General features: G+C 38.0%; 53 protein-coding genes, 1 pseudogene and 1 riboswitch (2 of these 55 only partly in view). Of the genes and pseudogenes, 32 read left to right on the forward strand and 22 right to left on the reverse strand.

What is annotated here, in order from left to right; genetic code table 11:
• Positions 1–370 carry the final stretch of a SpoVR family protein gene (locus R4Z09_RS05300; RefSeq protein WP_338451302.1) on the forward strand. It extends 1,040 nt beyond the left edge of the window, so 370 of the gene's 1,410 nt are visible here — the last part of the coding sequence; the start codon falls outside the window, past its left edge; it ends in the stop codon at positions 368–370.
• Positions 371–421: 51 nt separating this feature from the next.
• On the opposite strand, the gene R4Z09_RS05305 is transcribed toward R4Z09_RS05300, so the two are convergent.
• Positions 422–1,756, reverse strand: a complete 1,335-nt coding sequence (locus tag R4Z09_RS05305; protein ID WP_338451303.1) for a hemolysin family protein — start codon at positions 1,754–1,756, stop codon at positions 422–424.
• Between the two features lie 361 nt (positions 1,757–2,117).
• On the opposite strand from R4Z09_RS05305, the gene R4Z09_RS05310 reads away from it, so the two are divergent.
• Positions 2,118–3,128: an AI-2E family transporter gene (locus tag R4Z09_RS05310; RefSeq protein WP_338451304.1), complete on the forward strand. Its 1,011-nt coding sequence runs from the start codon at positions 2,118–2,120 to the stop codon at positions 3,126–3,128.
• 116 nt (positions 3,129–3,244) lie between these two features.
• Here the strand turns inward: R4Z09_RS05310 and R4Z09_RS05315 are convergent, their stop codons facing one another.
• Positions 3,245–4,138 (reverse strand): YitT family protein, encoded by an 894-nt coding sequence (locus tag R4Z09_RS05315; protein ID WP_338451305.1) that lies wholly within the window; start codon positions 4,136–4,138, stop codon positions 3,245–3,247.
• A gap of 282 nt (positions 4,139–4,420) precedes the next feature.
• Positions 4,421–4,522: riboswitch (purine riboswitch) on the forward strand.
• Positions 4,523–4,620: 98 nt separating this feature from the next.
• Between R4Z09_RS05315 and R4Z09_RS05320 the strand changes: the two genes are divergently transcribed.
• Positions 4,621–5,370 (forward strand): NCS2 family permease, encoded by a 750-nt coding sequence (locus tag R4Z09_RS05320; protein ID WP_338451306.1) that lies wholly within the window; start codon positions 4,621–4,623, stop codon positions 5,368–5,370.
• 62 nt (positions 5,371–5,432) lie between these two features.
• On the opposite strand, the gene cydC is transcribed toward R4Z09_RS05320, so the two are convergent.
• From cydC to R4Z09_RS05350, 6 genes are all read right to left on the reverse strand, one after another.
• The gene (cydC, locus tag R4Z09_RS05325) at positions 5,433–7,169 is read right to left on the reverse strand and encodes a thiol reductant ABC exporter subunit CydC (RefSeq protein WP_338451307.1); all 1,737 of its coding nucleotides are present in this window, start codon (positions 7,167–7,169) and stop codon (positions 5,433–5,435) included.
• The gene (gene cydD, locus R4Z09_RS05330; protein ID WP_338451308.1) at positions 7,170–8,894 is read right to left on the reverse strand and encodes a thiol reductant ABC exporter subunit CydD; all 1,725 of its coding nucleotides are present in this window, start codon (positions 8,892–8,894) and stop codon (positions 7,170–7,172) included.
• Complete coding sequence (gene cydB, locus R4Z09_RS05335) at positions 8,894–9,907, reverse strand: cytochrome d ubiquinol oxidase subunit II (protein ID WP_338451309.1); 1,014 nt, start codon at positions 9,905–9,907, stop codon at positions 8,894–8,896. Before cydB ends, cydD begins: the two co-directional genes overlap by 1 nt.
• Positions 9,894–11,297 carry a cytochrome ubiquinol oxidase subunit I gene (locus R4Z09_RS05340; protein ID WP_338451310.1) on the reverse strand — a complete coding sequence of 468 codons (1,404 nt, stop codon included), beginning with the start codon at positions 11,295–11,297 and terminating at the stop codon, positions 9,894–9,896. Before R4Z09_RS05340 ends, cydB begins: the two co-directional genes overlap by 14 nt.
• Before the next feature lie 298 nt (positions 11,298–11,595).
• On the reverse strand, positions 11,596–12,975 hold the full coding sequence (locus R4Z09_RS05345; protein WP_338451311.1) for a hemolysin family protein: 1,380 nt from the start codon (positions 12,973–12,975) through the stop codon (positions 11,596–11,598).
• A gap of 64 nt (positions 12,976–13,039) precedes the next feature.
• The gene (locus R4Z09_RS05350; protein ID WP_338453205.1) at positions 13,040–13,462 is read right to left on the reverse strand and encodes a MerR family transcriptional regulator; all 423 of its coding nucleotides are present in this window, start codon (positions 13,460–13,462) and stop codon (positions 13,040–13,042) included.
• Positions 13,463–13,703: 241 nt separating this feature from the next.
• Between R4Z09_RS05350 and R4Z09_RS05355 the strand changes: the two genes are divergently transcribed.
• Positions 13,704–14,777 carry an ATP-binding protein gene (locus R4Z09_RS05355; RefSeq protein ID WP_338451312.1) on the forward strand — a complete coding sequence of 358 codons (1,074 nt, stop codon included), beginning with the start codon at positions 13,704–13,706 and terminating at the stop codon, positions 14,775–14,777.
• A gap of 22 nt (positions 14,778–14,799) precedes the next feature.
• On the opposite strand, the gene R4Z09_RS05360 is transcribed toward R4Z09_RS05355, so the two are convergent.
• Both R4Z09_RS05360 and R4Z09_RS05365 read right to left on the reverse strand, forming a co-directional pair.
• A complete protein-coding gene (locus R4Z09_RS05360) occupies positions 14,800–15,366 on the reverse strand; it encodes a GNAT family protein (RefSeq protein WP_338451313.1) in 567 nt (188 codons plus the stop codon).
• Positions 15,367–15,413: 47 nt separating this feature from the next.
• A complete protein-coding gene (locus R4Z09_RS05365; protein ID WP_338451314.1) occupies positions 15,414–16,289 on the reverse strand; it encodes a cation diffusion facilitator family transporter in 876 nt (291 codons plus the stop codon).
• A 230-nt stretch (positions 16,290–16,519) separates the two neighbouring features.
• Here R4Z09_RS05365 and feoB point away from each other — a divergent pair.
• Positions 16,520–18,205 (forward strand): annotated as a pseudogene (gene feoB, locus R4Z09_RS05370) (ferrous iron transport protein B); the annotation flags it as partial.
• A 17-nt stretch (positions 18,206–18,222) separates the two neighbouring features.
• Positions 18,223–18,381, forward strand: a complete 159-nt coding sequence (locus R4Z09_RS05375) for a FeoB-associated Cys-rich membrane protein (RefSeq protein WP_338451315.1) — start codon at positions 18,223–18,225, stop codon at positions 18,379–18,381.
• A 361-nt stretch (positions 18,382–18,742) separates the two neighbouring features.
• Here the strand turns inward: R4Z09_RS05375 and R4Z09_RS05380 are convergent, their stop codons facing one another.
• Positions 18,743–18,943, reverse strand: a complete 201-nt coding sequence (locus tag R4Z09_RS05380; RefSeq protein WP_338451316.1) for an alpha/beta-type small acid-soluble spore protein — start codon at positions 18,941–18,943, stop codon at positions 18,743–18,745.
• Positions 18,944–19,295: 352 nt separating this feature from the next.
• Here R4Z09_RS05380 and R4Z09_RS05385 point away from each other — a divergent pair, with 352 nt between their 5' ends.
• Complete coding sequence (locus R4Z09_RS05385; protein ID WP_338451317.1) at positions 19,296–19,538, forward strand: hypothetical protein; 243 nt, start codon at positions 19,296–19,298, stop codon at positions 19,536–19,538.
• A gap of 49 nt (positions 19,539–19,587) precedes the next feature.
• Here R4Z09_RS05385 and R4Z09_RS05390 read toward each other — a convergent pair whose 3' ends face one another.
• On the reverse strand, positions 19,588–19,776 hold the full coding sequence (locus R4Z09_RS05390) for a hypothetical protein (RefSeq protein WP_338451318.1): 189 nt from the start codon (positions 19,774–19,776) through the stop codon (positions 19,588–19,590).
• 174 nt (positions 19,777–19,950) lie between these two features.
• Here R4Z09_RS05390 and R4Z09_RS05395 point away from each other — a divergent pair, with 174 nt between their 5' ends.
• From R4Z09_RS05395 to R4Z09_RS05425, 7 genes are all read left to right on the forward strand, one after another.
• Positions 19,951–20,304: a YlbF family regulator gene (locus R4Z09_RS05395; protein WP_338451319.1), complete on the forward strand. Its 354-nt coding sequence runs from the start codon at positions 19,951–19,953 to the stop codon at positions 20,302–20,304.
• 140 nt (positions 20,305–20,444) lie between these two features.
• Complete coding sequence (locus R4Z09_RS05400; RefSeq protein ID WP_338451320.1) at positions 20,445–21,311, forward strand: Cof-type HAD-IIB family hydrolase; 867 nt, start codon at positions 20,445–20,447, stop codon at positions 21,309–21,311.
• A gap of 125 nt (positions 21,312–21,436) precedes the next feature.
• Complete coding sequence (locus tag R4Z09_RS05405; protein WP_338451321.1) at positions 21,437–22,954, forward strand: coproporphyrinogen III oxidase; 1,518 nt, start codon at positions 21,437–21,439, stop codon at positions 22,952–22,954.
• A gap of 144 nt (positions 22,955–23,098) precedes the next feature.
• The gene (locus tag R4Z09_RS05410; RefSeq protein ID WP_338451322.1) at positions 23,099–24,001 is read left to right on the forward strand and encodes an ABC transporter ATP-binding protein; all 903 of its coding nucleotides are present in this window, start codon (positions 23,099–23,101) and stop codon (positions 23,999–24,001) included.
• On the forward strand, positions 23,994–25,247 hold the full coding sequence (locus tag R4Z09_RS05415) for an ABC transporter permease (RefSeq protein ID WP_338451323.1): 1,254 nt from the start codon (positions 23,994–23,996) through the stop codon (positions 25,245–25,247). Before R4Z09_RS05410 ends, R4Z09_RS05415 begins: the two co-directional genes overlap by 8 nt.
• 161 nt (positions 25,248–25,408) lie before the next feature.
• Positions 25,409–26,626: a DNA repair exonuclease gene (locus R4Z09_RS05420; protein WP_338451324.1), complete on the forward strand. Its 1,218-nt coding sequence runs from the start codon at positions 25,409–25,411 to the stop codon at positions 26,624–26,626.
• A 13-nt stretch (positions 26,627–26,639) separates the two neighbouring features.
• On the forward strand, positions 26,640–29,618 hold the full coding sequence (locus tag R4Z09_RS05425; RefSeq protein ID WP_338451325.1) for an ATP-binding protein: 2,979 nt from the start codon (positions 26,640–26,642) through the stop codon (positions 29,616–29,618).
• Between the two features lie 37 nt (positions 29,619–29,655).
• Here the strand turns inward: R4Z09_RS05425 and R4Z09_RS05430 are convergent, their stop codons facing one another.
• A complete protein-coding gene (locus tag R4Z09_RS05430) occupies positions 29,656–30,897 on the reverse strand; it encodes an HD domain-containing protein (RefSeq protein ID WP_338451326.1) in 1,242 nt (413 codons plus the stop codon).
• A 179-nt stretch (positions 30,898–31,076) separates the two neighbouring features.
• On the opposite strand from R4Z09_RS05430, the gene R4Z09_RS05435 reads away from it, so the two are divergent.
• On the forward strand, positions 31,077–31,274 hold the full coding sequence (locus R4Z09_RS05435) for a sporulation YhaL family protein (RefSeq protein WP_338451327.1): 198 nt from the start codon (positions 31,077–31,079) through the stop codon (positions 31,272–31,274).
• A 69-nt stretch (positions 31,275–31,343) separates the two neighbouring features.
• On the opposite strand, the gene R4Z09_RS05440 is transcribed toward R4Z09_RS05435, so the two are convergent.
• Positions 31,344–32,204 (reverse strand): peptidylprolyl isomerase, encoded by an 861-nt coding sequence (locus R4Z09_RS05440; RefSeq protein ID WP_338451328.1) that lies wholly within the window; start codon positions 32,202–32,204, stop codon positions 31,344–31,346.
• A gap of 184 nt (positions 32,205–32,388) precedes the next feature.
• Here R4Z09_RS05440 and R4Z09_RS05445 point away from each other — a divergent pair, with 184 nt between their 5' ends.
• On the forward strand, positions 32,389–32,469 hold the full coding sequence (locus R4Z09_RS05445) for a YjcZ family sporulation protein (protein ID WP_338453206.1): 81 nt from the start codon (positions 32,389–32,391) through the stop codon (positions 32,467–32,469).
• Between the two features lie 71 nt (positions 32,470–32,540).
• Positions 32,541–32,633, forward strand: a complete 93-nt coding sequence (locus R4Z09_RS05450; protein ID WP_338451329.1) for a YjcZ family sporulation protein — start codon at positions 32,541–32,543, stop codon at positions 32,631–32,633.
• A 102-nt stretch (positions 32,634–32,735) separates the two neighbouring features.
• Here the strand turns inward: R4Z09_RS05450 and R4Z09_RS05455 are convergent, their stop codons facing one another.
• Together R4Z09_RS05455 and R4Z09_RS05460 are read right to left on the reverse strand one after the other, a co-directional pair.
• Entirely contained in the window at positions 32,736–32,918 is a 183-nt protein-coding gene (locus R4Z09_RS05455; protein ID WP_338451330.1) for a hypothetical protein, read from the reverse strand.
• Between the two features lie 164 nt (positions 32,919–33,082).
• Complete coding sequence (locus R4Z09_RS05460; protein ID WP_338451331.1) at positions 33,083–33,631, reverse strand: DUF3267 domain-containing protein; 549 nt, start codon at positions 33,629–33,631, stop codon at positions 33,083–33,085.
• Positions 33,632–33,991: 360 nt separating this feature from the next.
• Between R4Z09_RS05460 and R4Z09_RS05465 the strand changes: the two genes are divergently transcribed.
• Positions 33,992–34,330 carry a DUF1878 family protein gene (locus R4Z09_RS05465; RefSeq protein ID WP_338451332.1) on the forward strand — a complete coding sequence of 113 codons (339 nt, stop codon included), beginning with the start codon at positions 33,992–33,994 and terminating at the stop codon, positions 34,328–34,330.
• 5 nt (positions 34,331–34,335) lie between these two features.
• Here the strand turns inward: R4Z09_RS05465 and R4Z09_RS05470 are convergent, their stop codons facing one another.
• The 5 genes from R4Z09_RS05470 to R4Z09_RS05490 all read right to left on the reverse strand — a co-directional run bounded on the left by R4Z09_RS05470 (position 34,336) and on the right by R4Z09_RS05490 (position 38,356).
• The gene (locus tag R4Z09_RS05470; protein WP_422392249.1) at positions 34,336–34,911 is read right to left on the reverse strand and encodes an HTH-type transcriptional regulator Hpr; all 576 of its coding nucleotides are present in this window, start codon (positions 34,909–34,911) and stop codon (positions 34,336–34,338) included.
• 252 nt (positions 34,912–35,163) lie between these two features.
• Positions 35,164–35,520 (reverse strand): YtxH domain-containing protein, encoded by a 357-nt coding sequence (locus R4Z09_RS05475; protein WP_338451333.1) that lies wholly within the window; start codon positions 35,518–35,520, stop codon positions 35,164–35,166.
• Positions 35,521–36,029: 509 nt separating this feature from the next.
• Positions 36,030–36,557, reverse strand: a complete 528-nt coding sequence (locus R4Z09_RS05480; protein ID WP_338451334.1) for a tryptophan transporter — start codon at positions 36,555–36,557, stop codon at positions 36,030–36,032.
• 131 nt (positions 36,558–36,688) lie between these two features.
• A complete protein-coding gene (serC, locus tag R4Z09_RS05485) occupies positions 36,689–37,771 on the reverse strand; it encodes a 3-phosphoserine/phosphohydroxythreonine transaminase (protein WP_338451335.1) in 1,083 nt (360 codons plus the stop codon).
• Positions 37,772–37,936: 165 nt separating this feature from the next.
• Positions 37,937–38,356, reverse strand: coding sequence for an HIT family protein (locus tag R4Z09_RS05490; RefSeq protein WP_338451336.1), 420 nt, complete (start codon positions 38,354–38,356; stop codon positions 37,937–37,939).
• 1,149 nt (positions 38,357–39,505) lie between these two features.
• Here R4Z09_RS05490 and R4Z09_RS05495 point away from each other — a divergent pair.
• The 4 genes from R4Z09_RS05495 to R4Z09_RS05510 all read left to right on the forward strand — a co-directional run bounded on the left by R4Z09_RS05495 (position 39,506) and on the right by R4Z09_RS05510 (position 43,025).
• Entirely contained in the window at positions 39,506–40,246 is a 741-nt protein-coding gene (locus tag R4Z09_RS05495; RefSeq protein WP_338451337.1) for an ABC transporter ATP-binding protein, read from the forward strand.
• Positions 40,239–41,450, forward strand: a complete 1,212-nt coding sequence (locus R4Z09_RS05500; RefSeq protein ID WP_338451338.1) for an ABC transporter permease — start codon at positions 40,239–40,241, stop codon at positions 41,448–41,450. The genes R4Z09_RS05495 and R4Z09_RS05500 overlap by 8 nt, the downstream gene beginning before the upstream one ends.
• 66 nt (positions 41,451–41,516) lie before the next feature.
• Positions 41,517–42,233 carry an EcsC family protein gene (locus R4Z09_RS05505; RefSeq protein ID WP_338451339.1) on the forward strand — a complete coding sequence of 239 codons (717 nt, stop codon included), beginning with the start codon at positions 41,517–41,519 and terminating at the stop codon, positions 42,231–42,233.
• A gap of 120 nt (positions 42,234–42,353) precedes the next feature.
• Positions 42,354–43,025, forward strand: a complete 672-nt coding sequence (locus R4Z09_RS05510) for a phosphatase PAP2 family protein (RefSeq protein WP_338451340.1) — start codon at positions 42,354–42,356, stop codon at positions 43,023–43,025.
• Between the two features lie 571 nt (positions 43,026–43,596).
• Here R4Z09_RS05510 and R4Z09_RS05515 read toward each other — a convergent pair.
• A complete protein-coding gene (locus R4Z09_RS05515) occupies positions 43,597–44,475 on the reverse strand; it encodes a LysR family transcriptional regulator (protein WP_338451341.1) in 879 nt (292 codons plus the stop codon).
• Positions 44,476–44,750: 275 nt separating this feature from the next.
• Here R4Z09_RS05515 and R4Z09_RS05520 point away from each other — a divergent pair, with 275 nt between their 5' ends.
• The 10 genes from R4Z09_RS05520 to R4Z09_RS05565 form a co-directional block, all read left to right on the forward strand.
• The gene (locus R4Z09_RS05520) at positions 44,751–46,826 is read left to right on the forward strand and encodes a (Fe-S)-binding protein (RefSeq protein WP_338451342.1); all 2,076 of its coding nucleotides are present in this window, start codon (positions 44,751–44,753) and stop codon (positions 46,824–46,826) included.
• Between the two features lie 23 nt (positions 46,827–46,849).
• Positions 46,850–48,616 (forward strand): thiamine pyrophosphate-requiring protein, encoded by a 1,767-nt coding sequence (locus R4Z09_RS05525; RefSeq protein WP_338451343.1) that lies wholly within the window; start codon positions 46,850–46,852, stop codon positions 48,614–48,616.
• 103 nt (positions 48,617–48,719) lie between these two features.
• Positions 48,720–49,739 (forward strand): tripartite tricarboxylate transporter substrate binding protein, encoded by a 1,020-nt coding sequence (locus R4Z09_RS05530; RefSeq protein ID WP_338451344.1) that lies wholly within the window; start codon positions 48,720–48,722, stop codon positions 49,737–49,739.
• A gap of 91 nt (positions 49,740–49,830) precedes the next feature.
• The gene (locus R4Z09_RS05535; protein WP_338451345.1) at positions 49,831–50,283 is read left to right on the forward strand and encodes a tripartite tricarboxylate transporter TctB family protein; all 453 of its coding nucleotides are present in this window, start codon (positions 49,831–49,833) and stop codon (positions 50,281–50,283) included.
• Between the two features lie 12 nt (positions 50,284–50,295).
• Positions 50,296–51,801 (forward strand): tripartite tricarboxylate transporter permease, encoded by a 1,506-nt coding sequence (locus R4Z09_RS05540; protein WP_338451346.1) that lies wholly within the window; start codon positions 50,296–50,298, stop codon positions 51,799–51,801.
• Between the two features lie 44 nt (positions 51,802–51,845).
• Positions 51,846–53,288 (forward strand): aldehyde dehydrogenase family protein, encoded by a 1,443-nt coding sequence (locus tag R4Z09_RS05545; protein ID WP_338451347.1) that lies wholly within the window; start codon positions 51,846–51,848, stop codon positions 53,286–53,288.
• Between the two features lie 87 nt (positions 53,289–53,375).
• Positions 53,376–54,557, forward strand: coding sequence for an MFS transporter (locus R4Z09_RS05550; RefSeq protein WP_338451348.1), 1,182 nt, complete (start codon positions 53,376–53,378; stop codon positions 54,555–54,557).
• Positions 54,558–54,723: 166 nt separating this feature from the next.
• The gene (locus R4Z09_RS05555; RefSeq protein ID WP_338451349.1) at positions 54,724–55,491 is read left to right on the forward strand and encodes an electron transfer flavoprotein subunit beta/FixA family protein; all 768 of its coding nucleotides are present in this window, start codon (positions 54,724–54,726) and stop codon (positions 55,489–55,491) included.
• A gap of 40 nt (positions 55,492–55,531) precedes the next feature.
• Positions 55,532–56,503, forward strand: a complete 972-nt coding sequence (locus R4Z09_RS05560) for an electron transfer flavoprotein subunit alpha/FixB family protein (RefSeq protein WP_338451350.1) — start codon at positions 55,532–55,534, stop codon at positions 56,501–56,503.
• Between the two features lie 25 nt (positions 56,504–56,528).
• A protein-coding gene (locus tag R4Z09_RS05565) for a CoA transferase (protein ID WP_338451351.1) crosses the window boundary here: on the forward strand, positions 56,529–57,671 show its 5' portion. 51 nt of this gene lie beyond the right edge of the window; the window shows 1,143 of its 1,194 coding nt (coding positions 1–1,143); it begins with the start codon at positions 56,529–56,531; its stop codon lies beyond the right edge, outside the window.

Consider the following 57,671-nt stretch of genomic DNA (forward strand, 5'->3'; position numbering starts at 1 on the left):
TTCCTTTCTCCGTAATTATTTAACAAAAGATTTAGTTATGCGTGAAGATATGTACCTTTTCCAAAAACAGGGGAAGGAGTATAAAATCGTCGGGAAAGAATGGGAACAGGTTCGTGATCAACTTGTCAATATGCGGGTCAATGGAGGCTTTCCATACATTACTGTCAATGACGGGGATTATATGAAGAGTGGTGAACTTTATTTAAAACATTGGTACGAGGGGATTGAACTGGATTTACGGTACTTAGAAAAGGTTCTGCCTTATATTCATCAATTATGGGGAAGGGCCGTCCATCTTGAAACCGTAAGCGAGGAAAGGCATTTATTATTCACTTATGATGGTAAAAATATTCAACGAAAGTTTATTTAACACTATCGTATGAATGATCATCTCTTTTACATGAAACAAGAGGCTGACCTCTTACTCAGGGTCAGCCTCTTGTTTCGTTTTTTCTAGTTCTGGTATTTTTTTTACTTCGATAAATTGAATATGATGTCCGTCAATTTCTTTCACGGTAAATGTATATCCCTCCGCTGAAATTTGATCTCCTAATTGGACGTCAAATTGCTGAGAAAGAAACCATCCTCCTAATGTATCGATATCCTCCTCCAAGAGGTCCGTTCCCAGCAGGTCATTTACATCCTCCATTAACACTTTACCGCTGAAGATATAATGATGTTCAGCCAATTTCTGAATATCAGCTACTTCATCCGTATCAAATTCGTCGCGGATTTCGCCGACAATTTCTTCGATAATATCCTCTACTGTGACAAGGCCTGCAGTTCCACCGTACTCATCATGTAAAATAGCCATATGTGAGCGTTCTTTTTGCATTTTAAGCAACAGGTCATGAATAGGGATGGTTTCAATGACACGAATGACCGGTTTGATAAAAGGGATAATCGGGCTGGTTGTTTCGGCAAAGGAATGATTAATGGAAGCCGTTAACAGCTCTTTAATATTGACAATTCCTTCAATATTATCTTTATCGCCTTTTATGACGGGATAACGTGTATACTTTTCCTCTTTTATCATGGCGATCACTTCCTCTTTTGTTGCTTCAAGAGGAATACCTACTATTTCAGTTCTGGGGACCATTATTTCCTTGGCAATGCGATTATCAAATTCAAAAATATTGTTTACATAGGTAAGTTCAGATTTATTAATTTCCCCGCTTTTATAGCTCTCTGATAAAATAATCCGAAGCTCTTCTTCTGTGTGGGCCAGTTCATTTTCAGAAACTGGTTTAAGACCGAAAAGACCAGTAAGCAATCTTGCAGAACCATTCAAAAGCCAGATGATTGGGAACATAATCTTATAAAACCAAATGATTGGTTTGGAAAAGGATAATGTAATTTCTTCCGCTTTTTGAATCGCAACTGTTTTCGGTGCTAATTCACCCACGACAACATGTATAAATGTAATGAAGCTGAAGGCAATGATAAATGACAAAATATGTGCCAAGGATTCATTCAAATCCATTTGGATAAAGAGCGGGTGCAGAATTTTCTCAACAGTTGGCTCACCCAGCCACCCTAAACCAAGCGCAGTAATGGTAATACCGAGTTGGCAGGCAGATAGGTAATCATCCAAATGGGTAATGACATGCTTTGCAGCCTTTGCACCTGCTTTATTTTCCTCAATTAATTGATTAATTCTTGAGCTTCTTACTTTGACGATGGCAAATTCAGTTGCAACAAAGAATGCAGTTAAAGCGATTAAAACGGCGACTAAAATTAAGTTAATCGTGATCAATAGCAAGCCTTACAATGGTAAGGCATACACCTCCTAAAAAATAAGAAATTGATCTAAAGCCATTATTCATGTAATTTTCATTATTATGATGAAGAATATTATGTCTTTAATAAATTGTTTCAAGTAGAATATATAGTAAGAAACTATACTTTCCGTATAACTTCCATCTGTTCATTATATCATAATGACATAATACCATATTGGTTATTCCATGAGTATCAGCTTGAAAAGGAATGTCTTTGTTTCTTGAATTTAGCTATACGGACGTATAAAAATGAGCTAATATTAAAATAACAAGATTGCTTTTACTTATTGTTTACGGGTAAGTAGTATAATAGGCATCATATGAAGGGGATCGAATATGAATGAACTTACAAAATTGTTACAAAATAAAGGATTAAAAAGAATTTTTATTTTCGTACTTATCGTTCTTATTTTAATCAGTATGAAAAGCATGATCAACTTTATTTTGCTTACGTTTATTTTCTCCTTTTTAATGGATCGTTTAGTAAGCTTTGTTACAAAAATAATACCGATTAATCGGAAGGTAACGGTATTAGTATCCTATACACTTATTGTTGGACTTTTATCATATGGAATTGTGAAATATTTACCAATTGTTATTGTTGAAATAACCGCATTAATCAAACAGGTTACCGCTTTTTATAAACAGCCTCAGGAAAATGCCGTTATGAATTATTTAGTCAGTTTGCTTGAGAAAAACCAAATTTCTCAATATTTGGAGCAAGGCCTGTCATTTGCGATTAGTTATTTCACTAATTTTAGCCAATTGGCATTACAAGTATTTCTCGCTCTGCTTCTAAGTTTGTTTTTCTTATTAGAAAAGCCTAGGCTGGTTACATTTACGCGAAAGTTTAAGAACAGCAAGCTGGCTGATTTTTATAATGAAATTGAATTCTTTGGCGGAAAGTTTGCCCGTACGTTTGGTAAGGTCATTGAAGCACAATTTATTATTGCAATTGTAAATTGTGTATTGTCGGTTATCGCGCTGTCTATTATGGATTTCCCGCAATTGTTTGGATTGGCTATTATGATTTTCTTCCTTGGGCTGATTCCAGTCGCAGGGGTTATTATTTCGCTTATTCCGCTTAGTCTGATTGCTTATACGATTGGCGGCTATATTCAGGTCGTGTATATTTTAATCACCGTTGCGATCATCCATGCAATTGAAGCCTATATCTTAAATCCAAAGCTTATGAGTTCAAAAACAGATCTTCCTATTTTTTATACTTTTATCGTGTTAATCTTCTCTGAGCATTTCTTTGGTGTTTGGGGATTAATCATTGGTATTCCTATTTTTGTCTTCTTACTTGATGTATTAGAGGTAACGCATCGTGAAGAAAAATATTGATAGAATAGAAAAAAGCTGAGGAATCTCAGCTTTTTTTTATTCTATGATTTAATTTAGTGTAGTTGAGCTGCGGGGGCTTATGACCCCGAGTCCCTGGGCAAGCCCCCTCCGCATCCTTAGTGTATTGCCCTCTTTTTGAATCTTCCTCCGCGGACTTCCGATATGTTTGCTACGGCGAGGAAAGCAGAAGGATCAATTTCTTCTACGATTGATTTTAACTTTGCTTCTTCTAACCTTGTGATGACACAGAATATGACTTTTTTGTCGTCTCCTGTGTATGCACCTTCACCTGTTAAATACGTAACACCGCGGCCTAAACGGGCTAAAATAGCTTCTCCGAGTACTTTATGATTGTCGCTGATAATCCAAGCAGATTTTGACTCATCAAATCCGATAATCATAATATCAATTACCTTATAGGCGATGAAATAAGCAATTAGTGAGTACATTGCCCGGTCCCAGCCAAATACAAAGCCTGCAATTCCAAAAATGAAAATATTAAAGAACATGACCACTTCACCAACAGAGAAAGGTAGTTTTTTATTGAGAAGAATGGCCATAATTTCTGTACCGTCCAATGACCCTCCGAAGCGAATAACGGTTCCTACACCAGCCCCTAATATAATCCCGCCAAATACGGTCGCTAATAGCAGGTCTTCTGTGAAAACAGGTACATTATGAAGTAAAGAGGTTGTGATTGAAAGAATTGTGATTCCTAAAAGAGTAGATAAAGCGAAGGTTTTTCCAATTTGCTTATATCCAATATAGAAAAATGGAATATTTAAGATAAAAATGAAAATTCCTAATTTCCAACTTGTTAAATGAGATAATATAATGGAGATCCCGACAATTCCGCCGTCAAGGATTCGATTGGGGACGAGAAATTCTTCAAGGCCTACACCCATTAACATAGCCCCGAGAATAATAAAGAAAGTTCTTTTTACAATTTGTGCTGCTGTTAACTTTTTATGGTTAGCGGCAGCAAGTAAATCCTGTGGTATTGATTCCATCCATTTTCCCCCTTTAATTATGTGAAAAGTCCCGATTACTATTTTCATTTATTCATATTTTATCATAAATCTACACATAATAATAAGGAGAAAGCCTTGAGTGGTTTTATTACTAATTTGCATGATGTTTCTATTTGATAATTAAAATTTATTATAATTTCCCGAATACATTAAAGAATTGACTGGTTAGAAAAGTGTCTGCTAGAATGGACGAAATTTTACTGATCAATCAGGCTCAGCGTGACAGGACGTGGCGGTTTTTAGTCGATGTTCCTCTAACGAGCCGCTTCCGCTTTTTATCCTTGTATATATTCAGAAATAAGGTCTGAATGTTTCTACTAAGCTGCCGTAAATAACTAAACTACAAGGAAATTTACTCTGATATCGTTATCTGATTAAATTTCATTTCAGCTGCAGCTGCGCATCGTATGTGTGGCTTTTTTTTATTTGTCTTATTTTTTTTTCATCATGGAGGAGACAGCATGAAAGAGTATTTTCAGTTTGTAAGTCGAAAAACAAATTATCGCCAGGAGACGATAGCCGGGTTCACAACCTTTTTATCAATGGCCTACATATTAGTAGTCAATCCTATCATTTTGAGTCAATCAGGAACGGATAAAGGTGCTGTTTTTACGGCAACTGCATTATCCGCTATTATTGGTTCTTTATTGATTGGTATTATTGCGAATTATCCCATCGGTATTGCTCCTAGTATGGGGTTGAATTCATTTTTAACATTTTCCGTCTGCATTGGTATGATTATTCCATGGCAAACCGCTTTAACCGGTGTTTTTGTGTCTGGAATTTTATTTATCATTTTAAGTTTATTAAAAATACGGGAAAAAATTATTAACATTATTCCTAAAGATTTAAAGCATGCCATTGTAGCAGGGATCGGTTTTTTTATTGCTTTTATCGGATTAAAAAATGGGGGATTGATTGTTGCTAATGAGGCAACCTTTGTTTCTATTGGTGATTTGAAATCAACAATTGTTGGAGCGTTAATGTCAATGGAAGTAAAGCAAATTGAATGGAATCATATCGAAATCGCAATCCCTGCATTTATTACGATTTTAATGATGCCACTTACATATAGTGTGGCAACTGGCATTGCTTTAGGTTTTATTCTTTACCCGATTACGAAAATTGCTCTTGGAAGAGGTCGCGAGATTCATCCAATCATGTACGGCTTATGTGTAGCTTTTATATGCTATTTTGTTTATTTAGTTTGATCTCATAAATGTTAAATAAAAAAGGGGCTGCCGCATCAGCCCCTTTTTATCATTAAATTTATTTACTCTAGATGCCCGCGGTCTAATAAATAAAGCTTGCGATAGCGCTCATTTATCTTTAATAATTCTTCATGTGAGCCATGCATTGTAATAGTTCCTTTATCAATAAAAAATATCTGGTTCATTTTTTCAATCCCAATGAGGTGATGGGTGACCCAAATAACAGTTTTATCTTTGAGTGCTGAAAAAATGGTTGCCAGTAAGTACCTCTCTGTTTGTGGATCCAGCCCGACTGTTGGTTCGTCTAAAATGACGATCGGAGTATTCTTTAAAAGAATTCTTGCTAATGCAATCCTTTGTCTTTCGCCGCCGGAAAAACGTTGCCCGGTCTCTTCCATTTGTGTATCTAAACCATTTGGAAGTGAATGGATGTATTCATCAAGTTTAACCTGTTTAATCACGGTTTCGATTTCTTCATCGGTTGCCATTTGGTTCCCCAGGCGAATGTTATTCTTGACACTGGTTGCAAATAAATATGGCTTTTGATTTAACACACTAATCATTTCAAAAATATTCTCGCCGTAGTATTTTGGCTCGTGCTTGTTAATTGCAATAGTTCCCGCAGACGGAGTAATAGCTCCAAGTAATAATTGAATTAACGTTGACTTTCCTGCCCCGCTTTTTCCCAAAATAGCTATTTTATCCCCATGAGGAATAGAAAGGGTAATCCCCTGCAGTGCATCCTCATGTTCATGTTCATAACGATAATTAAGATTTTTTATATCTACATGGGCTGATTCAGAAATAGGTGCAGTTCCTGTATCATGGCTGGAATCTTCCGGAACATACTTGCTTATTGACTCAAGCCGCTGCATTGATTCAAGATAGGTTGGAATGCGTTCTATTGCGTTTGAAATTGGCACTAATCCTTCAACGATTGGAAGGGTCACCAGTGTAAACGCTGCAATATAGGTAGGTGCAATTTCTCCAGCCTGTGCTTGATTACCAGCCCAAACCCCTACAGAGATCAGAATCAAGCCCGTAATGATTTGCAATTGAAAGGTACGTGTTTGATTCCAATGGCGCAGCTTTTTATCAATCCGATTATTAGCCTGACTGTCAGCAGAAAATTTACTAATAAAAAGCTCCTTCTGCCCACTGATGATCCAATCCCCCAATCCGAAAATGGCATCTGTTAAGGTCTGATAAAGAAGGCTGCGAATTTTCTTTTGCTCAATTTGCCGTTTTTTTAGCAGATAAAGTGAGAAGAGGGGATAAACGATAATAATAATACTTAAACAAAAAGCAATCCATAAGGCAAAAACCCAATCAAATAATGCTAGTGAGAAAATGGTTGCAACAAATAAAAACAATCCAATAAAGGTTGGGAGAATGGTTCGAACATATACATCCTGCAGATGTTCAATATCATCTGCTAAAGTCCCAAGTAAATCCCCTGTTTGAAATCGAGAGCGGATAAATAGTGCTTGCGGCTCTAATAGTCCGTATAGCTTAACGCGCATTTGCGAAAGAATTTTTAATACAGCATCATGTCCGATTAGACGTTCGATGTAATGGGTCACAGCACGCAATATACCAAACGTACGAACTAATACAACAGGTACATAAACGAGCAAAATATTTTCAGGTCTTTGTGCTGTCCGCGAGATTAAATAACCAGAAGTAAAGGTGAGCATGGAAGCACCGATGACAGTTAAGACGCCAAAAAGAATTGCTAACAGGATAGACTTTCTAAATTGTTTTATATAAGGAAAGATATATAATTGAAAGAGCCTCACTCAAGCCATTCCTCCTCTCTGAGCTTGGATTAGTTGAAAATAAGCACCATTGTTTGCGTATAATTCATCATGTGTGCCGGCTTCAGCAATTCGTCCGTCCTCAATGACAAAAATGATGTCCATTTCACGCATCCAGTGTAGACGGTGGGTGGCGAAAAACACTAGTTTATGATCTAATAGCGGTAAAATCATTTCCTTAATTTCATGCTCTGTTTCAATATCTAAGTGGGCAGTCGGCTCATCAAACAACATGATTGGTCTTTCTTGTAGTAAAGAGCGTGTCAATGCAATCCTGTGTTCTTCACCGCCGCTCAAAACTCGTCCGCCTTGACCAATTCTTTCTTCCAATCCATTCGGCAGGCGTTTAATTAATTCAGTCAATCCTGTTATTTTAATTGCTTCCTCAATTTTTTCTTTTGCTGTATCAGGTGCATAGAGGCTGACATTTTCCGCGACAGTTCCGGAAAAGATATATGGATGCTGCGGTATATAAATCAGCTGTTCCTGCCAGCCCTGAATAGAGAAACTCTCCAATCTCGTTTGATCCACTGTCATGGAACCACTTGTTGGTGAAGTAAATCCAGATAATAAATCAATCAATGTTGATTTACCTGCACCAGAAGCACCGATAATACCAACCTTTTGATATCCTTTGACTTGAAAACTTACATCCTTGAGGATTACTTTATTCTCCGCATCTGATTTTTTATTTAAGTGGTGGACTGTAAGAATACTTTGCGCTTTCCATTTAGGAACAGATGTAGTAATAGGCTGCGCATTGGATGATTTGACAGCTAACAGATTATGAATATGTTTTCCGGTATCTTTCCCATCCATGGTAGCATGGTAATCATTCCCCAAATCACGGATCGGCTGAAAGTATTCCGGTGCTAAAATTAACAGTGTTAAGGCAGTTTGTAATCCCATTACACCATCAATCAATCTAAGTCCAAGTTCGACTGCAACAACTGCAACTGAAAGACTTGAAAAGAAGTCCAATGAAAAGGTGGATAAAAATGCAATTCGTAACGCCCGGTTTGTGGCAATTCGATATTTATTGCTGACACTTTCAATTGCTGTTTGATGAGATTTGCTTTTTCCTAAATATTTTAAAGTCAACAGACCTCGTAACGAGTCCACAAAATGGCGGGAGAGTAATTGATAACTGCTCCACTGTGCTTTTGCATGCTTTTGAGCAACAAGCCCTAATAAAATTAAAAAGGCAATCAAAATAGGCATGGTTAAGGTAAGGACAATACCTGAAATTAAGTCCTCATTAAATACATAAATAAGCAGGACGACGGGTATACAAAACATTGAAATAGCACGGGGGATAAAAAGCTCCAAATATGTACGGAAATTAGGGATGCCTTCTAAAGCGAGAGTAATCATATTTCCCGACCCGTTTGTTCCTATTCCACGCGGACCTAATTCAAATAGCTTACGAATAAGTAGGAATTGAATATTAGAGGAAGTTCTTTCAGCAAAATGAAAGGAAAGTCTTCCTTTTAACCATTGAATAAGATGTCGAAAAACAAACGTACCGGCAAAACCTAAAAAATAGGGAAGGACAGCTGTTGCTGCTGTCCCATTAAACATTTTCGTAATTGCAGAGGCTAAAAATACAGCTTGAAAAATCGTCACAATTCCTTGACCGATAGTCAGTATAGCGACTAAAACCATATGGGTTTTGCTGCCTTTATAACTGAAAAGATGTTTATCCATTAATATTCTAGATGCTCCTTATGTGTTACTCGTTTGCGGAATACGTAATAGCTCCAAATTGTGTAGGCAAGAACAATTGGTACCATTGTAAAGGCAATGATCGTCATTAGTTTCAAGGAGTATTCGCCAGACGCTGCATTATACACGGTTAGGTTATTAGCAATATCTGTAGAACTGATCATCACATTAGGGAACAATGCGATAAAGAATGCTGCCATAACAAGAATTAAGATTAAGCCGGTTGTTGCAAAACTGAAGCCTTCTTTCTTGTTTTTTAATAAAGGATAGAGTGCTAAATAAAGGACAATCGCAAGTGCGTATAATGGAATAAGCACTGCTCCTCTATCAGTAAAAGCATTTGTATAAACTCCTGTTAGGGCAACGAATAATACAATGACAACTGCACAGGCAAGAAATAGTTTCTTTGCTTGATCACGCGAACGCTCTCTAATGCTGTCTGTTGTTTTTAGTGAGATGAACATTAAGCCATGCATATAGGTTAATAATACAAAGGCAACTCCGCCAACAACTGTATAAACGTTAACAATGTCAAAGAATCCGGCAGTCATATTCATATCCTGATCGATAGGTACACCCTTTATGAGGCTTGTAAATAAGACACCTAATAAAAATGGTGGCAGGATACTTCCAAGGAAAATGGACCAATCCCACGTTTTTTTCCATTTAGCTGAGTTCATTTTTTCTCTGAATTCAAAAGCAACGCCACGAGCGATTAAGGCTAAGAGTAATACGACAAATGGCAGGTAATAACCGCTGAATAATGTTGCATACCAGTGCGGGAACGCAGCAAACATCGCACCGCCTCCGGTAATCAGCCAAACTTCGTTTGCATCCCAAAAAGGTCCAATCGTATTAATCAGTACGCGTTTTTCAATCTCATTCTTTGCAAGGAATTTTGTGCTCATTCCAACTCCAAAGTCAAATCCTTCTAAGAAGACAAATCCGACAAATAAAACTCCGATAAGTATGAACCATATCTCACTTAGTTGCATGTGCTATGCCCCCTTCACTGAAAGGATCTGAGTCTTTAATATCATCTTTTTGTTTTTCTTGTGGTCCCTGTTTAATGATTCTTATGAATAATACGACCATTGCAATGGCCAGTAATGTATAAACCAATGTAAAGGCTACCAGTGAAAATAATACTGAGCCGGCAGATACAGCTGGTGATACAGCATCAGAAGTTCTCATTAATCCGTTTACAATCCATGGCTGACGGCCAATCTCTGACATAATCCAACCTGCTGTATTTGCAATAAATGGAAAGAATAGAGATGCAACCATTAGTTTCAGCATCCAAGTTTTATTTTCCAGCGTACCACGGCGTCTCATATACAAACCAATTAAACTTAAGAGAACAAGTACACCACCAAGACCTGCCATGATTCTGAAATTCCAGAAAGTTGTTTTGACAGGTGGAATATAATTTCCTGGTCCGTATAATTTCTCATACTCAGCTTGAAGGGTATTCATTCCTTCTACTTTTCCTTTAAAGTCACCATATGCCAGAAAACTCAAAGCATAAGGGATTTCAAGACTCATTATTGTTTCTTTATTCTCTGTATCAATATTAGCTATGACTGTCCATGCCGCTGGATCGCCGCTGTCTTCCCACAATCCTTCTGCTGCAGCCATTTTCATAGGCTGTTCACCCATTAAATATTGGGATTGGGAGTGACCGCTGAAGGCAATACCAAGGCTGGATACTAATCCAATAATAAGTCCAATTGTAATGGAACGTCTAAAAAATTCTAAATCTCGTTTTTTCAAGAAGTTGTATGCACTGATACCAACAACAAAGAATGCGCCGGTTGCTAAAGCTCCAAAGATAACATGGGGAAATGCAACCAATAATTTTGGATTTGTAATAACTGCTATGAAATCTGTTGTTTCGGCACGGCCGTTTTGGATCGCATAGCCGACAGGGTTTTGCATGAATGAGTTAGCCGTTAGAATCCAAAAGGCTGAAATCATCGTTGAAATAGATACGAGCCAGATGGAAGCTAAGTGAACCTTTTTAGGCAGCTTATCCCATCCGAAAATCCATAATCCAATAAATGTTGATTCAATGAAAAATGCAAGTAAAGCTTCAATAGCCAAAGGAGCACCGAATACGTCTCCCATAAAACGGGAATAGCTGGACCAGTTCATTCCAAATTGGAATTCCTGGATAATTCCTGTAACAATCCCGACGGCGAAATTAATGAGGAAAAATTTGCCCCAAAATTGCGCCATTTTTTTGTAGACTTCTTTTTTCTTAACTAGATACATTGTTTGCATGATGGCAATGATAAACGCAAGACCAATTGATAATGGCACGAAAATAAAGTGAAAAACGGTTGTTGCTGCAAACTGTATACGAGCGAGTATAAGCGCCTCCATTACTTTTTCCCTCCTGGCATAATTGTCATTTTCTACCTTTACTATAGCAAAAAGGGATTGTGACTTTGTGAACATTTTGGGGATATATTTTTACAAATTTGGTAATCTGATACAAAAGTGACCATTATAATTGACAATTATACTTTTAACGCGAAAATAGTGGAGGAAAGGCAAAAAAAAACCTTCTCTTGTCAAAAATAAGAGAAGGTTTTTTATATATTAATATATCATTAATAGTTTTTTTAGAATAAGTTAGGAAGCGTTGCAAAAGAAAAAATTGTGAATTTTTCTTAACTTTTTAGGATATTGCTTCCGACTTAGTTAACGGTACAGAGGAATGCAGCTCTCTGTCTTCATATGTTGGACGTTCATTATCCTCATGAATTTGTGTTTTTGTCACTTCTACATATTTGATATGGTGATCTTCCATATCGATAATTTTAAAGGCATATGAATCAAAGTTGATGACATCGCCTTGTTTGGCTTCATAATTTTCGGTTAAAATCCAGCCGCCTATTGTATCAATATCTTCGTCATCAATATCTAGTCCAAGCAAGTCATTTACTTCACTTACAAGTACCTTTGAATCGATGATAAAATGATCATCTTCAAGTTTTCGGATTTCTGGAATTTCATCCGTATCAAATTCATCACGAATCTCTCCGACAATCTCTTCAATAATATCTTCAACGGTAACTAATCCTGATGTTCCGCCATATTCATCCATTAAGATTGCCATATGGATACGTTCTTTTTGCATTTTTACAAGTAAATCATGAATCGGAGCTGTTTCAATTACTTTAATAATTGGTCGAATATACGATTCAAGTGTTTTAGCGTTTAAATCCTTAAATTCTAAAATATCTGTCATTAACTCTTTTAAATTAATCATTCCAATTATATGATCTTTATCGCCATCCATAATCGGATAGCGTGTGAACTTTTCAACATGTATGATGGACAAAAATTCCTCTAACGTTTGATCCTTTGATAAGGATACAATTTCAGTTCTAGGAACCATAATTTCTTTTGCAATCCGATCATCGAATTCAAATATTTTATTTACATACTTAAACTCAGATTGGTTGATTTCGCCATTTTTATAGCTTTCTGACAAGATGATTCGCAGCTCTTCTTCTGAATGTGCCAATTCATGTTCTGAAACGCGCTTTAGTCCGAAAATACCTGTAATCAAACGAGCAGAACCATTTAAGATCCAGATAAAAGGGAACATTACACGGTAGAACAGGATAAGTGGTTTTGCAGTAACTAATGTAACCCATTCAGCTTTTTGAATGGCAACTGTTTTAGGCGCAAGTTCTCCAACCACTACGTGCAAAAAGGTCATAATCGCAAAGGCTAGGGCGATCGAAAGAACTGACGTTAACGACTCCGGAATGTTTAAAAAGGCTAATAGCGGATGCAAGATATGTTCGAATGTTGGTTCACCAAGGGCACCAATACCGAGAGCAGTCATCGTAATCCCCAATTGGCAGGCTGATAAATATTCATCCAAATTGGTTATGATCCTTTTTGCAGCTATGGCGTTTTTATTTCCCTCTTCAATTAACTGATCAATTCTGGAACTTCTCACTTTAACAATAGCAAATTCAGAAGTAACAAAAAATGCTGTCAAAGCAATCAAAATGGCTATAATAACCAAGTTTAATATGTCCAAATAGATTTCCTTATCCTGTTAGAAACAGGAAAGGAGTCACCTCCTGATAACTTTAAAAATGGTATTAACTTGTTATTCTTACCAGGGATGCAATCAGAGCCGTACCTTCTTCATTCAACTTTTTTGACATTGGATCTTTTTTGTACTTACTGATAACAGGTAAAAGTACAGAAAGATCATTTTTTAGTTGTTTGATTTGATTTGTAACAGTCTCCACTTGTTTTTCCACATCCCTGTCTTCTAGCTCAATATGTTTATTTAATTCTAACTTTCTCTTAATCTCATGAAGCGGAAGATGCAATTTCTTATATTCTTCAATCAATTTAAGGTCTTCCAATGCTTCTTCAGGATAAATTCTGTAATTACTGTTAGAACGTTGTGCCTGTAACAATCCTAAGCTAGTATAATAGTCAATTGTTCTTTTTGAAACGTTTGCTAAATTTGCTAATTCTCCAATCCGATAAACTGCCCCATCATACCACCTCAGTTCATTTTATTATTTTTTTAATTATACGGTAACCCAAACTATACAGTCAAACGTTACGGTTAAAAGGGTTTTATTGTAATTATATGAGGGAAGCATTGGTCATATGAATATTTTAAATTTAAATAAAAACAATCTAATATCTAAGACATATTTCCTATTAAAATAGTAGAAAATATCATTGTCTTTTATGGGAATATTCAGTAAAATTTAATAAAGCATGATGTTTAAGGAGGGGTGATGATTGGGAGTACCGGAAGTAGGAAAAATAAGCCATTTCGTCGAGGAGAAAACTGGACAAAATATGGTAAATGATCAGTCACATTTCATTATGAACCTTTCTTTAGACGGCATCATTACATACATAACCAAAAATGTAATAATGGTGCTGGGATACGAGTCGCGGGAGTTAATCGGAACCCATATACGTGATATCATGCATCAAGAAGACAACCAAAGAGTAATGAACGAATGGAGTATAAGAAAAGAAGAAATCAGTAAACTGACCTATCGAATGAAAAAAAAAGACGGAAAATATCTTACGGCAGAATCCACAACCACACACATCAGTCATTCTGCTCCCGAAATCCCTGAGGGGATTATTTGTTTTATAAGAGATGTTGCATCAGATAGAAATGAAGCTGAAAACATGATGGTTGAAACGGAGAAGCTAAAGGTTGCCGGACAATTGGCTGCCGGAATTGCGCATGAAATTAAAAATCCATTAACGAGTATTAAAGGGTTTATTCAGCTAATGAAAGCAGATGAATATCCGAATAAAAAGTATTTAGAAATAATGGAAGATGAAATTCACCGACTTGATATCATTTCGAATGAACTGTTGGTTCTTGCAAAACCACATAAACATAAAGTGAGTGTCCAAGATTTAATACAAATAGTAAAAGAAGTGATCTTTTTACTGGAAGCAGAGGCAGTAAAAAAAAGCATTCAAATTAAAAGTGTCATTGAAGACCAGAAGCTGATGATTCTATGTGATATCCATAAAGTGAAACAAGTACTAATAAATATTTTGAAAAATGCCATTGAAGCCATGGATCAAGGAGTCATAACTATTCACATGTCTAAAAACGAAAATAATGCCCTAGTGTCTGTGATTGATGAGGGCTGTGGTATTCCTGATGAGTACTTAGATCATTTGGGAAAACCGTTTTTTTCAACTAAAGCAACGGGGAATGGGCTTGGTTTGATGATTTGCCAGAAAATTATTTCTGAGCACGGGGGAAATATTTCAGTCCAATCAACTCAAATGCAGGGAACGACCTTTACTATTACGATTCCAATGATAAAAGGGAATTAAAAAAAGCTGCCATGCAGCTTTTTTATCCTTTTAGCGGATATTCCTTTTGTTGCAGCCATTCATTGTAAAGGATTCCGTATACAACCAGGTCATGATAGTGGTCATAAAGAAATTCACCATCCCGTATTAATCCTTCTCTTTTGAACCCGAGTCGTTCGGGAATGGCACGACTTTTCATATTAAACTCACCACAGCGGACTTCTAAACGGTGAAGATGAAGATGGAAGAAAACATAATTGAGAACAGCTTGAACTGATTTTGTCATAATTCCTTTTCCCTCAAAGCCTTCTCCCAGGTAGTAGCCGATGCTTGTTTGTTTATTATACCAATCAATGGAATGAAGACTAATGACCCCTGCTAGTTTCTTTTTGTAACGAATTCCTGCATGGAATCCATTATGATCGGCATATTGCTTTAGCCATGAAGGAATGATGGTATGGAATTGAAGTGATGAGTAAATATTGTCAACCCATGGAAGCCATTGTCTTAAATGCTCTCGATTATTATCTACAAGTTGGAATAATTGTAAACTATCTTGAAGCTGAAGTAACCTTAGTTCAATATCATGATCTACTTTTAATTTGAACATATCCCCAAACTCCTTTAAAAACAGTTTCCCCAGTTTAGCTTCCTGTCTTATTTAATATATTGATATGGTTCAATGTGTATTAATGATCTTGTCACATGGTGCTCGTGTTTAAGCTGTTCTTCAATTTCTTCTGTTATTGCATGGCTTTCAATGACATTTAGATGGGGATCAACAGAAATCGTTGCATCAACAAGTATTTGGTTTCCCTGCATCCTTGCTTTAACGGCAATTACCTGTTTGACACCGGCAGTATGGACAATAGTATCCTCGATTCGGCATAGAAGGTTTGTATCAAATCCATCTGTTAGAGCATGCGACGATTCACGGAATATTTCCCATGCTGTTTTGCAGATGATGATACTGACTACGATTGCTGCTAGAACATCAAGAAAAGCAATTCCAATATGGGTGCCGACTATACCGACAAAGGCTCCTATACTTACTAATGCATCTGATCGGTTATCGTATGCAACTGCCTTAATAGAAGGACTATTAATTTTTTTACTCAAATTAAGATTATATAATGATACTGCATACATAATGATGGCACAAAAAAGGGCAGTCCAAGCGGAGAGCCAATCCGGTTTCACTGTTTGGTCACGAAAGACATTTCGAATCCCATCAACCATCACTTGTAACCCAATGGTCAGCATGATAAAGGCAGCTATAAGAGAGGCAATTGACTCAGCGCGGTAGTGTCCGTAAGAATGGTCATCATCAGGCGGCTTTTGTGAGATTTTCAGACCTATTAAAACGGCAATTGATGAAATAACATCTGTAGTGTTATTTAATCCGTCTGCGGTCAGACCTTCTGATTGACCTATGTTGCCGACATAGAGTTTTACTGCCGCTAGAATAATATATGTAAAAATACTAATCCAAGCACCTTTTTCTGCTAATTTTAATTGGGTGTTTGTTTCCATTCATAATATCCTCCAGCAATTTCCTATCTTACTAAAAGATTAGCAAAAAAGAAGTGAGTGGGTCTACAGAAACATTGTAGCATCGGGGAATGTCTATTGAATTAGTTGAAAAAAGTTTCCTATTGGAAAATATAACAATAAATTAGAATAGTAACATCTATCACTTTCTACTTTTCTATAAAATTTCATATTTTTGTTTTAGAAAGGATAATCATTCTCAATTAGTTACAATCGGGTTAAATATGATGGATGTTGCAAAACAACGTGGAGTTCATGTGGATGTAAATCAACTATCCGCTAAACTGGGAGTTCAGGTCGTCCCAATTATTGCACGGTCTGGAAAGGGATGTAAGGAACTGGCACATACGATCATTACAAAAAATTCTCCCGATTCGCCATTACTACTTGTTGATTATGGCAAGGAAATTGACGATGCAGTTAATAAATTAGAAAAGTTGTTCAAAGGAAGTAAAGCGCTTTCATATAGATGGCTGATGCTTCAGCTGCTTGAGGGTAATCAATATGTCAAATCATTCTTAGCAGAATCGATCAAGCTTGATGCAATAAATGAACTTGTTCACGAGGTTGAGGTAAACTTAAAATTGAATTATGACGTCAGTTCTGTCGAACAATACATTTACCGGCGCCGCAGTGAGTTCATTGATTCGGTTCTGGAGGCAGCAGTTGTATGCTCCAACGAGAATAAAGTTCATTTAACAGATAAGGTGGACCGGATTATTACCAATCGTATTTTGGGAATTCCAATCTTTTTATTATTGATGTATCTCATGTTCATGCTGACATTTGATTGGCTCGGCTTCCCGTTATCTGATCTACTCGATGCTTTAATCTCAGGACCAATAACGGATGGAATTGATTCATTGTTATCCTTATTGGGTGCTTCTGCATTTATTCATGATTTAATTATTGAAGGAATTGTTGCTGGTGTTGGCGGAGTGCTCGTGTTTGTGCCGCAAATTTTTATTTTGTTCTTTTTTATCTCGCTCTTGGAAGACTCTGGATATATGGCAAGGGTAGCCCTTGTAATGGACCGAATTATGGAGTCGGTCGGTTTAAATGGAAAAGCATTTATCCCAATGATTATCGGGTTTGGCTGTAATGTGGCGGGCGTTATGGCGGCAAGAACCATTGAGACACCAAAGGAAAGATTATTAACCATTTTGTTAACACCGTTAATGTCATGCTCAGCACGTTTACCGGTGTATGCCTTGTTTGTTGGTGCTTTCTTTGTAAAAAATAAAGCATTAGTGGTTTTGGGATTATATGTTCTTGGTATTGTATTAGCATTAAGTTTAGCTTTGCTTTTCTCAAAAACAATTTTAAAAGGAGAAAACACCCTATTTGTGATTGAACTGCCTCCATGTCGTATGCCGCAGGGACAAACTCTATGGAGAAGTACTTGGGAAAAAGGCAAAGGCTTTATTCGTAAAGCAGGAACATTTATCTTTGCGGGTTCCGTTTTGATATGGCTCTTATCATATATGGGCCCAGGCGGGCTTAATGTGGCAATGGACCAAAGCTTTTTAGCAAGTATCGGCGGAATTTTTGCTCCGCTGTTACTTCCAATTGGTTTTGGTACATGGCAGGCAGGGGCATCATTATTGACAGGATTTCTTGCAAAGGAAGCAATTATCTCCACAATGAATATCATTTATTTTGTTCCGGATGAAGCTTCATTACAGGGTCTGCTGGCAGCCCAATTTACACCTTTGGCAGCCATTAGTTTTATGGTATTTATTTTGCTTTATATACCTTGTTTAGCAACAGATGCAACCATTTATAAAGAAACTGAATCGAAGAAATGGACTGCATTTTCAATTGGATATGCACTTATATTAGCTTATATCATGTCGTTTTTGATTTATCAGGGTGGGACCTTGATTGGCTTAGGATAAGAAAAGAGGCGGAAAAAATGATTGCAAATATATTAATTGGTGCAGCTATTTTTGGATATGCAGGCTGGGCTCTCGTACGACATCTTAAAAAATCTAAAGAAGGCGAATGCAGCTCTTGCAGCTCTGGATCATCCTGTTCCGGTTGTTCAAGTGAAGTAAAATCAAATTTAAAATAAAGAGGTTGTCCTTTGGACATCCTCTTTATTTTTATGCAGTGTGGTATTGCTCTTATATATGATATTGGTCACGGAAAGTTCAAAATTTTGACAAATAGTATTGTGTAAAAATAATAACTAGTGGCATTTTTTGTGTTATTTTGAAAGTGTAATTATCTTAAGTTGTTGGGAGGGGAAGGGCAACATGGAACAATTCTCAATTACGTTAGCAATTGCAAGTATTATGGTATTAGGTTATTTTATAGGAAATATCATTGCTAAAAAAGCTTAAGACAAGTAATTATCCATTTCGAAAGGGCCCCCTTCCAGGAAGAGGACCCTAATCCATTTTATTAAATTGTTCTAAATATGAACTTTCTTCTTATCGTATACCGCCTAATTGTTGTTCAGCCATTTGAACAAGTCGTTTTGTAATTTCTCCTCCAACAGATCCGTTGGCACGAGAAGTTGTGTCTGCTCCAAGGTTCACGCCAAACTCATTAGCGATCTCGTACTTCATTTGATCTAAAGCTTGTTGTACTCCAGGAACTAATAATTGGTTTGAAGAATTGTTGTTTGCCACGATGTGCACTCTCCTTCAGTAAGTTTTTTTGGTGGACTATTTTGGAATTGAACCAAATTGATATATATCAAGCAGCCAAGCATAGTCCATAAAGGTTAAATTAATTTCATAAATGATATTTGATTGGTTAAGCTATTGAAGTAGCTTTTTTTTGTTGCGGTGTGTTGCTTTGTAATCATTATTATGGTTAAAAGATCAAAAGCTATTCGTTACAAAACAACGGTAATTATTCCCTTTTTTTTAAGTATATTTTCTGATGAATACCAAGGTAAAACACACGCAAATTAATGATATAAGAAATTCTTAAACGAAAAGGATGTATGTAATAAAACATCTTCGGAGGGTGAACAACATGGGAATTTGCCCAGTGTGTAATGGATTTGAAGAGCTTAGAATAGAATGTCCGACATGTGGTGCAGCTGCAACGGACAGAGGACGAATGATGGATTTCTATGATGATTATAGTGCATATATGCCGATTGATCAAATGAAGCTGGAGGATGGTTACCGTGATGATTTAGTAAAAGAACAGTGTCCGCATTATATGAAATGTGACAATTGCGGATATGAAACGGCCTATTTCATTCAGGAGTAATAAATAAAGAAGCGGGGCTGTCCCATGTGACAGCCCCGTATACAAAGTGCTATGCTTGCGCATTGTTCGGCAGGGTTTCCGGTTCTATATCGCGTGCTTCTTCAATATTTGTTTCATTATTAATCATATCCACAGATCCACCAGAAAGACCTTCATTGATCATTCGATCAATATCTAGATATGCCTTATCTTTCCCTTCAAAATGACTATCCTCTTTAAAATCCTTATTGTTTTTCATTAGATTCATTCCCTTCTCGAGTAATCTATAAATAGAGTCCCTGATTTCAATGCATGTCATTCAGAAAACAAAGTGTTTTAATATTCCGCCAAAAGGTCAAAACTGGTTTCATGTTGATGATTTAACACATCTTTTGGTATAGTTAAGTGATTGTTAAAATAAAGGAGTGGAAACATGTCTGTAAATTTACATGATAGTGCCTATGAACTAGAGAAAGCACTTCGAAATAGCGATGAATATAAAACATTAAAAAGGTTATATGATGAAGTGAATGCGGATCCATCATCAAATCAATTGTTTGAAAAGTTTCGTAATATGCAATTACAAATGCAGCAGAAGCAAATGATGGGGCAGGATATTTCGCAGGAAGAGATTGCCCAAGCACAAATCATTGTTACCGATGTACAGAAAAACGAAAAAATTTCAAAGCTCATGGATGCTGAACAGCGCATGAGTATGATCGTACAAGAATTAAATCAAATCATCGTTAAACCGTTGGAAGAACTTTACGGTTCTGTTGAAAAATAAAGTGTTAAAAGGAGAAGATCTGTTTGGTGATCTTCTTTTTCTATGTCCTCTTTCTTAGAAGTCTTTATTGGTTCTATTCCTTTTCTTTTTTCATATTTTTAAGTAAAGGGATATTTCATCAAGAATAGGGGGACATGAACATGATCTATCGAATGCTTGCGCTTAATATTGATGGAACGCTGCTTCAGACCAATGGTAAAATCCATAAATCAACAAAAGAAGCGATTGAGTATGTCCAGCAAAAAGGCATCTATGTAACCCTTGTCACTTCAAGAACTTTCGCTTCAGCCAAAAAAGTAGCGAAAGCATTAAAACTAGATAGCATTTTAATCACGCATACAGGAGCTTATATTGCTAAGGAAATAGGAAAGCCTGCTCATGCGGCCAGAATACAAGAAAATATTACTTATGATTTAGTTCGTTTATTAGAAGGGTTTCCTTGTCAAATCAGACTGGTCCATGAAAATTATTCATTGGCAAATAAATATAAACTAAATCATAATTTGCTTGCTAAAACCGTATTTACTACGGGTGATCCTGTTTTTTATTCGCAGCAGTTCGTTGATTCGATTGGTGATACAATCATTGATGAACCGGCTAATCCTTCAAGCGTTGAAGTATACTTTGAATACAAGGATGATCTAAGGGACGTTCAGGAAGCAATCCAAAGAATGTTTACAGAAGTTGATTGTATGTCATTAAATGAGCTAAGGCTTGATATCGTCCCAACAAGGGTTTCCAAACTAAATGGACTATTGTATCTAGCTGAACGATTGGGTATTTCCAGAAACGAAATTGTTTGTATTGGCGATGATATTGATGATATCGAAATGATTGAAGCTGCAGGACTTGGTGTGGCAATGGGAAATGCTCCCGTTGAAGTCAAACGGGCAGCCGACTGGATTACCCGCTCGCAAAATCAACAAGGGGTCGCCTATATGGTGAAGGAACATTTTCGTAAGCAGCATCCGATTGAGTTTTTGCGGAAAATGAATATTATTAAATAAAAGAGATCAAGAAGCTTGGGAATCCAAGCTTTTTTTGTGTCCTGCAGTAGCATTTTTTTCCGTTCTTGACCTTGCTATAACGATTCTGTACACTTATAACAGTTTATATTGAAAAGGTGATTTTATTGTATTTAACCATTAAGGGTTTAGATGACGAACGGTTTATTCGGCCGCTTGAATTAATTGCGAATTTATTTTTTGAAGAAACAACCATTTCTTTTAAAAAGGAAGAAAATAGGGATTTAATAATTCAATTTTCGCTTGATATAAACGGTAATACGGTATATGTAAAAGGAAAGCTGCTTGATCAAGCAGGCAATGAAGAAAGCGCAGAGTATGAGAAGGAATTATCCGGTTACCAAACGGAAAAGGAACAATTTAAACAAGTAAAAAATGCTGTGTCTCATGCGTTTTTAACGATGCTGCAAAATTGGACCGGGATGATTCAAAAGTGGGGAATCCTGACAGGAGTCAGGCCGACAAAGCTTATGCACCGCAAAATGCAGGAAAAGATCTCTTTCGAGTCTGCTCATAAGCAGCTCAAGGAAGAATATTTAATTACAGATGAAAAACTTAAGCTTATGCAGCAGATTGTTGAACGGCAATTGGCGGTTGTTCCTGATTTATATGAACTGCGAAATGAAGTGAGCATTTATATTGGTATTCCCTTCTGTCCAACAAAGTGTGCTTATTGTACGTTTCCAGCCTATGCGATTAATGGCCGTCAAGGGTCAGTTGATTCATTCCTAGGAGGACTTCATTATGAGATGAGACAAGTAGGAAGGTGGTTAAAGACCCACAATATTAAAGTGACAACTGTTTATTTCGGCGGCGGTACACCGACAAGTATTACTGCTGAGGAAATGGATATGTTATATGAAGAAATGTATACGTCCTTCCCGGATGTCAGTACGATCAGAGAAATCACAGTTGAAGCTGGAAGACCTGATACCATTACAAAAGAGAAGCTTGATGTATTGAAAAAGTGGAAAATTGACAGAATCAGCATTAATCCTCAATCACATATCCAAGAAACACTTAAAGCGATTGGCCGTCATCATACAGTTGAGGAAACGGTCGAGAAATTCCATTTAGCCCGCTCGATGGGAATGAAAAATATTAATATGGATTTAATTATTGGTCTCCCTGGTGAAGGGATTCCTGAATTTACCCACACCTTGAATGAAACAGAGAAATTGCTGCCAGAATCTTTAACCGTCCATACGCTTTCATTTAAAAGAGCATCTGAGATGACCAAAAATAAAGAGAAATATAAGGTAGCTGACCGTCAGGAGATTAGCCTAATGATGGAGCAGGCAGAAGAATGGACGAAGGCTCATGATTACCATCCGTATTATTTGTATAGACAGAAGAATATATTGGGGAACTTAGAAAATGTAGGATACAGCTTAAAAGGGCAGGAAAGTATTTACAATATCATGATCATGGAAGAACAGCAAACAATTATCGGACTTGGCTGCGGAGCTTCGAGTAAATTAGTTGATCCAAAATCGGGGAAAATCACCCGTTTCGCAAACCCAAAAGATCCGAAAACCTATAATGAAAACTATGAATCCTATACGAATGAAAAAATTAATATGCTTTCTGAGCTTTTTAATGTGAAAACAACCTTTGCTAATTAACGCAAAGGTTGTTTTGCTTATGTAAAGAAGATTAGTATTCCCGCTTAAAATTGTTGCAAATTCTTGAAAAATTGCCAGGCTTTTTCCAAAATGAAACTTTTATTCGTTATAATCGTAGAAGGGATAGTAAAGGAGGGATAGCAAATGGCATTACAACTGCATAATGTTACGAAGCGGTTCGGGGATTTTACTGCAGTGGATCAATTGACATTAACGATTCCTGAAAAAGAGATGTTTGGCTTTTTGGGTGCAAACGGCGCAGGGAAAACGACCACATTTCGGATGATTCTCGGCATCTTAAATGCAAGCAGCGGATCGATTACATGGGATGAAAAGGAAATTGACTACTCAACGAGCCCTCTTATCGGTTATTTACCAGAAGAAAGGGGTTTATATCCAAAGCTAAAGGTTCGTGATCAAATGGTTTATTTGGCAAGACTACGGGGGATGGGCAAGAAAGATGCGATGAAGGAATTAGATTATTGGCTTTCTCGTTTTAAAGTTCCTGAATATGCCGATAAAAAGGTTGAGGAACTTTCAAAAGGGAATCAGCAAAAAATCCAGTTTATTGCATCGGTTATTCATAAACCAAAGTTATTAATTTTAGATGAACCATTTAGCGGTTTGGATCCTGTCAATGTTGAACAATTGAAGGAAGCAGTTCTTGAATTAAAAGACAACGGGACGACGATTGTCTTTTCAAGTCATCGAATGGAGCATGTAGAGGAAATGTGTGAGCATCTCTGCATTTTACATAAAGGCAAAACAGTTGTGCAAGGTGCTTTACGGGATATCAAACGAGCATATGGGAAAAAGAACCTCGTTATCCATGCTGATTTTAATCTTGAAGAGTTAAAGACGTTTCCTGGTGTAACGGGAGCAAAGGTAACACCTGAAGGCATTTCATTGCAGATACAAGATGAAGAAGTTACGGCACCTCGGATATTGAAAAGCATTTATGATAAAGGATTCATTACAAAATTTGTTCTAGAAGAGCCTTCGCTAAATGATATTTTTATCGAGAAGGTAGGTGCTTCGTATGAATAGGTTTTGGATCATTCTTTTTCACACTTATTTAAGCAAACTGAAAACAAAATCATTTATTATTACCACCTTGATTACGGCCCTCATCTTAGTCGGTTTAACGAATATGACGAACATTATTGATTTTTTCAATAAAGGAAATGAAAATGAGAAAATTGCCGTTATTGATGAAACAGGTGAACTATTCCCGCTACTCTCAGCGCAGCTTAAGACGGTCAATGATGAATTGGAATTGGAAGCATATTCTGAATCAGAGAAAAAGGCTGAAAGTGAAGTAGAGAAGGAAGTTTATAAAGGGCTGTTAATCTTAAGGTTTAATGAAGATCAGCTGCCAAGTGGCACCTATAAATCTTTAAGTGTGGCAGACTCTGGTGTTCCAGGTGATATAGAGTTCTCACTTCAACAAATTAAGGCACAAATGGCAGCCGCTCAATTACAGTTAACAGCTGATCAGCTCGGCAAATTATCTGAACCAGTATCTTTTGAAAGAGTTGCCCTAAAGGACAACGCCAAAACACAGGAAGAATTAAGTCAGGCGCGCGGTCTTGTCTATGTGATCTTATTTGTTATTTATTTTGCTGTCATTATGTATGCCAATATGATTGCAATGGAAGTTGCGACAGAGAAGTCTTCGCGTGTCATGGAGATACTCATTTCAAGCGTTTCGCCGATTAAGCAAATGTTTGGAAAGATTCTCGGCATTGCGTTGTTAAGTTTGACACAAATGGCTGTTCTTTTAGCAGTTGGCTATTATTTTATCAAGAAGAATCTTCAATCCTTACAGGGGGGATTTTTCGACTTTCTTGGATTTCAAAACATTCCGTTAGCAACCATCATTTATGCATTAGTATTCTTTATCCTTGGCTACTTCCTTTATGCTACACTCGCAGCCTTTCTTGGTTCGCTTGTCAGCAGAATTGAAGACGTCCAGCAGATGATTACGCCAATGACTTTTATTATTGCAGCCGGCTTTATGATTGCCATGTTTGGACTAAATCAACCGGATACGACATTTATTACGATTACTTCCTATATTCCGTTTTTCACACCAATGCTGATGTTTATGCGTGTCGGAATGCTGACGATACCTGTTTGGGAGCCGATCCTGGGAATTGCGATCCTGCTTGTATCGATTATCTTCCTGGCTGTCTTTGGTGCAAGAGTGTATAAAGGCGGCGTATTGATGTATGGTAAATCAAACTCATTCAAGGATATTAAAAAAGCGATTCAATTATCGAAGAATGATTAAATCAATCTGAAAAAAAGAGACCCTCTTTTCATTACAAGTAATATAAAAAGAGAGTCTCTTTTTTGAAATCGGCATAGAACGTGCATTCGCTTTTTAGAGATGGTAAAATGGAAACAAAAGATCTCTCGAAACAAGGAGAATAACGAAGTGGAGAATGGTTTATGAAAGAAATTACTTTTATCCATGCAGCAGATCTGCATTTGGATAGTCCAATGACAGGGCTTTCACATCTGCCAAAGGAAATTTTTGAACGGTTGAAGGAGAGTACGTTTGCTTCATTAAAAAAAATAACAAATGCTGCTATTCAACATCAGGTTGATTTTGTTATCTTGGCAGGGGATTTATTCGATGAACAGGATAGAAGTGTACGTGCTCAAACAAGACTGCGCAAAGAAATGGAAAGGTTGGAGGCCCATCATATTCACGTTTACGTTGTGCATGGAAACCATGATCATTTGAATGGGACATGGGTTCATTTGGATATGCCGGAGAATGTACATGTGTTTGGTGGACAGGCGGAAGTAAAAACATTTACAAAGCCTGATATAATAACTCGTCTGTATGGATTCAGTTATGAAAAAAGGCATGTAACTGAAAATCGGCTTCATGAATATATCAAAAAGGATGGGGCGGATTTCCATATCGGAATTTTGCATGGTCATCATGAAAGCTCTAGTGAGCATCGATCGTACGCACCATTTCGCTTAAAAGAACTACTTGAGAAAAACTTTGACTATTGGGCATTGGGGCATATCCATAAAAGGATGATTCTGCATGAGAATCCGTATATTATCTACCCGGGAAATATACAAGGCCGAAACAAAAAAGAAACAGGTAAAAAAGGCTGTTATCTTGTTTCCCTGAATGGGTCAGAAACCAAGCTTGAATTCATTGATACTGCTTCGATTCAATGGGAAGAGATGCTGTTGAATGGGCAGGAAGTGAACCATTTTCAAGACCTGTATGCTTTATGTCAAAGAGCTATTGAGGAAAAGCGAGTGCCTAGAAAAGGGATGCTATTATCGATTACATTACAAAATCTTCATCTAGAAGAGAAAGAATTAACAAGTGTGCTTAATGGTGATCTCCTGCAGGCGCTGCAAGAGGAAGAAAAGGAAGAAGACTCTTTCGTATGGACGATGAAATTAAATGTTGAGCAGTCGTTTTCGTGGGATAGAGACCAGCTTGAAAGAGAATCAGATTTTTATGTTGAATTATTTCACACGGCAGATCATTTTGAACAGATCACAGAGAGCATATCTCCTTTATTTGAACATCCTTCCGCAGTCAAATTCTTAGCGCCTCTTTCTGAGAAAGAAAAACAAGATCTTCAGCAGCAAGCATTACATACACTGTTAGGCTTATTGCAAAAGAATTAAGGAGGTGAACCATTTGAAAATTATTGAAATCTACATATATGGATATGGTAAATTTGAGAATCAGAAATTTACCACTCTCCAGGACCAGCACGTATTTTTCGGTGAAAATGAAGCCGGAAAATCAACAATTATGTCTTTTATTCATAGTATCTTATTTGGTTTTCCTACAAAACAGCAATCAGATCTTCGCTATGAGCCAAAAAAAGGTGCAAAATATGGAGGGCAGCTGACTGTTCTTTTTCCTGATCAAGGGACCGTTGTTATTGAAAGAGTAAAAGGTAAAGCGGCCGGGGATGTTGTGGTCAGGATGGGAAATGGGATCGTTGGTGGAGAAGAGCTATTAAAGAACTTGCTTTCATCGATTGATAAACAGATATTTCAAGCGATCTTTTCCTTTAACCTTCATGGTCTGCAAAACGTCCATCAGATGAAGGGAGAAGACCTTGGCCGCTTTTTATTTTCAACGGGAACAATTGGCTCAGATCGTCTGCTAAAGGCAGAAAATGAGCTTATGAAAGAATTAGAAAACCGCTTTAAACCAAATGGCAGAAATCCAAAGCTTAATAGTAAGTTGAAGGAGCTGCGCGGGTTAAGAAACGAATTGCGTAAAGCGGAAGAAAATAATGAACAATACACAAGTCTGCTCGAGAAAAGAGATTTGCTTGAAAATCGCATCAAAGCTCTAAAATCAGAATCTATCATGTTAACTGCTCAGCAAACCCGATTAGAAGAGTGGAAAAAGGTATTTCCTCTCATGCAAAAGGAAAAACAACTAAAAAAAGAGCTCTCTCATTTCAATGATATAGTTTTCCCGGAAAAGGGACTTGAAGAGTTTGAACGGTTAAAACAATATGAGCAGGAGCTGGAACGGAAAAGAGTAACGCTTAAGCAACGTATCGAACGTTTAAAGGAAGAGTTAATTTCACTTAAACCGAATTTTGACCTGATCGAAAAAGAAAATGAACTTACGACAGCAGTTGAAAATTTGCTGCTGTTAGAAAAATGGGAGCAGGAAAATGTTAAGCTGCAGGTTAAGCTGAAAAAGTCGGATGAAGACATACTGCTTTTACAAAATAAAATGCATTTGCCTCTTACAGCTGATGAAATTCTCTTGACCAACACAAGTGTATTTATGAAAGAAAAAGCAGCCAATTTGCATGCAAAACAAAAGCGTTTGTTAGAAAAAAAACATGAGCTTGATGATCATTTTCAAGAAGAGAAAAGGCAATTAGAGGAGATGGAAGAAAAGGAAAAATTATTAAAGGGTGAGCTGCTGCCGGATACGGAAAGAAAAAGACTGCAGGAGCAAATCTCTCGTTTTGAATCAAGTGAAAATCTGGCCAGTAATTATGAGGAAATAAAAAATCGGCTGGCTCTTTTAACAGCATCACTTGAGAAATCATCTGCTAAAGTGAAAAGTGACAAGCTGCAGTATATATTCTTTGCCATCTTCTTTTTCATTCTTTGCGGGTGGGGAATATACTCAAATACTTTTATGCTGGTGATTGCAGGTGGAGGAGGGGTTATATTTGCCGTCCTTTCTTATATGAAAATACGATCAAGCTCAGATTCTCTTTTACAAACGGAAATTCAGCAGCTTCAAAAGAAAAAGCTGGAATTAGAGAATGTAATGAGCCAGCCAAAGGAACATATGGAGCTGTTAGAGCAAAAACTTGAAAAGGATACAAGGCAGAGGGAGCAATTCATCGATTTAAAAAGTATGCTCAAAAGACAGCAGGAGCTCTATGATCAAGTGATTGATCGTTTTGAAACATGGGAAAGAGAATCGTTACAGCTTAATAAAGAGCTGCTGCTTGTTGGAAAAGAACTGCGGATTCCAAAAGAGCTTGCAGTCAACTATTTATTTGATGCTTTTCAATTAATTGATGAGTTAAAAAAGAATTACCAAGAGCGTGCGTATCTTATTGAACAATTGGATACAAATAAAGCGGCTATCAGAGAAGTGGTGACGCCAATTAGAAGTCTAATCCAACAGTTCTTATCTGATGACAATATCCCACTTCAAGAAGCAGCCCATCTGTTGAAGCGGTCATTACGGGAAGAGCTGGATAAGCAGGTTAAATATAAGGAAAAAGATGAGCAGCTAGCGATTCTTGAGGACGAATATCAAGTTTATCAGCTTGAATGGGAAAGGATAAGCACTGAAATTTCCGCACTTTTTTCTGCTGCTTCCGCTAAAGATGAACTGCAATTCAGGGAGACTGCCAAAAAGGCAGCAGATAAAACAAAACTCATGGAAGGAATGAGTAGTCTAAGGTTTCAACTAAAGCTCTCTCCTTTTTCTGAAAAAGAGGTTGCACAGCTTTCCGAAAGACCTGTGGAAATGTTCATTCAGGAAGTTTTGGATAAAAGAACAAATCAGGAAAAAGAGTTAACCAAATTACAAGAGGAATTAGCAGCGATAAAATATCAAATCCAAATGCTTGAGGATGGAGGAAGCTATGCCGAGCTTCTCCATCATTTTAAACAATTAAGAGCAGAGTTTGAAGAGGATGCACGAGAATGGGCCCGCTTTGCCGTAGCGAAAGAGCTTCTTTGGAAAACGGTCAATAAGTACAAACAAGAGCGTTTACCAAAAATGCTTAGCCTGGCAGAAAACTTCCTGCAATTTTTAACGGAAGGAAGCTATTATCGGATCATTCCAAAACAGGATGGCAGCGGCTTTTTAATCGAAAGTAAGGACCATCTTCTTTACGATGCAAACGAGCTTAGTCAAGCTACGACTGAACAAATATATGTATCATTACGGCTTGCGCTTGCACTTACTGTGTATGAAAAGTATAAATTTCCTATCATTATAGATGACAGCTTCGTAAATTTTGACAAGGCAAGAACTAGCAGAGTCACAGAACTATTAAATGAACTAAAAGATTACCAAATCCTATTTTTTACCTGTCACGAGCACCTCTTGCACTATTTTCCAGGCGCAAATATCACGCGCCTCAATAAACAAAGTTCAGTCTCGACATAATAAAGAAGGGTGTCCGTTTGGGGACACCCTTCTTCAATTATTTTATTTCTTCTGTATTTTCGTATCTGCTATCGAGGTAGTCTACGATATGAATCATGTAGCCTTCGATTGTTTGCGGGCTTCGAATACAGGAGCCCCATTCAGGAAGGCCGTGGTGACATAAAATGCAATGGGACATGTGATGGATCTCTTCAAGTGAAACTGAAATTCCTTCGGTTTCAATTATTTTAGACAGCATGAGGACGCCGTATGGAATATGTCCTATCATGACTCCCAATTCATCCATGATAATGCCTGTTTGTTTACGATTTTCGATTGCTGTATGATCAGCGGTCGGAAATAAAAATTTAAATTCCTCATATTTTTTTCCAGCATGATCATATTCAAGCAGTTTCCCAATATCGTGATATAAAATACTAGTCATGATTAGGTCATAATTTGGCTTTTTATCAAGATACTCCATCATGCCGTAGAGCATTTTATACAAATGATCAATCGTGTCTTTCCAGACAAGCTGCTGAGCATTCACATTAGCAGTTTGAATTTGGCTCCATAAGTCCCTTTTGTGAGCTTTCTCAACATGATTAATTAATTTTATGACGGCCTGGTAATGATTGTAATGATTGTCTTCAAATTTTAATATGAATCTAGCAAATCGCATTAATCCTACTGTATGCTTAAGCAAACCGCCTAAATAATTATGATGGTAGCCCTTTGCGGCGGGACGGAGACAAAATTGATCCCAAAACCTGTGCATGGCTGCTAAGGAAATATCTTTATATGGAGATTCAAGCTCATTCAAATAAGAAAATAATTCAATCGTTAAGTCTTCGATACTTTGTTTTGTGTAGGCTAGTAATGCAAATGGATTTATATCTTCTTTACATGGTTCAATCTTGTTAATGGAAAGAGATTTATGTCCTTTAAAATCTTCTACTTTTGCTTCTATGTCAAAAAGGGAATATTCGTCCAGCAGCGGTTTGGTTGTCTCTACAGCACCTTGATTATCCCACATTTTTGCATTGATGCTGCCAACATTGTTGCTGAATCGCATTTTTAAATACTGTTTCCCGGTCTTCGTTGTTTCAACGCTATAATCACAAAGGAGCAAACGAGCGCGTACCAGGTTGCCATTCATTTCATCTTGTAACTGAAATGATTCCTCTCCGGCAGGTAAGAGCGGCGGTGGAAAATCATGCAGTATTTGCTCACGTTCTAATTCAGACGCCTCAAAACGAACAGGAATCAAACCATAAAAGTATGTGGACTCTTCAGTCAACTATATCACTCCTATTAATTTAAACCGCATTTACTTAATATAATAATCTATCTACCATTTTAACCTACTTCATGATGCTTTTGCGATTAAATTGTTCTATTCCCTATAGTTTCTAATTAGTCATACCGATAGGCTGCTGCACATATAATAGATTATCAACGATAACGAATGCAAAAGAGGTGAAAAAAATCGATATTCCATTTTGGATCTACTTTGTTGTTGCGGGGATTATCTTAAGTGCCTATATGGTGATTCGGACTGGCAGGGAAGAAAGAATGATCGAGGAGGAAATAATAGAAAAAGAAGGAGAAATCTATATGCAGCGATTAGAGCGTGAAAGGGAAGAAAAAAAGAATACACAAAATTCAGCAGGATGATGTAAAAAAAAGGGGCTGTCCCTTGGGACAGCCCCTTTTTTTTGTTACATCAGGAGATTGGATTGTATTTTATTTTTTTGACTCATCTTTAGCTGTTTCTTCTCCTAAAACTCCTTTTAGGTCTTCATCGTTGATTTTCACGTCGGCTGCTTTCATTTCCTTATTAATAGTCGCCATAATATTTTCCTGCGTCATTTTAGATGCTTTATACTTTTTCTCCATTTCATCCTTCACTTTGTCAAACGGTTCCGCTTCCTTCTTTTCTGTTACTTGAATGATATGGTAGCCAAATTGTGATTTTACAGGTTCGCTTATTTCATTGACATCTAAAGCATAGGCAGCCTTTTCAAATTCAGGAACCATTGCTCCGGGACCAAACCAGCCAAGATCGCCGCCTTTCTCAGCTGATCCATCTGTAGAGTATTCTTTAGCCAAATCCTCAAACTTTTCACCAGCATCGAGCTTTGCCTTCACTTCTTTTGCCGTTTCCTCATCCTTTACAAGAATATGACGGGCCTTAATCTCTGGTTTGTAATTCTCTTCATAGTATTTTTTGATATCTTCTTCTTTTACATCCTTCAATACTGCTTTTTCGATAAGAACCTCTAATTTTACGTTCTCGTCCTTTTTAAATGCTGCTTCATCTTCAAATCCATATTGAAGATAGAATGTATCACCAAGCTGCTCCTTATATTCTTTAACCTTCTCATCTAAATCTTTATCGGTCACTTTATACTTGTCAGATAGTACCTTTGTGTATAGAAGCTGCTGCAGTACCATTTCGCCTTGTTTGTCCTTCATTGCTTCATAAAATTCATCTTTTGTTATATTGCCAGCCTTTGATTCAGCGACTGAATCAGATCCTCCGTTACAAGCACTTAAAGTAAGTATTCCGGCCGCTAGTGTTAAGGGTAATATCCATTTTTTCACGTGTAAACACTCCTAAAATTAGTCTAAGTCGATGATTCAACAATCATTACTATAACATAATTTGGATACAGAACAAATTATTACTGTCCATTTATCCAGTATATTTTTAAAAAATTGGGTATTTGACCATCCCAGATTTAAAAATTGTACATATGATAAAACGAAAGCGAAAGGAGGTAGGATAATGAGGCACTATAGCAATGGATTTGCGTTAATTGTTGTCTTGTTCATTTTATTGATTATTGTAGGGGCTTCCTTTTATTAAGAGTATAGGCAGCAAATATTAATTTGCCACTTAAGATAGCCACATAGGTCATTACGAAAGGAGGTGATACTATGGGTGGTCAATCTTACGGGTACGGCGGAGGATTTGCGTTAATCGTTGTTCTATTCATTCTATTAATCATTGTAGGTGCTGCTTGGCTATAAACTGATCTTAGTCTTGTAAACTTCATGAAAACAGACAGCGGTGAGAATTATCTCACCGCTTTTAAGGGTTGCCAATGTTTTGTTTTCAATCTAAAACGTTTCTTAAACCGTAAATAGAATTTCAACGTAGGAAGAAATTAATAAGATGGTCACGAGAATATTGATCGTATGGAATACAGTAGATTGTTTCTCCTCGGGAATCTCTTTTTGCAGACAAAGAGAATTCGTCATCTTATTAATATTAAATAATATAAAGCATGCAAATAAAATGAAAATGTAGATCATCAATGATTTCCTCCTTTTGAGAGGCAGATTATACTTAAAAAGCTACCTAAATGGAATAGTATGATATTTACATTAGCAAAAAAATCAAAAAAAAGATAGATAAAAATGTCATTTAAAATATTTATTTATGTTGAAAACCCCCTGTACTAGAGGTTTCGTTATCATTATGAATTTGGATGCTTGACTAATATTTCAAAGCCATTCTCATTCTCTTCAATATATGCTTGATTAGGTGCTGTTAAGACATTTTTAATATAAATAAAATCAGACACACATAATCCTATATGAAAAGCTAGTAAAATGGTAAAATAATGAACATAGTGGTTAAATACCCAGCAGGCAGCAATAAGAAATCCATTAATGACAAAAAATGGTGCAATCAAAGTGGCAATATATTGCCATTTTGAGATTGGTTCAATAATCTGTATTTGAAAAACAGGAAACATGAAATATTTAATTTGAATACTATTTTTTATTTTATTTTTTAAATGTACAAGCGAGAAAAAGTGTATAATTTTATGGATTGGATACATAAGCAATAACCCAATTATCAATAATAAAAAATATTTATCGTATAATGAAGATCTTACGAATAAAAAGTTTGCAGGTACATATAACAAAATAAACGTGGATAGCATGGTTAAGATAGACAAAATGAAGACACGTTGAGCGCCGTATTGTTTATTAAGGTTTATCTCCTTCCAGCAATTCATGCGATCAGCCTCCAAGAGGAGAATTTTTAACTTCATTCAGCAGATGTCCTCTACTTCTAAGTTAAAGGTCGAATGCAAGAAGCTCTCCGATTCATTGGGGTTTAATACCCTGCTGAATAAAGTTAAGCCTCCGGCGGATGTCACGGATTTTTAAGGGAAATTTATCGAGCGAGCTCGATAAAATCCGGACGCAAATTCGACGAGCAAATTTGATTTACTAAACTTACAAAGTTACTGTACGATGAATGTAAAAAAAAATCAATAGGAAAAACAATTGCTTCTTTTCGCAGTATTTTATCGACTTTCTTCCCATTTAGGGAGCAGGTGTCATGGAAAACGAAAATAAAGAGGGGAAAGACAATGGATTTGGAAGCATTACTAGAGAGGATCGAACGACTTGAATATCATCAATCCTTGCTGTTGGAAATGAACCAAACAACAAAGTATGCATTATATAAATTAATTATTGATAAAGGAATAACGGAGAAGGAAGTACAAAGGTTATTTAAACTTTGTGATGAATTGAGCAAAGAATTAAAAGAACAGAAAGCGGAAGGTTTTTTGAATTTTCATCCGCTTTTCAATAAGTTTACTATGAAATTGCAATCCGGCGGGCTACATGCTGAGGATGTCATTGCTGCCTGTATTACCCAGGGGTTATATTTCCCGCTAATGACAGAGTTAAAAAAGTATCTATAAATGGTTTAGATAAGCTCTGTCTTTTGAGGGACTTTCTTCTGTAGCTTTCCTTCACCCTCAACAAATTCTTTGTCAATATTGTTAAAGGATTTTTCAAAAATTTCCATAAAGTCGTCACCATAAATATTGCGAACAATTGCCATTACTTCTAACATTTCTGGGAATTTCCCATAAATATCTTTTAGAGGCAGGGAGGAAGTATATGCAGCATTTTCCGCTGGATCATAAGCTTCCAAGATTTCTAAAAAGATATTTTCCCCTTTTTCGGTAAGTTGAATGTACGTATTACGCTTATCGTTTTCTTTTTTAGAAAATTGCAGAAAACCACGTTCTTCTAACTTTTTTGAAAAATTAAAAGCTGTTGAAACGTGCATGACCCCAAATTTAGCAACATCTGAAATAGACGCACCATTTAAATGGTAAGCAATCCATAAAATATGGTGCTCGTTGATATTGAGATCATACGGCTTAATCCATTGCTGCCAATCCTTTTCGATTGACTTCCATAATGCCTTACTCAGTTGACCAATTCTTTGACTAAATAACAGAGCTTCCTTTATTGTATACTCTTTTTCTTCCATCCTCTTAATCACCCTTTTTTTATATCTGTATATTCATTATGCCAATAAAATAAAGATTAATAAAGATATAAATTTACCAAATTTTTAGAATATCCCATAATTCTTGTGTAGAATAGCTGTTTGAAGGCTTTTTAAAACAGGATTAAATAAACCACTATTTTTATAATATATTTCTTTTCGATTTAAAAATAAAAAAATCCTTCTTTTTAGAAAGGATTTTTTTAATTTTTTGAAAATTTATTCAAAATAATCTTATTTTTTACTTAATTCTGTTTCGAGCTCTTGAATACTCCTTTCGATTTCGGCTATTTCCTTTTGTAATTCTCTTTGATGCGGCTTTATTTCTTGCTGCCAATTAGCTACAGTATGCTTAATATCTAATATAAAATCCTTTAATGTTTCCGTTCCCTCTGAAGACGCTTCTCGAATTCCCTGATTTAACTCTTTTAGATTCGATTTCAATTCACCTAGCTGTTTAAGGACTGTATCCTTGGATTCTTTAAGACTGTTTCGCGTTTCCTCACCTGATTTTGGTGCCATAAGCAATGTACTGATACCAGCAGATACACTGCCTATCAAAAAGCCAATTAAGAAAGACTTTCCTTTCATCAAAACCACCCCATCCCGCATAATAACAATTACTTCTATAAAGTAGAAATAGAATCCTGTTGAAATTACTATTTTTATTGAATTGTTTGCAAAAGAATTTAATTTTTTATGTATGTGAATAGAATTATGTTGGTATAACTGATGTCTGCCAACCAGTAAAGTTAAGGTATATCTTATGGGAATGGGCGGAGATGAATTAGCGCTTTAGGATTGTTATATCTTCAAACTAACAAGCATACACTGTATTAAGCCTTGTCTTACTAAAGGAGTGCGATCACAATCATGATGACATTATTCTTCGTCTTAAGCATATTTTCTTTTTTTAAGAGCATTCATTATTTGATTTCTATTAAAAAACCAGGTGTCTACCCGCCGAAATATATTCTGATAAGACGTTCTAAAGCGATGGCGTTAGTGGGGCTGCTCTTTTTCCTTATTGGATGCATGATTGGATTATTTCACTAGCAATAGAAAAAACCCGTCGATGGACGGGTTTAAGTCTGTCATTATTAACTAATGGTATGTTGCTGTGTCACTTTTGTTCTCTTAAGAATGGATGTAGCCACTGGGTACAAAACAATCATCACAATCGTATTTACTGCTGCTGCCGGTAATACTACCGTAGCAAATAATGCTGCAAATGGTCCCGGAAGACCTACAATCAAAGCAGCAGAGCCTAAAAAGACGATGCCTGAAATGACTGTGCCAACCGCGGTTAAGATAGCAACTGAAATGATTGATTTGTTGAACTTGTTGAACGCAAGGAACAAAGCAAAAAACATAAATGATGTAACAAATTTATCGATAATATTAGGGAACAAGCCTCCAGGAAAGGTTGTAGTCAAGCCTGAAATAATACCGGTAGCTAGACCAAGAAGCAAGACGCTTTTCTTATCCGGGAATAAAACAATCCCTAAAAACATCATTGTTAACATCATATCTGGTTTCATGCCAAGAAAAAATCCCGGAACAACAGCATGGAGTACAGTTCCCATTCCTACTAACAGAGCAAGGGCAACAAGGTTTTTTGTTTTCAATTCTAATCTCTCCTCTTCTAAACTAAGCTAATGTTTTTTCTTCTCCTACAGTGCACTCATTGCCTGCAGCGAAAAGTTGCTATTATTATACCATGATTTTTTCTGTTATTGTTAAAAATGCAATCTTCTTATTAATAATTTTTTCTGAAGTCATTCATAAACTGGGCAAGACGTTCAACATTTTCATATGGAACAGCATTATAAATGGACGCCCGGCATCCACCGACAGAGCGGTGTCCGTTTAAACCGACAAAGCCTGCTTCCTTCGCTTGCGTTAAGAAGCTCTTTGTTGCTTCTTCAGAATTTAATGTAAATGTAACATTCATTGTAGATCTGCTGTCAAGCTCTGCATGACCATTGTAAAAACCGTTACTATTATCAATTTCATTATAAAGAAGGGAAGCTTTCTGTTCATTCTTCTTCTCAATCACCTCTAGTCCGCCTTGATCAGTCACCCATTTTAAGACGAGTGATAATAAATAAATTCCGAAGGTTGGAGGTGTGTTATATAATGAATTGTTTTTTGCGTAAGTGTTATAGTTTAACATGGTTGGAAGATTATCACTTGACCGCTCTAACAAATCCTTCTTCATGATCACAACTGTTACACCTGATGGTCCAAGATTTTTCTGTGCTCCCGCATATATCAAATCAAATTGTTCAATATTTAATGGCTTGCATAAAATATCACTTGACATATCAGCGATAAGCGGAACATTTAATCCAGACGGGAATTGTTTCCATTGAGTACCATATATCGTATTATTGCTTGTAATGTGTACATATGCTGCATCACTAGGAATTGAAGATGCGTCAAGGACAGGGATATTTTTATAATTATTTTCCTTACTGGAGACGGCAACTTCTGTTTTACCGACTTTAACTGCTTCTTTTAGGGCTTTTTCAGACCAAGAGCCTGTTAATGCGTAGTAGGCTGTCTGCCCTTCTTTAAGCAAGTTCATTGGAACCATTGAAAATTGTAGGCTTGCTCCGCCTTGTAAAAATAAAATTTCATATTGATCTGGAATGGAAAGTAATGAGCGTAATAAGCTTTGAGCTTCATTATGAACGGCTTCATAATCCTTACTTCTATGACTTAGTTCCATTACAGACATGCCGGTATTTCTAAAATTCAATAGCTCATTTTGAGCTTCTTTCAGTGCCCATTCAGGAAGGGCAGCAGGACCAGCATTAAAATTTAGCGCACGGTTCATTAATAAATTCCTCCTATGTTTTAGTTACTGTATTTTGTTCGTACATTCACGAGAACATACAGTAAGTGAAATATTTTTATTTAATATTATCAGAAATTGTCGAAATGTAAAACTGATTTTAAATATTTAGAAATAGGACAAAAAAATTCTCCCAAAAGGAGAATTTTAAAGATGACTGCTGATGTTTTCGGCCATTTGTTGTAAATCAAAGGAACTGTAATCACTTTGATTATTTTTCCAAACAGCTCCAAATCCATCGCCTTCACCGTAACGAGGGATTAGGTGCAGATGAAAATGGAACACAGATTGGCCTGCTTTTTCACCGTTGTTATTCATGGCATTTAATCCGACTGGATTATAGGCTGATTTCAATGCATTGGCAATTTGAGGGGCAACTTCAAAAATATTCTTAGCAATTTCAGGTGTTAATTCAAACAGATTTTCTTTATGTACTTTTGGAATAATTAATGTATGACCTTTTGTCACTTGGCTGATATCAAGAAAGGCAACAACATGTTCATTTTCAAAAACCTTTGCTGATGGAATTTCGCCATTGACAATTTTACAGAAAATACAATCACTCATTTTTATTCAACCCTTTCATACAACTAGTGGATTTTCCTAATATTGTAACATATTTATTAACAAAAGCGGAACGTCTACTAAAAGCCGCTACGTCCTGTCGCGCAGAGCCCGATTGAGGGCTGAAGCCCCAAAAAAAATCTTATGGCGATCGTAGACGACATCCTTTGCAAGTAGCATAAGAAAAGGGCAGGATTCGCAAGGAATCCCGCCCGATGCAGGGGAATTATCATATACAACGTTTCTATTACAGGTCATTTTCTGCCGTAAACACCTCATTTATTAGTTAAATGTTTGTGTTTATTTAGAAACAGATCCTTTGTTCAAGCTAACCATCCCCTATTTTTTATAGTTTTTGCAAACATATAAAATTTCGGTTACATGGTCTTTGATAAACACCTCATTTTCAAATTGTTTGAAATTATCGGTGCAAAAGATCATCTTGGTTTTCATACAACTTGTGCATTACAACCATCCCCTTATAGGAACGTTTTTAGCATATGGGTGTTATTGAATGACATTGTCTTTGACAGACACCTCATTTCAATTGGTTGATGAATGAACCATCATTATCATATACAACGTTCTATTACAGGACATTTTCTGCCGTAAACACCTCATTTATTAGTTAAATGTTTGTGTTTATTTAGAAAACTGATCTTTGTTCAAGCTAACCATCCCCTATTTTTTATAGTTTTTACAAACATATAAAATTTCGGTTACATGGTCTTTGATAAACACCTCATTTTCAATTGTTTGAAATTATCGGTGCAAAAGATCATCTTGGTTTTCATACAACTTGTGCATTACAACCATCCCCTTATAGGAACGTTTTTAGCGCATATGGGTGTTATTGAATGACATTGTCTTTGACAGACACCTCATTTCAATTGCTTGATGGAATCATCAATTGCTTTCCCCTACATAAATTAGAATGTCCGTAGATGTAATTTATATACATGTCAGCTGGAATTTTTATAAAAACTTTAGAAACCCAGTCATTCTTAAAGTTAATTGTCTAAACTGGACAACATATTAACCGATTTCTTACAATATAAAGGAAGCATGAAGCATGGGGACGGTTCTTTTGCTTCCAAAGAAGCAAAAGAACCGTCCCCATGTTTCGATAAAAGTACAGGAAGGACGTTTTACATGTCTTTGTTAGAAATTAAACATATTACAGGCGGTTATACAAGGAATCCTGTGTTAAAGGATGTTTCCTTTACGGTTAATAAAGGAGAACTTGTTGGTTTAATTGGTCTAAATGGTGCCGGGAAGAGTACAACGATTAAACATATTATTGGTTTGATGGAGCCGCATAAGGGTGAAATAACCATCAATGGAACAAAATTTGAAGAGGACCGTGAAGGATATCGAAGACAGTTTACGTTTGTTCCTGAAACGCCCGTTCTTTATGATGAATTAACACTTGATGAGCATTTGAGATTAACAGCAATGGCCTACGGGCTAGAGGAGTCGGTTTATCGTGAACGGGTTACAGTCTTATTAGAGGAGTTTCGCATGTCTAAACGACTTAAATGGTTTCCTGCCCATTTTTCAAAGGGAATGAAGCAAAAGGTTATGATCATGTGTGCTTTTCTGGTCCAGCCCTCTTTATATATCGTGGATGAACCGTTTGTTGGCCTGGATCCGCTGGGGATTCAATCTTTATTAGATTTAATGAAGCAAATGAAAGAAAATGGTGCGGGTATATTAATGTCTACCCATATATTAGCTACGGCCGAGCGTTACTGTGACCGCTTTGTTATTTTACATGAAGGAAAGGTGCGTGCTTATGGAACACTCGAGCAATTACGCCAAGAGTTTGCTATGCCGGGGGCAACTCTTGATGATCTTTATATTCAATTAACAAAGGAAGAAAGTAATGTTTGACGAAAAACTATTGTGGAAGGAACGGTTTGGCCGGACAAGCAAAGAGTTTTCCCGTTACCTCCGCTATATCTTTAATGGACATCTTGTGATTGTATTCGTCTTTTTGATTGGGACGGCTGCCTACTACTATCAGGAATGGTTAAAAACAATCCCTGATACGTTTCCATCTGCTATGATTATGGCACTTTGTCTTGCTTTTCTTTTAACCTACAGTCCGATTTTTACATTTATGTCTGAGGCAGACCGTATCTTTCTGCTGCCGCTTGAAACAAGGCTGACAGGTTATTTTAGAAAATCGCTGATGATTAGTTTTTTTGGGCAGATTTATTTACTCGTTATTGGTTTGGCAGTTTTCATGCCAATGTATGCAGCGGTAAACGAGGGGAATTTTAAAAGTTTTTTTCCCTTTTTAGCGTTGATGCTAGTTGTAAAAGGGATTAATTTAATAACAAGATGGTATGTTCAATATTACCGAGAAACGAATGTCCATAGAATCGATTCGTTAATCAGGTTTATTGTGAACCTAGTCTTTCTGTATTTATTATTTTCAAACGCCACTTTGTATTTCATATTAGCCTGTTTGCTCATTTTTATTGGTTTGTGTGTATACTATAAGCAGCATACGAAGGAGAAAGGCTTAAAGTGGGAATTTTTGATTGAACAGGATGAAAGAAGGATGACTTCCTTTTATCGCTTGGCGAATTTATTTACAGATGTGCCAAAGCTTAAGAATCGAATTAAAAGAAGAGAATGGCTTGATGGTCTTCTGCTTCGGATTCCATTTCGCCAAAGTGAATCATTTACTTTTCTGCTTATGAGAACATTCTTGAGGTCCGGAGATTATTGGGGATTATTCGTCCGTTTGACACTTATTGCAGGAGCGGCGATTTTCTTCTTAACCTGGGGAATTGGTCAAGTCATTCTTGTTGTATTATTTATCTATTTAACCGGCTTTCAGCTGCTGCCGTTATGGAAGCACCACCAAAATCATTCGCTCCTTGCATTATATCCAATTAACGGACAAGTGAAGGAAAAGGCTTTTCTTGGTTTTCTCCGAAAAGTCTTATGGACCCAATCCGTCCTTTTGTCGCTTGTTTTAGCAGTCAAGGGTGATTTCATGTTTGCCTTAGCGTCATTAGCTGCAGGGATTGTCTTTACTGTTTACTTTGTTTCTTTTTACAGTCAAAGAAAAATAAGATCATAAGACCTGTTCATACTATGAAACCAATCGTCTTTCCATACGTAGTTGTTATTTGAAGGAGTGGTAACAATGAGTGAGTATGAAGTCCGGGCTTATCAGGAAATCCAAGCTTGGAAACAAAGAATATTGAAGCGTCCCAAAATGGTTCAGCGTTTTACAAAGCAGGTTCAAGTAAAAATAAATGAAAAAATACCAGATAAAGCACATGAAGTCATAACAGATGCAATTAAAAATTTTGTGAAAATGACGTTAACTGGTTCACAGTTAATGACGAGAAAAAGCGATGAGACTCATTTGTCGCTTGCAGAACGAGATCGTCTGCTGACAGAAAAGTTATCCACTTATCGAAGGACAGCGGTCATTGAAGGGGCAGGAACGGGAGCAGGAGGCATATTATTAGGGCTTGCTGATTTTCCGCTTTTGTTATCTATTAAGATGAAATTTTTATTTGAGGCCGCAACGATTTATGGGTTTGATACGAAAGAATATGAAGAACGAATTTTTATGCTTCAGGTCTTTAAACTGGCGTTTTCCAGTGCTGAGAAAAGGGCGGAAACAATGGAGATCATTGAAGCATGGGAAGAGAGAAAAGCAGAACTTATTGAATTGGATTGGCAGGAGTTTCAGCAGGAATATCGTGACCACATCGATTTTGTCAAAATGCTGCAGCTCGTACCCGGAATTGGTGCCGTTGTCGGTGCTTTTGCCAACTATAATCTACTAGACCAGCTTGGTGAAACAGCACAAAATTGTTATCGTCTTCGATTATTAAAGAAAACCCCTTAAGCAATTAGGGGCTTTTTTCTTTGTAGAAGGGAAATAATCTTATAACAATTTTCACTATTTAAAACTATTATATAGTATAATCTTCCTGTTCATTGTATAGATAGGGAGTGTGAGAAAATATTGAATATTAAAAGAGGACTTATTGTATTTGTAATAGCAATAATAGCATCCATTTATTTTGTTATTGTGGCAAGAAGTAATGAACCAACATTGCTAGATCAAGCATTATCAGATAGTATAACAGAAATATTTCCAGAACAAACCTATTCATTCTTTGAGGTGGTAACGGAGCTTGGAGATAAAATCGGAATAGGGATTGTTGCTCTAATAATGCTCCTTTTACTTTCGGTAAAAATGCGTGATTATTTCGGGATAGGGGTGTTGGTTTTTGCTGTTGCGCTTGGCAATGAGGCAAGTAAATTGATAAAAGAGCTTGTAGGGAGAGAAAGACCAGCTACTGCCATAGAAGTCGAATCATTGAGCTTTCCCAGCGGTCATGCAATGGTAGGGCTGATACTCTATATGCTTGCAGCTTATCTATTAAATAAGAGTATAAAAACTTCACGCACAAAATGGTTGATTGGATTGATAGCTTTAATCATTATCCTTTTAATTGGCTTAAGCAGGATTGTTCTTCAGGATCATTTTCCTACTGATGTACTAGGTGGATTTTCGCTCGGTATTGTTTGGACTATGTTATGGATTTCTTTTTATGAATGGTTATATGTACGATTTCCTAAAAAAGAAGCTAACCTGTTGATAAGTAGTTCCGATAATGTGGAGAAAATGTAAAAAAACATTCGAAATTACAACAGAAAAGTCAATAGAAATAACAAACGGAAACGCATGGATAACAGATAGAATAATCCATGCGTTTTATTTTTAATTGTATGATTCAACTTTTTTGTGGGCATTGAGTACGTTATTATCATAAATAAATCTATTTTGGAGAGCCTTTGGACACTGAGTACGTTATTTGCTAAAAATAACGAAAAAATAACAACTTTTTATATAAATAGCGGAAAGTATGTCCTATAAAAATGTATAACCACAATTATTACTGCAAATAACGGAACGTGTGTCCTGTTAATAATCAACATAGTAAAAAACATTACTTTTAACATTCCAACTTACAAGATGACAATAGTTAATGTCACTAAGTTATTTTGTGTGTTATTTGCTATGACTTTTAATATGCTAAAGTTTGATTTTCATTGATATAACAATGATTATAAGCACCTAAATTACTATGTGATTTAGCCTGTTAATTAATATGATATTTTATCCGTTTCTCCACAAAAACTGAACTACTTAACCTGTTGTAGCTTCTTTTATTGTGGAAATGTTTCTAAAAAGAGTTCTATCAAAACATGTCAATAAACCTTTGTGCACCTTTTGATAGAGGACGATTTTGATCCCAGATGAGAGAGATTTTATTACGAAGAGGACAATCCTCTATTTCAACAATTTTAATATCGTCTGACGGGTGAATGGAAAATGTTGATTTTGGCATAACAGCTGCTCCCATCCCGGTTGCGACAAAGGAAAAGATAATGCCAGCGTCATGAGATTCGCAAATGATGTTCGGTTTGACTCCTTGTTTTATACAGGCATCTTGGAAGGCAGTATATTTTCCATGCTTGTTTTCTCGTACGAACATGATAAGCGGAATGTCTTCGAGATCCTTCATACAGATAGATGTTCTAGATGCATCCCACTCCCATTTACTTGGGGTGAATAATACATATGGCTCTACGAGTAAAGTTTTCGATTCATAACCTAGATGCAGATCTGATACGAAGCGAACGACAGCTAATTCTACTAATCTATCCTCTAAAAACTTAACAACTTCATGAGGGTGGCCGTCCTCTATACGAAACGTAACGAGTGGGTATTGTTTGTGGAACGCTTGAATTCTTTCCGGTAAATAGGCCACGGCACATGTTTTTGCCGTACCGATCGAGAGCTGTCCCCGTAAGCCATCTCCCGTTTCCTTCACTTCCATTACCGTGTCATCGATTTGAGTTAGAATACTAACCGCCCGTTGGTAGAGTAACATTCCAGCCTCCGTTAACTCGACACTTCTGCTGTTTCTGATAAACAAAGCGGTCCCTAGCTCTTCTTCAATTAGCTTTAACTGTTGGCTTAAGGGCGGTTGAGCCATATTCAATTTTTTTGCAGCTCGTGTAATTTGGCCTTCATCTGATACTGTCACAAAGTAACGTAATTGACGTATATCCATCTGATAATCACCTATCCATATTTTAATCGTATCGCAAATCTATTAAATAGATATTTGAAATATTAGTATACCAAATGATACTATTTAAATAAATAATATTCAGAATAATAAAAATTCTAAACAACAATTGCTAGATGGCATCTAGCAAGAGACCGTGCGCATGGTTTCAATGCAAGAATGAAGAGTTAAGGAATAAAGCCCATTCAATCCAAAGTGTAAAGCGTACGGATGGTGGTAGCTTCAGATATAAATAAAGTAAGAAAGGAAGTGGATTAGTGCTTGTATATTTGAATTTTGCAGCTGTACTAGCTGTTACAGGATACGCGTTGTATTTATTTTTCCAAATCGTATACAGTCGATATTTGTTTGTGAAGCTCGGAAAGAAACCTGAGTTTGAATTGAATCTTAAAGAACGATTGAATAGCGTAATAATCAATGGGTTTGGTCAAAGAAAATTGTTTAAAGACAAAAAAAGTGGTCTGATGCATTTTATTTTGTTCTATGGTTTTTTCATCATTCAAATAGGGCTTATCGAAATCATCATTAAGGGATTTATCATTGGATACGAATTTCCATTAGGTGCTGTACACAAATATTTCAGTCTGATGCAGGAGTGGACAACCTTCCTCATGCTGTGCGGTGTAGTTTATGCTTTTTACCGTCGATATGTTGAAAAACTAAAGCGTTTGCAGTTAAGAAGAGATGTCAAAGCGGCTGTCGTCTACATTGCACTTACCACGCTGACTGTTTCCATACTGCTGACGCTTGGGTTTGAAAAAGTGATGCTCGGGCATGAACCGAATTTCATCTTTGCTCCATTCTCTGGAGTGGTTGCTGCAGTATTCTCCGGCATTGGCACAACAGCAGGAACGGTATTGTTCTTCGTCTTTTGGTGGGTACACCTGTTAACAGTGTTATCATTCATGGTGTTTGTCCCTCAGTCGAAGCAAGCGCATGAGCTATTCGCGTTGTTTAACTTGTTTTTCAAGAAGGTAGGACCTGTTGGGAGATTGAAGAAAATTGATTTCGAGGATGAAGAGGCTGAAGAATTTGGTGTTGGGAAAATTGAAAACTTCACCCAGCAGCAGCTGATTGACCTATACGCCTGCGCCGAATGTGGACGATGTACAAATATGTGTCCTGCCTCAGGGACAGGCAAGTCTCTTTCTCCAATGGAACTGATCTTAAAAATGCGAAACCACCTGACAGAAAAGGGAGCATCGATCACATCACGTACGCCATGGATGCCGGCCTTTGCCTTTAAGGATGCAAGAGCGAATCAATTGGCACTGCAAGGGGGAATGGATGCAAATTCAGAGGTGGCAGCAGCCGTAGAAATGCCAAACTTAATCGGGGATGTCATCACGGAAAATGAATTATGGGCTTGTACAACCTGTCGAAATTGTGAAGATCAATGTCCGGTAATGAATGAACATGTGGACAAAATTATCGATATGCGACGATTTTTGGTCATGACGCAAGGGGAAATTCCTGCGGAAGCTACACGTTACTTCCAGAATATTGAAAGGCAAGGAAATCCTTGGGGTACGAACCGCAATGAACGTATCAAATGGCGGGAAGGCATGGAGGATATCATCAAGACCGTTGATGAAACCCCTGAATTCGATGTTTTATTCTGGGTTGGTTCGATGGGCTCGTTCGACATGCGCAGCCAGAGGATTGCCCGCTCCTTTGCTCGTTTGATGCACAAGGCTGGGGTTAAATTTGCGATTCTAGGCAATGAAGAGAAAAACTCTGGTGATACATCACGCAGGATGGGGAACGAGTACCTATTCCAGGAGTTATGTACTCAAAACATTGAGACGTTCCAGAAGTACGGCGTGCGCAAAATTGTGACGACCGATCCCCACGCATTTAACACCTTTAAAAATGAGTACCCGGAATTTGGGCTGGAAGCGGAAGTTGTCCACCATACCCAACTTCTGGCTGACCTGCTAAAGGAAGGTAAGCTCAAGCCAACTAAGAAGGTTGAAGAGAAAGTTGCCTATCATGATTCATGTTATATTGGACGCTACAATGATATCTATGAATCACCAAGGGATATCCTTCGTGCCATTCCGGGAATTGAACTGCTCGAGATAGAACGAAATCGTCAAAATGCGCTCTGCTGCGGTGCTGGCGGAGGTAGGATGTGGATGGAAGAACGCGAAGGGACGCGGGTGAATATAGCCCGGACAGAAATGGCGCTTCAGGTAAATCCAACGGTTATCGGCAGCAATTGCCCATATTGTTTAACGATGCTTTCCGATGGTACAAAGGCTAAGGAAGTCGAGGAGCAGGTGCAGACACTGGATATTGCCGAAATTATTGAAAAGTCGGTGGAATTTTAAAAAATAACAAAGGAGTTAAATTTATGAACGATGTACAAAAGTTAGACAGGTATACAGCGACAGACACTTTGTTAGACAGGTATACGGCGGCAGATGCTTTGATGGAAGCGCTGCAGGAAGTCGGTATTTCCTACCTTTTTTGCAATCTAGGCAGCGATCATCCTTCGATGATCGAGGCCTTGGCTAAGGCCAAAGTGGAAGGAAAGGAACTCCCTAAGGCCATTATTTGTCCTCATGAAAGTGTCGCTTTATCCGCAGCTCAAGGGTATGCGATGCTGTCTGGCCAAGCACAAGGCGTGATTATTCATACGGATGTGGGGACGCAAAATTTAGGAGGGGCTATTCATAATGCCTTCCGAGCTCGTGTTCCGGTATTCATTTTCGCTGGAGAAACACCGTTCACTATGGACGGAGAGCTTTCTGGCACCCGTAATTCTTATGTCAATTTCCTGCAAAATGTATACGATCAGCGTGGAATCCTGCGGTCCTATGTCAAATGGGAATCTGATATCCGTACGGGAAAGAACGTGAAACAGCTCATTTACCGTGCGATGCAGATGGCTCAAAGTGATCCGGCCGGACCGGTTTATTTGACCGGAGCGAGAGAGGTTCTAGAGGAGAATGTTGAAAAACTACCGGATACATGGGGGAAATGGGCGTCAATTGAGCAGACCTCCATACCCAAATGGGGGATTGAAGAAATTGTAAGTGCTTTATTGGAAGCCAAAGATCCATTGTTGATTACTACTTATTTAGGGAGGAAAACGAAAGCAGTTTCTGAATTAACTGAATTTTGCGAAAAAATAGCAATACCTGTAGTGGAGCAAATCCCTTCCTACGTCAATTTTCCGAGGGAGCACCCTTTGCATTTGGGGTTTGATCCAAATCCATTGATTCCCGAAGCGGATGTCATAATCGCTATTGATACAGATGTCCCTTGGGTTTCAACTCAAGTACAACCAAAGGATGATTGTAAAGTTTTCTTTATCGATTTAGATCCAATTAAGGAAGAAATCCCATTGTGGCACATTCCTGCCATGAAAAATTATCGTGCAGATGCCTATGCGTCCTTAAATCAATTAAATGAAGAACTTGCCCAGAGGAATATTGATGAGGAACAAGTCCGGGACCGTTATCATCGTTTAGCCAAACAACATGAGGAGCAGCGTGAGGCTTGGAGGCAGGAGGAACAGGTGGAAGGCGATACGATTACGCCGCAATGGCTGACAGCTTGTTTGCGAAACGTGGTGGACGAAGAGACCATCATATTAGATGAAACAATCACGAATACAATGACAGTTGCCAAGCATTTACCGCGCTCCAAGGAAGGAACCATGTTTGGAAGCGGGGGTACATCCTTGGGGTGGAATGGCGGCGCAGCCGTTGGTATCAAGCTTGCTGATCCATCGAAAACGGTTGTTACCTTAACTGGTGATGGTTCCTACTTATTCAGCGTTCCATCATCCGTTCATTGGATGTCGCGCAGATATCAAGCTCCATTCTTAACGGTTATTTACAACAATGAAGGCTGGAATGCTACAAAGATGAATCTATTAAAGCGCTATCCGGATGGTATGGCCAAGCAAACGGACAGTTACTGGGTGAATTTTGATCAATCTGCTGATCTAGCAAAAATTGCTGAAGCTGCAGGTGGGGCATACGCCAGGATGGTGACAGATCCAAGGGAGTTACCTGAAGTATTGCAGCAAGCAATGAAAGAAGTGAAAAACGGGAAATCTGCTGTGGTGGATGTCCGCATTGGAAAAATTTCGGATCAGAAAGATTATTAATCAGTCATTCTAAGAGTTTTATTTTATTGGGAGGTGATGACTAGTTAAACATGTGTTTGTTGTAATAGCTGTGAAATTAATTAATTAGGGGGAAAGTTGGAAAATGAAAAAATTCATTATACTTTTTATGTCAGTATTACTTATTGTACTGGCAGGTTGTTCTCAATCTTCACAATCAACAGGATCAAAGGAAGCTACAGCAGCCAATAATGAAAAACAGTCCAAAATTGAGTATCCGACAAGGCCGATTGAAGTAATCGTACCGTTTGCTGCGGGTGGCTCCACAGACATTGGTGCCAGAATTCTAGAAAAATACCTTCCTAAATATTTGCCTGGTGCCCAGCTAGTGATTGTGAATAAACCAGGTGGCGCAGGATCGATTGCGATCACGGATTTGTTTAACTCCAAGCCTGATGGATATACCCTTGCGATGTCTACACACCGTGCGATTTCCATGCAGCCATTGTATGGGAATGTGAAATACTCCCATGACAGTTTTCAACCCATCGCAAAAGTATTCGGCAACCAGCAAATCATGATTGTGAAAGCAGATGCTCCTTGGAAAACGTTTGAAGAATGGCTTGATTATGTGAAGAAAAATCCTGGTAAATTTTCATACGGAGTAGCTGGGGGACTTGGATCAGGTGCTCATATACCGGTGGCAGAATTGGAAAAGCAGGCAGGCTTTGAGGCAAAGGCAGTATCATTTGAAGGCACGCCTCCAGCCATCACAGCAGTTTTAGGCGGTCATGTTCAGGGGGCCATGGTACAACCGAGCGATGCAAAGTCGCTAATTGAATCTGGCGAGCTCCGCGCATTATTTAATGTTGCAAGTGTACCTGTTCCTTATTTTCCAGATATTCCTCTGTTGAAGGATAAAGGCTTTGATGTTGCAATTGACAGCAATACGTCGCTGTTCGCACCGAAGGGTGTGCCAGAAGAAATTGTTACGAAGCTGGAAGAAGCACTTAAGAAAACAATGGAAGACCCTGAAGTATTAGCAGAATTCGAGAAAGCCTCTCTACAGACAAATTATGGTGGTCCAGAGGCTGTCCAAAAAGAGGTTGATGCAGAGAATGTAAGATTTGGAAAAATGTTAAAAGAACTAGGTTTAATCAAATAAACCTTGTCAATGAAACATAATTGGGTATTCAGGTTGATTCCTGAATGCCCACCATTTTCGATTTGTTTGTGGAAGGGGATGAATTTCTATCATGAGTAAATACAGGTCAGGAATTTGGGCTGGGGCAGTCATATTCCTTCTAGCTCTTTTCTTATTTGTACTGTCCTTGCAATATAACTATTCCGGTGTTCTTGGACCTGGGCCGGGCTTTTTTCCTACTTGGTTGAGCGGTATCCTGATGGCCCTCTCGATTTGGTATATCTATGAAAGCGTGAAAGGGAAAAATGCAAGCAGTGAGTCGTGGCCAACAGGACATTCTCTAAAACATATTTTGTTTATCATTATCAGTTTGGTCCTTTTCATCATTCTCTTTACTTTTTTCGGATTCCTAATTGCTGGATTTATCTTTCTAGCTATTTTGTTCTACAAAGAGTATAGATGGTACACCACCATATTAATGTCAGGCGGAATAACAGTATTCATATACTGGTTGTTTAATTCGATATTAAAGGTGTACTTACCATTAAGTGGGATTCTATTTTAGGAGGACAGTTAAATGGATTCATTCTTTTTGCTTATGCAGGGATTTGAAACGGCACTGACTTGGTCGAATCTTCTCTACTGCCTTATTGGTGTAATGCTTGGGATGGTCATCGGCGTACTCCCTGGTCTTGGTCCCGTGTCTGGAACCGCTTTGCTAATTCCCATTACTTTCGGGATGGAGCCAGTCTCTGCTATTATTATGCTTTCCGGAATCTTCTACGGATCGATGTATGGAGGAACAATTACTTCTGTATTAGTGAATGTACCAGGTGAGGCAGCATCGGTCATTACATGTATTGACGGGTACGAAATGACGAAGAAGGGGCGTGCGGGTGCGGCCCTTGGGGTGTCTGCCATTGGTTCGTTTATCGGTGGGGTTGTTGCTGTAACAGCGCTTACATTTGTAGGTCCTGCATTGTCTAAATTTGCGTTGAAATTTGGTCCTCCGGAATTCTTTGCCATAATGCTGCTTGGCATGCTGATGATCGTGGCATTGATGGGAAAGTCTTTGGTCAGGGGATTGATTGCTGCTGTCCTCGGTTTATTGCTGGCCATGGTAGGACAAGACATGGTCACTGGAGAATTCCGTTTCACATTTGGCTCCATAGAGTTGATGGATGGGATTGATTTTGCGGTCATGGCCATGGGTCTGTTTGGTATTTCCGAAATTTTGCTTAATGCTGAAAATCCAGCAAAAGTTACCAAACCAGAAAAGGTCAAAGGTCTTCTTCCTAAGAGGGAAGAATGGGGTCCAACGCTTAAATCCGTCGGAAGGGGAACAGGCATTGGAATGCTTCTAGGAGTCATCCCAGGTGCAAACTCAATTATCGCTTCAACATTTTCCTATATTTTGGAAAAAAAGGTTGCGAAGGATCCATCTCGCTTTGGTAAAGGAGCAATTGAAGGGGTAGCTGGACCTGAAACGGCGAATAACGCTCACAGCGGTGCTGCCTTAATTCCTCTATTTTCATTAGGTCTGCCTAGCTCGCCGACCATGGCAGTTATTTTAGGGGCGTTTATTATGCACGGATTAACGCCAGGGCCAGCCCTGTTTACGAAAAATCCGGACTTTGTTTGGGGCTTGATTGCCAGTATGTTTATTGGGAATGTTTTATTGCTGATCATGAACATGCCTTTAGTTGGTATGTGGGCCAAAATTGCGATGATACCGTATAAATTATTGTTTCCGATTATCCTGATGGTCATTTTAGTTGGAACTTACAGTCTAAATGGCAGCCTTTGGGATGTTGGGTTAATGCTGATTTTTGGGGTACTTGGTTATATTCTGAAAAAGTTGGATATTCCGATGTCCGCGATGATTGTAACCTTTATATTGGGATCACAATTGGAGACCTCTATGCTGCAATCCTTATCAATTTCAACAGATGGTTTTCTTATCTTTTTTACGGAGCCAATTTCAGCTGTTATCATGAGCATTGCCTTCATTATATTTGCCGTTAGCATCTATAGCGGAGTGAAAAATAAGCGTGGGAATTTGGCAGACGATGTTGAAATGTAACATAGGAGTGAATGAATGAAATGGACATAACGAGGTGAATGCACATGAAGATTAACTTGTTTATAAACAATGAAGACGTGACAACAGAGCATTATGATGAAGTGAGGGACCCAGGCAGATTAAGAGAAATAGTAGGCTATATCGCCAAAGGGGATGCAAGCCATATTGATCAAGCTGTGCAGGCTGCACACCGGGCCTTCCGCTCCTGGCGTCAAACTTCACTTGAAGAAAGAACTTCAATTCTTTTAAAATCTGCTGAGGAAATTGAGAGAATTGCGTCCTCCATAGCAAATACTACGGCTAAAGAAAACGGTATCCTGTTTAGCAGAACTATTGATGAAATCAAGTTAGGATTAATAGATTTGAGAAATATAGCTGACTTGGCTCCTTCAGCTCTTCAAAAGCGGATTATAGAGGATGAAAGTGGTTGGGTTAGCGTTGTGAAAAGACCGATGGGTGTGGTTGCTTGTATCGTCCCTTGGAATGCCCCGATTATTCTAACCTTACAAAAAATAACACCTATTCTTCTTGCAGGCAATACCATTGTTGTTAAGCCGTCTCCAACTGCATCGATGGGGGTTGTCACTTTATTAACAACGATGGCAAAATTCTTCCCTCCGGGCGTGATTAATGTTGTTCTTGGCGGAGGTGAGGTAGGCAGTGCTTTAACCTCTCATCCACTCGTTCGTAAAATTTCGTTTACCGGTGGGGGGAATACTGCAGTGGCGATTATGAAATCTGCCGCTGAAACACTCAAAGGGGTTCACTTTGAATTAGGGGGTAACGATCCGGCTATTGTACTTGACGATGCAGATCTGAATGAAGTCGTTCCCAAAATCGTCGAAGGAGCCTTCCGAAGAACAGGTCAATTCTGCTTTGCGATTAAGCGCGTTTACATCCCCTCTGATATGTATGATGAGTTTTATGAGAAGGCTTGCATATTGACAGACTCCTATAAAATTGGTCATCAATTGAATGAAGAGGCTACAATGGGTCCAATTAATAACCAACTTCAATATCAAAGGATAAGTGAACTAATTGAAAGACTTGAGCATAGCGGGGCCAATTTAGTCAAGTTAGGAAAGGTGCTGGAACCCGAAAATTGGAATAATGGATACTATCTTCAGCCAGTTATCGTACGGGATGTCGATCCTAACGCAGAGATTGTTACATGCGAACAATTTGGTCCGGTGCTTCCTCTAATTCCATATCATACGGAAGAAGAGGTGATTCATATGGCTAATAATTCAGAATTCGGTTTGGGCTCTTCCATATGGTCTTCGGATTTTGATCGTGCATTGGGCGTTGCAAACCAAATAGAAGCGGGTATGACCTTCATTAATGGTCATGGGCAGACACATTTAGGTTCAAAATACATTCCGTTTGGCGGGATCAAGCAAAGTGGAATCGGAAGAGAAAAGTCCATCGAGGTTTTCGATGAATTTATTGAATATCACGGGATTAATTACCATAAGAAAAAATCATGATTATTGTATAAAAAAAGCTCTCCACATTTGGAGAGTCCTTTTTTATTTATTATCTATTTTATGCACTTTATCTTGGCGGTGAATCTATTGAATTACTTCATTATTATTCTAATGAATACCATCCTTATCACAACAATTACGGGTATCAAGCCTGTTGTTTCTTTATACTCCTACTCTTTAGGGCTTTCCCCTCAAGAAATCAGCATGATTATTGCCAGTTCTGCTATCTGTCCGGCCCTTTTGGCCTTACATATTGGCAAATGGGTTGATCATATAGGAACACGTCCCATTGTTGTCATTGGGAATATCATGTATTTGATTTCCTTATTGTTAAGTGTCATGTTCCCATCCTTTGTCATCTTTTTAATCCAGCTAGCTATGGTCGGTATTGCCTCAACTTGCCTGATGCTCGCCTTGCAAAAGAGAATTGGCAGCTTAGGAGGCGACATCGATCGGGCGGTAGCCAACTACAGTCTGTTTGGCTCTCTTGGGGCAATGATTGGTCCCATTATGAGTTCCTTTCTGTATGATTACTACGGGTATCATATCTGTATCTTTTTTAATATGTTGCTCATTGCCATCGCTTTGTGCAGCGAGGTGGGGATGAGGAATTTAGATGAAGAGAACATACAAAAAACGGTTGAAAACCAAAAAGCAGATTTGCAGAGCAGCGAATCGATTTGGACCCTTATGCAAACCCGTGACATAAGGAATGCGATTATTATTGGCGGATTGATCTTTTCCTATCGAGAGCTGTTTAGCGTCTACTTTCCTTTGCTTGCTGACAATATGGGCATCAGTCCTACAATGACAGGAATTCTCCTTTCATTCAGCGGTCTTGCCATGCTTGTTATTCGATTTACCCAAGCGTCTCTCGTTCGCTCTTTTGGCCGCATGAGAATTCTTACATGGTCTCTTTTTGTTACTAGTATTATTTATCTTGTCACTCCTTTTTCCCCTTGGATTGTCATGCTTTTTGTGTTGGTTGGTATTTTAGGAGCCGGTCTAGGTCTTGCGCAGCCGCTTAGCACTGCTGCACTACTGGAAGGAACCTTACCAGAACGTCATGGAGAAGTACTAGGCGTTCAGATGATGATTAATCGTGTCTCCCAATTTGCTATTCCGGTCATCTTTGGCGGACTAGGTGGTTTGCTTGGCGTTTCCGCTATTTTTTGGGGCAGCGGGCTTGTTCTTACGGCCTTTGGATATATAACACGCCCTTTGCCTGTGCATGTTGATAAGCCCAAGAATCAGAGACAGCATTTATAGTTTTTATCATCGAAAAACTCCTGAAAAAAAACATATATAAATCATATGGGAAGACTATTTTATAGATATTAGTAATATGTGTAAAGCTGTGATAAATTTTAAATATACAGATTATTCAAAAATGTTTTTTAAACGAAAAGATAATTTTTACATTCAGGAGGTTCACATGAAAATTTTGGTGCTGCTTAAGCAAACATTTGACACAGAAGAGAAAATTGTACTCTCCAATGGAAAAGTAAGTGAGGACGGAGTCAAGTACGTCATTAATCCTTATGATGAATACGCTGTTGAGGAGGCAGTGGCGATTAAGGAAAAACACGGTGGAGAAGTAACGGTCGTGACGATTGGCCCGTCACGCGCCGAGGCTGCATTGCGTACAGCTTTGGCGATGGGAGCTGATAAAGCAATCATCGTGGATGATGAATCTGTTTTCGGTGATGAATATATGATTTCTAAAGTGTTAGCGACTATTGCAAAAAGAGATACCTATGATTTGATATTAGGCGGATATATGGCGGTTGATGATGGAGCTGCACAGGTTGGACCACGCTTAGCCGAAGAGCTGGGAATCGCGCATATCTCTACCATTACGAAAATGGAAGTGGATGGAAGCCTTGTAAAAGTGGAAAAAGACGTGGAAGGCGATATCGAAATCATTGAAGCAAGCATGCCTGTACTAGTCACTGCACAGCAGGGATTAAATGAACCGCGTTACCCTTCACTACCAGGAATTATGAAGGCAAAGAAGAAACCAATCGAACGGCTTACCGCCGATGACTTAGGTTTAAATATTGAGGAAATTCTTTCGAAGACAGAAGTACTGGAGCAATATTTACCGCAGCAAAAAGCAGCCGGGAAAATCCTTCAAGGAGAACTGCCTGAACAGGTCTCTGAGCTCATAGAAGCGCTTCGCTTTGAAGCAAAAGTCGTGTAATCATATCTGGATAATAAACATTTAAGGAGGAAAGGCATCAATGAGTAAAGATGTGTTAGTTGTAGCAGAAAAACGGAATGGTAGTTTGAGAAACGTATCATTTGAAGCACTTGCCGCTGCCAAGGAAATTGCGGCTGGCGGGAAAGTGACGGCGGTATTATTTGGCCAGGGGGACAACGTAGATGCGGGGCAGCTGGCACAATATGGTGCAGATCAAGTTTACTTGGTTACCAATGAGGAATTGAATGCCTATTCGACGGATGCATTCTCTCAAGCGTTCACAGAAGTATTTCAAATCGTAAACCCGGAGGCCGTACTGCTTGGACATACAGCTTTGGGCCGTGATTTGGCACCAAGAGTAGCTGCTCGTCTGGGACTTGGATTAGTATCTGACTGCACTGCTGTTGAAGTGAATGGTGATGAAGTAGTCTTTGCTCGCCCGATTTACGCAGGGAAAGCGTTCCAAAAGAAAAAAATAACTGACGGAATCATTTTTGCAACGATTCGTTCCAATAATATTGCCAAAGGCGAACCGGATGCAGGGCGTACAGCAAACACGATTGAATATAAAGCAACCATTAAGGATATCCGCACAGTCATTAAAGATGTCGTAAGAAAGACAGCAGGCACCATTGATTTAACAGAGGCTAAAATTATTGTTTCAGGTGGCCGTGGAGTGAAAAGCGCGGAAGGCTTCAACCCGATTAAAGAGTTAGCAGATGTACTGGGAGCGGCAGTTGGTGCATCACGCGCGGCTTGTGATGCAGGCTATTGTGACTACTCGATGCAGGTTGGTCAAACTGGGAAAGTGGTAACACCTGATTTATATATTGCATGCGGCATATCCGGTGCAGTTCAGCATTTGGCTGGGATGTCTAATTCCAAAATTATCGTAGCAATCAATAAGGATCCAGAGGCGCCAATTTTCAAAGTGGCTGATTATGGAATTGTAGGAGACTTATTCGAAGTAGTTCCATTGTTGACAGAAGAGTTCAAGAAAGTTCCAGTATAAAGCAAAAGAGAGAGGAGAAAACAACATGGCTAATATTCTTTCGGGTCTTACAGTCATAGATATTACGCAAAACGTGGCAGGTCCGTTTTGTTCACAAATGTTAGGTGATTTAGGTGCGACGGTCATTAAGATTGAACGTCCGGGACATGGAGATGATACGAGGCACTGGCATCCGCCATTATGGGGAGGAGAATCCTCTACCTTCCTGGCGTTAAATCGTAATAAGAAAAGCCTTTGCGTTGACCTTAATCATCCAGATGGGCAGAAAATTGTTCATGAATTAGTGGAGAAGGCAGACATCTTCATCCATAGCTTAAAGCCAGGAAGTGAAGAGTCTCGCGGGCTCGGCTATGAGACATTATCCGAAATCAATCCTTCTTTAATATACGCGGCAATTAGTGCGTTTGGTGATAAAGGGAAAATGAAAAACAAGCCAGGCTATGACCCGCTTATACAGGCATACAGCGGTATTATGAGCTTGACAGGAAATGAGGGGGATGACCCAGCTCGCGTCGGCGTATCGATTGTAGATATGGCAACAGGTATGTGGTCTTTGATTGGTATACTAAGTGCCCTACATCAACGTAACCAAACCGGAAAAGGCTGCAAAGTAGCAAACAGTCTGTTAGAAACGGGAGTTGCATGGGTAACCTTACAGCTTTCCACGTACATGGCATCGGGAAATCTTCCGAGGAAGATGGGTACGGGAATGGCAACGACGGCACCTTATGAAGCTTTTAGAACAAAAGGGGATCAATGGGCGATTATCGCTGCTGGAAACAATCGACTGTTTAAGAATTTATGTGCGGCTCTTCAAATGCCGGAGCTAGTCGAGGATCCTCGCTTTGAATCCAATTCGGTCAGGGTCCAAAATCGTAAAGAGCTTCACCGAATTATAGAAGAATGTACATTAGGTTATGAAGTAGACGACCTCGTGAACTTAATGGCGGAATACAATGTACCAAGCTGCCCGATCAACACATTGGATCGAGTGCTTCGCGATGAACAAGTAAATGCGCTTGCATTGATTAAACCAGTTGAAGATTTTAGGGTTTCTGATTTTCGAATGGTTGATCTTCCATTCCGAATCAATGAAGAACGAGGCAACCTTCAATCTTTACCTCCGCTGCTAGGAGAGCATACAGATGAAATTCTTAGCTCATTAAAT

Origin of the sequence: Niallia oryzisoli (assembly GCF_036670025.1) — a bacterium.
Lineage (GTDB): Bacteria > Bacillota > Bacilli > Bacillales > Cytobacillaceae > Bacillus_BD > Bacillus_BD oryzisoli.

Coding starts and splice junctions, on each gene's coding strand:
- R4Z09_RS05310 (WP_338451304.1), top strand. CDS start 2,118: ATGAATGAACTTACAAAATTGTTACAAAATAAAGGATTAAAAAGAATT.
- R4Z09_RS05315 (WP_338451305.1), bottom strand. CDS start 4,138: ATGGAATCAATACCACAGGATTTACTTGCTGCCGCTAACCATAAAAAG.
- R4Z09_RS05320 (WP_338451306.1), top strand. CDS start 4,621: ATGAAAGAGTATTTTCAGTTTGTAAGTCGAAAAACAAATTATCGCCAG.
- cydD (WP_338451308.1), bottom strand. CDS start 8,894: ATGGATAAACATCTTTTCAGTTATAAAGGCAGCAAAACCCATATGGTT.
- cydB (WP_338451309.1), bottom strand. CDS start 9,907: ATGCAACTAAGTGAGATATGGTTCATACTTATCGGAGTTTTATTTGTC.
- R4Z09_RS05340 (WP_338451310.1), bottom strand. CDS start 11,297: ATGGAGGCGCTTATACTCGCTCGTATACAGTTTGCAGCAACAACCGTT.
- R4Z09_RS05360 (WP_338451313.1), bottom strand. CDS start 15,366: ATGTTCAAATTAAAAGTAGATCATGATATTGAACTAAGGTTACTTCAG.
- R4Z09_RS05365 (WP_338451314.1), bottom strand. CDS start 16,289: ATGGAAACAAACACCCAATTAAAATTAGCAGAAAAAGGTGCTTGGATT.
- R4Z09_RS05375 (WP_338451315.1), top strand. CDS start 18,223: ATGATTGCAAATATATTAATTGGTGCAGCTATTTTTGGATATGCAGGC.
- R4Z09_RS05385 (WP_338451317.1), top strand. CDS start 19,296: ATGGGAATTTGCCCAGTGTGTAATGGATTTGAAGAGCTTAGAATAGAA.
- R4Z09_RS05390 (WP_338451318.1), bottom strand. CDS start 19,776: ATGAAAAACAATAAGGATTTTAAAGAGGATAGTCATTTTGAAGGGAAA.
- R4Z09_RS05395 (WP_338451319.1), top strand. CDS start 19,951: ATGTCTGTAAATTTACATGATAGTGCCTATGAACTAGAGAAAGCACTT.
- R4Z09_RS05400 (WP_338451320.1), top strand. CDS start 20,445: ATGATCTATCGAATGCTTGCGCTTAATATTGATGGAACGCTGCTTCAG.
- R4Z09_RS05410 (WP_338451322.1), top strand. CDS start 23,099: ATGGCATTACAACTGCATAATGTTACGAAGCGGTTCGGGGATTTTACT.
- R4Z09_RS05415 (WP_338451323.1), top strand. CDS start 23,994: ATGAATAGGTTTTGGATCATTCTTTTTCACACTTATTTAAGCAAACTG.
- R4Z09_RS05420 (WP_338451324.1), top strand. CDS start 25,409: ATGAAAGAAATTACTTTTATCCATGCAGCAGATCTGCATTTGGATAGT.
- R4Z09_RS05445 (WP_338453206.1), top strand. CDS start 32,389: ATGAGGCACTATAGCAATGGATTTGCGTTAATTGTTGTCTTGTTCATT.
- R4Z09_RS05450 (WP_338451329.1), top strand. CDS start 32,541: ATGGGTGGTCAATCTTACGGGTACGGCGGAGGATTTGCGTTAATCGTT.
- R4Z09_RS05455 (WP_338451330.1), bottom strand. CDS start 32,918: ATGATCTACATTTTCATTTTATTTGCATGCTTTATATTATTTAATATT.
- R4Z09_RS05460 (WP_338451331.1), bottom strand. CDS start 33,631: ATGAATTGCTGGAAGGAGATAAACCTTAATAAACAATACGGCGCTCAA.
- R4Z09_RS05465 (WP_338451332.1), top strand. CDS start 33,992: ATGGATTTGGAAGCATTACTAGAGAGGATCGAACGACTTGAATATCAT.
- R4Z09_RS05470 (WP_422392249.1), bottom strand. CDS start 34,911: ATGGAAGAAAAAGAGTATACAATAAAGGAAGCTCTGTTATTTAGTCAA.
- R4Z09_RS05475 (WP_338451333.1), bottom strand. CDS start 35,520: ATGAAAGGAAAGTCTTTCTTAATTGGCTTTTTGATAGGCAGTGTATCT.
- serC (WP_338451335.1), bottom strand. CDS start 37,771: ATGAACCGTGCGCTAAATTTTAATGCTGGTCCTGCTGCCCTTCCTGAA.
- R4Z09_RS05490 (WP_338451336.1), bottom strand. CDS start 38,356: ATGAGTGATTGTATTTTCTGTAAAATTGTCAATGGCGAAATTCCATCA.
- R4Z09_RS05495 (WP_338451337.1), top strand. CDS start 39,506: ATGTCTTTGTTAGAAATTAAACATATTACAGGCGGTTATACAAGGAAT.
- R4Z09_RS05500 (WP_338451338.1), top strand. CDS start 40,239: ATGTTTGACGAAAAACTATTGTGGAAGGAACGGTTTGGCCGGACAAGC.
- R4Z09_RS05505 (WP_338451339.1), top strand. CDS start 41,517: ATGAGTGAGTATGAAGTCCGGGCTTATCAGGAAATCCAAGCTTGGAAA.
- R4Z09_RS05515 (WP_338451341.1), bottom strand. CDS start 44,475: ATGGATATACGTCAATTACGTTACTTTGTGACAGTATCAGATGAAGGC.
- R4Z09_RS05525 (WP_338451343.1), top strand. CDS start 46,850: ATGAACGATGTACAAAAGTTAGACAGGTATACAGCGACAGACACTTTG.
- R4Z09_RS05530 (WP_338451344.1), top strand. CDS start 48,720: ATGAAAAAATTCATTATACTTTTTATGTCAGTATTACTTATTGTACTG.
- R4Z09_RS05535 (WP_338451345.1), top strand. CDS start 49,831: ATGAGTAAATACAGGTCAGGAATTTGGGCTGGGGCAGTCATATTCCTT.
- R4Z09_RS05540 (WP_338451346.1), top strand. CDS start 50,296: ATGGATTCATTCTTTTTGCTTATGCAGGGATTTGAAACGGCACTGACT.
- R4Z09_RS05545 (WP_338451347.1), top strand. CDS start 51,846: ATGAAGATTAACTTGTTTATAAACAATGAAGACGTGACAACAGAGCAT.
- R4Z09_RS05555 (WP_338451349.1), top strand. CDS start 54,724: ATGAAAATTTTGGTGCTGCTTAAGCAAACATTTGACACAGAAGAGAAA.
- R4Z09_RS05560 (WP_338451350.1), top strand. CDS start 55,532: ATGAGTAAAGATGTGTTAGTTGTAGCAGAAAAACGGAATGGTAGTTTG.